Raw genomic sequence first — 55,662 nt, forward strand, 5'->3', positions numbered from 1 at the left:
TGCGCTCGGTGTCGCTCGAGCGGGTCAATGCGGCGCTCTCCCTCGGCGCGACGCGCTTCCAGCTCCTGCGCGAGGTCGTGCTTCCCTCCGCGCTACCCGAGATCCTGACCGGCGCGCGGATCGCCATCGGCGTCGGCTGGAGCACGCTGGTCGCGGCGGAGCTGATCGCCGCGACGCAGGGCATCGGCCACTTCGTGATGTCGGCATCGCAGTTCCTCGCCACCGACTACGTGTTCGTCGGCATCGGCGTGATCGCGCTCTGCGCCTTCGCCTTCTCGTTCGCCATGCGGCTGCTCGAGCGCCGGCTCGCGCCGTGGAAGGGCCAGAGCTGAGGGGACCGCGGAGCGCCTCGAGCACGAGGGCCTCGGTCAGCTCTGCTCAGCCCATGAGGAGCTTGGCCATGCCGATCGCGGCGTGTGCGGCGGCCAGGTTGCGATCAAACGTTGAGGCCCGATCGAATCCGGCGATGGCGTGAAGTCCCCGGTTGTCGCAAATCTCGACGCGGCCCAGGAGGAAGTGAGCGAGCGCATGATCGGGCGCGACTTGCAAAGCCCGTGTCAACGCGGCTCTGGCCGCCTCCACGCGAGCTGATCGATCGTCAGCCGTGCAGGCGTCCGCCAACGTCATGTCGACCCAAGCCTTGCCGATCAAGGCGCCGACGTCGGCAGGAGCGAGAGCCAGCGCGCAGTCGAAGAAACCGCCGGCGCGCGCCAGATGGTCCAGCGTAATCCCCTCGTGCAACCACGCTCTGCGCTGAATCGTGAGGTCCGTGGCGTCGGGCTGCGGCGACAGGGCGGAGCGGCGCGCCTCCGCGGAGATCAAGGCGGCGTCGAGCTGCCGCGCCAGATGCGCGACGATCTCGTCCTGAGCGTCGAAGATGTCCGCGAGCGGCTTGTCGAACCGCTCGGCCCAGACGTGGCAGCCGCTTTCGGCATCGATAAGCTGGGCGCTGACGCGCATTCGGCTCGCCGCGCGCTGAACGCTGCCCTCCAGCACGTAGCGGACGTTGAGCTCCCTGCCGATCTGCTTCAGATCGACGGACTTGCCCTTGTAAGTGAACGCCGTATTCCGCCCGATCACGAGCGCGCCGCCGATGCGGGCAAGATCGGTGGTCAGGCTCTCGGTCACGCCATCGACGAAATGGTCCTGCGTCGCGTCGCCGGTAAGATTGGCGAAGGGCAGGACAACGATTGAGAGCCGCGGCGGCCCGGTATTGGCGGGTGAAGCCGGCGCGGCTGGCGTCGCGATTGCCGAATCGGCTTTGATGGAACCAAGCGTGATTGGCGTTCCAAATTTATAGCCAAGGCCGGGCGCCGTGAGGATCAGAGTCGGTTGCTTTGGATTTGTTTCGATCTTGCGGCGGAGCCGGCCGACGAGCACATCGATGTTGCGATCGAAGGGATCGGCGCACCGCCCGGTCAACGCGTCGAGCAGGTATTGGCGGCTCAGTACGCGCCCGGGGTGACCGACGAATTCGCGCAGCAGCAAAAATTCCTTCGGCGTCAAGGGAACTGGACCGCCGTCTGCCCGGGAGAGCGAGCATCCATCGAGATCGAGCGTAAAGGAGGCAAACCGAACGGGTGCAACGCGCGGCGGCAATGAGGCTCTGGTGCGTTCGCTCCCTGCGCAATCCATCACTCGGCCTCCGACGGTGGGCCAGCGACCTCGCCCGCATGGCGCTCGCGCCTGTTACCCGAATTTTACGCTCCCGTTACCGTTTGATCAAACAGATGCAGCAGGACCGTGGGAGATTTGCTCGCTTTCAAAGGAGATGCACCATGCTTTTCACTCACGTTCGTTTAGCCACGATCGTTTCGACAATAGCGGCAGGAACTCTGGCCCCAGGAGGGGGCGCCAATGCTGAGCTCGCATCCATCAACGCATTCAATAATTTTCACGTGGAGGAAACTCCAGCAACACCTCAAAATTCCAACCCTTATCAGTGTCTTTTTGAAGACAACGGCGCAGTATATAATAAATGCGCTTATAAAGTGACTTTAGATTTCAACTTGCCGGTCAACTCAGAGGGCGAGCATACGATTTATATACGAAACTACTGGAATCACGCGGTCGGCACGAGCTTCAATTGCATCGTCTATGCCTGTCCAACGTCACTTAACGATCACCAATGTGTCGTCGGTGGTACGGCGACATTCACGGCGCCGTACCAACAGAAGTCGGTATCGGTAGCGACCAGTGGGGCATATCCGAATATGCAGAATATGGCGCTAATATGTTGGAACCTCTCAACCGGGGACGGGATCGCGACCATGAATTATAATCCCTAAGGGCCCTGCAAAGATCATCGGGCGCCGCGGCGCAGTCGCTGGCGTCATCAACGGTCACCGATTCGAGTGCGTAGGAGATCGTATCCGCCACTCTGCCGCCGCGGTCGCGCCTTCTTAAGCCGGCGCCTTCCACCAGAGCACTCCAGCAGGGTTTTTCAGCGTCTTCTTCAGCGCTCGAACGCCGCCTCGCAACCCGTTACAATGGTTTTCGACCAGACAGCTTATTCAAAAAGTTCTGATTACCACAACTGTTTGCTCCGCGCTCGAGGCCTTCTCTGCGTCGATCCGTTCGCCCACGCGGCGGCGCGCGATGCGCGACCGCGCTCGAGCCTCACGCGCGCATGTCCTCGCGGCGGACGCCCGCAACCACAACCGGCTTCATCATCGCGTCGCGGCGGAAGGGCTCGCCGAGCTCCTGATTGAGCGCGACCTCGATCAGCGTCGTCACGCCGTCGGGCTGCGCGGCGCAAGCTGTTCGAAGGGCCTCGGTCAGCGCGGCGGGCGAGCGCGCCACGACGCCCTTCAGTCCGCACGCCTCGGCGACCTTCGCGTAGCTGACGTTCGGATTGAGCTCCGTGCCGACGAAGTTGTCGTCGTACCACAGCGTGGAATTCCGCTTCTCGGCGCCCCACTGGTAATTGCGGAAGACGACCATCGTGATCGCCGGCCACCCCTGGCGGCCGATCGAGGACAGTTCGTTCATCGCAATGCCGAAGGCGCCGTCGCCGGCGAAACCGACCACCGGAACGTCCGGGCAGCCGATCTTGGCCCCGACGATCGCCGGAAAGCCGTAGCCGCAAGGGCCGAACAGTCCGGGCGCCAGATATTTGCGGCCCTGCTCGAAGGTCGGATAGGCGGCGCCGATGGCGCAATTGTTGCCGATGTCGGACGAAATGATCGCCTCGCGCGGCAATCCGGCCTGGATCGCCCGCCACGCCTGCCGCGCCGACATGGCGTCCGGCTGCCGGGCGCGGGCGCGGGCGTTCCAGGTCGTGCCGGGATCGTCCTCCTCGTGGTCCATGCCGGAGAGCGCCTGCAGCCACGCCGATTTTTTCGCATGCACGAGCCCCTTGCGCTCGTCGCGCCCGGCGTCGCCGGCGCGCGGCGACAGCCGTGCGAGAATCCGTCGCGCCACCAGCGCCGCGTCGCCGCAGATTCCGACCGCGATCGGTTTCGCCAGCCCGATCCGGTCGGGGTTGACGTCGACCTGAATGACCTTGGCCGCGCGCGGCCAGTAGTCGATGCCGTAGCAGGGCAGGGTGGAGAACGGATTGAGCCGCGTGCCGAGCGCAAGCACCACGTCGGCCAGCGCGATCAGCTCCATCGCCGCCTTCGAACCGTTGTAGCCGAGCGGCCCGAGACTGAGCCGGTGCGAGCCCGGGAAGCTGTCGTTGTGCTGGTAGCCGTTGCACACCGGCGCGTCGAGCCGCTCCGCCAGCGCGACGACGTCGGGGATGGCGGAGGCGAGCACGACGCCGGCGCCCGACACGATCACCGGGAATCGCGCGTCGGAGAGCAGCGTCGCCGCCTCGGAGATGGCGTTCTCGCCGCCCGCGGGCGGCTCGAGCGCGATCACCGGCGGCAACTCGATGTCGACGACCTGGGTCCAGAAATCGCGCGGCACGTTGATCTGCGCCGGCGCCGACAGGCGCTTCGCCTTGGTGATCACCCGGTTCAGGACTTCGGCGATGCGGGAGGGGTCGCGCACTTCCTCCTGATAGGCGGCCACGTCGCGGAACATCGCCATCTGGTCGACCTCCTGGAAGCCGCCGAGGCCGATCGTCCGGTTGGCCGCCTGGGGCGTCACCACCAGCATCGGCGTGTGGTTCCAGTAGGCGGTCTTGACCGCGGTGACGAAGTTGGTGACGCCGGGGCCGTTCTGCGCGATCGCCATCGCGATCCGGCCGGTGGCGCGGGTGTAGCCGTCGCACATGACGCCGCCGTTGGTCTCGTGGGCGACGTCCCAGAATCGAATGCCCGCCTTGGGAAAGAGGTCGGAAATCGGCATGAAGGCCGAGCCGATGATGCCGAACGCCTGATCGATCCCGTGCCTCTGGAGAACCTTCACAAAGGCTTCCTCAGTGGTCATGCGCATGGATGTCGTGCTCCGGCCGCTGGCGGCGATGGATGGAGGGTCGGGTCAGGCCTGCGCGCGCCCGTCGCGCGGCATCGGTTTCGTCATGTCGGCGAAAACGCCCCGATTCTCGGCGAGAGCCCGACCGCGCGGGCCACCTCGGCGTCGGTCCAGCCGATCTGGTCGTAGCGGCCGCGCCAATAGACCAAAGCGCCGGAATTCGCCCCGATCATCGTCCTGCGAACCCGCCCGATGACGATGGCGTGCGAATGCCGCTCGATGCGCTCCTCTACCTCGCAATCGAGCACCGCGACCGATTCGGCCAGACAAACGCCGCCGTCCGGCAGCTCCAGCCAGCGCCCGCCGGCGAAGCGCCCGGCGCCCCCCGCGTTGGTCGCCCCGGCGAAGCGATCGGCGATCTCCCTCTGGTCGGCGGCGAGCACGTTGACGGCGAAGGCGCCGTAGCGCTCGAACGCCGGGTAGCTCGACGCCGCGCGATGGACGCAGACGAGCAGCGTCGGCGGCTCGTCCGACAGCGAGGACACCGACGTCGCGGTCAATCCGTTGCGCTCATCGCCGGCGCCGACCGTCACGACGCAGACGCCGCTCGCGAGTTGCCGCATCGCGTCCTTGAAGCCCTGACTGTCCACCCCGTGCAGCGGCGCGGACGTCGGGCGAGGGTGGAGGCGGCGGACATTGGTCGGGAGCATCGCAGGCCTGCATGGGGTGAACACATGCATTCTAGTTAGTCCACAAAATAAGTCAACTAATAGCGCTTCCGCCGCCCTCGCAGCCCGCTCTCCGGACAGGCGCCGACTCCGACCGTCGCGTCCCGACGATCAGGGTTGGTCGCTGCCGCGCTCGCGCCGAACGGCTCGCCATTCCTCCTCGGCGACGCTGTCACGGCGCGCGGGCTGATCCCGCCGGTCCAGGCCGAGGCCCTGCCGGCAGAACGGCGTTTATCGTTGACTGAAAAGATAGACATAAGCACAAATCAAGGCGCTTTCGGCGCGTGGGACGGGAAAATGCCGAGTGGCCTTGTCTTGCGGCGCCGGCGCGGACCGGGCGAACCGGTCGTCGTCTGCGCGGGCGCGGGCGCGCCCGCGCCCGGCCGGCTCGCGACGACATGGGCTTGGACCGACCGGTTCCCGTCGAACCCGGGGCGAATGGAGAGGACAGGCGGCCCATGACGATCGACTGGACCCATTTCACCCCCGTCCCGGCCTTGACCGGCGGGGCGCTGATCGGCCTCGCGGCCGTCGGGCTGATGCTCGCCAACGGCCGCATCCTCGGCGCCTCGGGCCTCCTCGGCGGCCTGATCCCGCCGCGCGCCGGCGACTGGCGCTGGCGGACGCAGGCGATCGCCGGCCTGATCGTCGCCCCCTTCCTCGCCCGCCTGCTGTTCGACGCCCCGTCGCCGGCGATTGCCGCAGGACCCGCCACCCTGATCGCCGGCGGGCTTCTGGTCGGGTTCGGGACGCGGCTCGCCAACGGCTGCACCAGCGGCCACGGCGTCTGCGGCCTCGCGCGCCTGTCGCCGCGCTCGCTCGCGGCGACCCTCGCCTTCATGGCGGCGGGCTTCGCCGCCGTCTTCGTCGTGCGCCACGGTCTGTGAAGGGAGCGCGCTGTCGTGAAACGCCTCGCGCCGTTCCTCGTCGGGCTCCTGTTCGGGCTCGGGCTGTGCCTCTCGGGGATGACCAACCCGGCCAAGGTGCTGGCCTTCCTCGATCTCGCCGGCGCCTGGGACCCGTCGCTCGCTTTCGTCATGCTCGGCGCGATCGCCGTCGCTTTCGTCGGCTTCCGCGTCGCGCGGGCGCGCGGCCGGACGGTTTCCGGCGCGCCGCTCGACTGGCCGACCGCGAAGGCGATCGACGGTTCCGTGATCGGCGGGTCGCTCCTATTCGGCGTCGGCTGGGGGCTCGTGGGCTTGTGCCCCGGCCCGGCGATCGCGGACGTCGGCTTTCTCGACGGCCGGGCGGCGCTGTTCGTCGCGGCGATGGCGGCCGGGATGGCGATCGTCGCCGTCTGGCCCGCGATCCGCGCCGGAGCGCCCGCGACGGCGGCGCTCGAGGACGGATGAAGCCGGGCGCGTTGGAAGAAAACACTCCGCCGCGCGGTCGCGGCGCGCCCGGCGTCGGAGAGGCCGAGGGCTGACGCTTCACATCGGGGGCCGGACTCCGGGCTCGCGAAGCCGGGCGCTCCGCGCCTCGGCGATGCGGCGCTCGGCGTCGTCGCGGCCCTCCGAAGCGCCCGGCCGCGCGACGAAGACCGCGTCGTCGTCCAGGGGGTTTTCGGCGAGACGCGCGTTGAGGCGCGCGAGGCCGGCGCGCAGGTCGCGCCAGAAGGTTCGGACCGCGGAACCCGAGTCCATGGGTCAGATCCCCGCGCCGTCGTCGAAGGTTTCGTTGCGCGCCTTGGCCTGGGTGATGCTGCTGCCGGGCGGGACGTCGCGGGTCAGCCAGACGTTGCCGCCGATCGACGAACCTCTGCCGATCGTCACGCGCCCGAGCACGGTCGCGCCGGCGTAGATCACGACGTCGTCTTCGACGATCGGGTGGCGGGGATAGTTCTTGGCGAGGGCGCCCGACGCGTCCGCCTCGAACCGCTTCGCCCCGAGCGTCACCGCCTGGTAGAGGCGCACGTTGCGGCCGATAATGGCCGTCTCGCCGATCACGACGCCGGTGCCGTGGTCGATGAAGAACCGTTCGCCGATGGTCGCGCCCGGATGGATGTCGATGCCGGTCGCCGAATGCGCCTCCTCGGCGACGATGCGGGCGATCATCGTCACGCCGAGCGTGTAGAGTTCGTGCGCCAGCCGGTGGCGGGCGATCGCGGCGAAACCCGGAAAGCAGAACACGATCTCGTCGATGCTCTTGGCCGACGGGTCGCCCTCGAAGGCGGCCTTGAGGTCGCTGTCGAGGAGCCTGCGAACCTTCGGCAGCGCTTCGGCGAAAGCCTCGACGATGTCGCCGGCCCTCAGCGGCGAGTCGATCCGGCTCTCGCCCTTCCATTCCCGGGCGAGCGCGAGTTCGAGTTCGATCTGGCGGCGGAGCGCCGACAGCACGGCCTCGAGCGTCCGGATCACGAAGGCGTCGATCCGTTCCGGCGCCAGGGCGGGCGGGCCGAAATGGCGGGGATAGAGCGCGGCGACCAGGTTTTCGACGATCTCGACGATGGTGTCCCGCGACGGCAGCGCCGGCGGCGCGCCGCGGTACCGCCGCGTCTGCGACGCCATTCGTAAAGCGTGAAGCCGGGCGGCCACGCGAGCGAGGTCCAGATCGGCCTCGCCGCCGGGGCGGTCGTCGCGCAGCGCGGTCACGGCGCGCGCCCCTTCTCGTCGAGCAGGACGACGTCGAGGGCTCGCGCGCCGGAGCCGGGCCGGATCGCGACGATCGTCGAGCCGGCGGTCTCGGGGCGGTTCCGGCGGACGAGCGGCGGAGCGGCGAGCGAAGGGTCGGTGTCGGCGAACCGGCGCGGCATGAGAAGTTGCTCCTAAGTTAGTCTATAAATTTACTGGAATAATTGGCCAAGTCAAGATGCGCGACGCAGCCGCGCCGAGGCGGCCGCCGGCGCCGTCATCCCGGCGGCGATGATATGCGACGCCAGAGAAAATCGCTCGCCGCCACGGCCGCTCTCGTGGTCGGGCCGTCGCCGGCGTTCCGGGGAGATGTCCTGCTCGCGAGGAATCGAGCGAAACAGCGCGGGCGCCGGAGGATTTCGGACCCGCGGCCCGATCAGCGGCGCATCACCATGTCCACCAGCGCGAACAGCACGACCACGAGCGCGACGCCGGCGATCAGCACGATGCGCACATTGTGGCCGGTCACGCCGGCTCTGACTCTGTCCTTGTTGGTTTCGGTGACGACGGGTTGCTCCTTCGGGTCCATGGCGGCCTCCAGTCCGACGAGTGCAGGGGCGGGCCGGTCGCGCCGGCCCAGGGACGTCATCATCGACACCAGGAGCGCAAAGCGGCGGTCGCGCTCGGACACCGCGGCGCCGGCGGCCCGCGCCGCCGGCCGAGTCCCGCCGAGGGCCGCGGCTGGGACGGCCGAATGGGTCATCGCCGGACGCATGGCGAACCCTTCGCGCCGCGAGCGCGCTCTCGCGCGAGGTCGCGCTGATGCGGCCGCCGGACGCTTCGCGACGCCGGCGCACATCGTCCGGCGCAGCCCGACCCCGTCCCGTTCACGGCCGCCCCCCGCCCGATGTGATGACCTCGACGATCTGGCGCGTCGACGGCTTCACGATCGCCACCTCCCCGCCGGCAACCGCGTAAACGAATCCGCGGTATTCCGGCACGAGGTCGGTCACGCTCGCAGGCAAGGGCTGGACGTCCACGTTTCCGGGAAGCGGCGACCCGACCTCGACAGCGACGGCGCCCGCGCCGGGCGGCGCCGTGGCGAGCAGCGACTTTGCGATCTGCGCCGCGCGGTCAGGCGCGATCTGGCTGGCGCCGACGGCGCGCGCGTCGCCGGGATCGACCGGCCGGCCGGAGCGCGTGCCGGCGTCGGCGCTCCCGGGCCCCCCAGGGGCGTCGGCAGCGCCCTGAAGCGGGTTCGCGAGGGCGAGGCTCGGCAAAGCGACGCCGAGACCGAAAGCCGAGACCGCCGCGCGTGCGCACTTCATTCTTCGCTCCCTCGCGATCCTCGCGGAGAGAACGAGCCGCATCGGGGAAAGTTCCGCGAGCCGGGCCCAGCGGCGAAGGCGGGCTCGCGTTGCGCTGGCGGCCGGCGCGGCTACGAGGTCAGACGGGCCTGGGGGACGGTGAGGCGGATGGCGAGACCCTCGGGCTTCCATGACCGCTCGATATCGCCGCCGAGCTGCTTGTTCACGGCGATCCGCGACAGCACGCCGCCGAATCCTTCCAGCCCGGTCGGCGGCTCGACTCTCGGTCCGCCGCGCTCGGTCCAAAGCAACGCGACCTGCTCGCCGTCCTCCGAACACGTGACGTCGATGGTCCCGGAGTCGGCCGACAAGGCGCCGTATTTGGCGGCGTTGGTCGCGAACTCGTGCACGAGCAGCGCGAGGCTCGCGACCGCCGGCCCGGCGACCGGAAGGTCCACGCCGGAAATCGAGATCCGCGCGCCGCCGTCCGCGCGGGGGCTGTCGAACGGCGCCACGATCGTTCGCAGGAGCGACTGGAGCGTCGCCGGCTGTCCCGAGGATTCGACCATGCCGTGCGCAAAGGTCAGCGAATGCGCGCGCGCGAGCGCGGCCAGGCGCTCGCGCACGGAGTCCGCCAATTCCGCGACCGAATGCGCGGAGCGCGCGCTCAGCCCCACGATGCTGCTGGACAGCGCGAACAGATTCTTCACCCGATGGCTCATCTCGCGCAGGAGCAACTGCTGACGGTCCCGCGCCTTCGTGAGCTCGCTGATGTCGCGGGCGATTTTCGAAGCGCCGATGATCCGGCCCCTCCCGTCCCGGATCGGCGAAATGGTCAGGGAAATGTCGATCAGGCTTCCATTCTTGTGCTGCCGGATCGTTTCGTAATGGCGAATCGGCTCGCCGCGCCGGATCTTGTCGAGGATCGCCGGCTCCTCGTCCTGCCGCTCCTCGGGAATGATGAGCGAGACCTGGCGTCCGACCGCCTCCGCGGCCGTGAATCCGAACAGACGTTCCGCGCCCCGGTTCCAGCTCAGGATCACGCCGTCCAGGTCCTTGGACAGGATCGCGTCGTCGGAGGACTCGACGATCGCCGCGTAATGCAGGGCCTTTCGGATGCCGCGTTCCCGCTTCTTCTTATGCTGGCGGTGAAGTTCATCTCGTCTGTCCGTCGGACCGGACGCAGGGAGCGTTTCGCGCTCGATGTTGCTCATACAACAGCTTTCCGGGTGATGATACGAAGGCCGGCGCATCGTATTTGCTGGAATCATCGTCGGCCGCACAGTCGTCGCCAAGCCAGGACGTCATGCTCCGGAACGACACAAACAAGCCGGCGCTGGACTGGCCCGACGGCGAGGACCGCCAGCGTGTCCAAGCGCAGGCAAGCTTGGAGAGAGTCTCGAATCTTGTAAATAGCCTGTCCTGCCGCTCTGTGCGCGGGATCTCGTCGTCCGACCGACAGCCGTCATCGATTGCGTTGGGAAAATGTCGATTCGATGACCGACGCCACAGACTTGTTCAGTGTTGTGGAGCCGCTTCAGCGTGAAGAATCAGCTTTGCGCCGCGTCGTGGCGAAAGCGGGACGCGGACGCGAGCCCGTTTGCGCATCGGAAGGCGACCCGGCCTCTTCAAGCAAAAGTGATCGATCTGTTGCAGGCGCCTTGATCGACAGGCGGCGCCAGAACGGATCGCCGCGACAGGCTACGGAGACGCGGGCCCGAATTCTCCCCCGATCATGAAAATGGCCGGCCTCAGGCCTTCGGCCGTGCCCGATCCCTCGATTCCGCGGGGATTTCCCCCGCCTCGAGCCGCGACAGAAGCGCTTCGAACTGGGCCGGAAGCGGCTCGCGCAGGAGGTCGTCGTAATGCGCCCGAAGCGCGCGACCGATGGCGTCGAGGGGCGTCGCATTCGTCGGCGCCTCGACCGACGACGGATGTTTCGAGGCGGTGAGCTTCGTCATTCTTTCGCTCTCGTGTCCGGATAATGGCGGCGGACCGGCGCGTCGGATATAACCGCATTGCCCGTGCGGATCCGACGGTCTGGAACGCATTTAACGGGTCGATCCGCCCGAATTCAAGTCGCGCTGCTTAAGTATTTTCCACAATTGCGGCCATGGAGTCGAAGGACGACGTGAGGGAAAAACGGAACTCCGACGCGCTCGACCGCTTCGGGTTCGGCCAACCGGGAATGGAAGGCTCAGATGTCAATCTCGACGGAAATTCGACCCCTGATTCCCTATCTTCGGCGGTTTTCATGCGCGCTCGCCGGCAATCGTGAGGGCGGAGACGCGCTCGTGGCCGCGACGCTCGGACGCCTGGCCGCAGACCCGCAATCGTTTCGGCGCGATATTCACCCCAGAATGGCGCTCTTCCGCGCCCTCCTCGACGCCTGGTCCGGCGCCCGGCCGTCGGAGACGGAGGCCGGAAACCAGTCTGCCGTCGATCGCAAGCTCGCCGCGCTTTCCCCGCAGACGCGGCAGGCGTTCCTGTTGTATGCGGTCGAGGGGTTTTCGGTTGCGGAGGTCGCAGCCATCATGGGATTCGATCGCTCCCGCGTCTCGCGCTTGCTGGCGCGCGGCGGGGCGGACATCGGCCGAGAGCTGGCCGCGACCGTCATGATCATCGAGGACGAGCCGATCATCGCCATGGATCTTGAAACCATCGTCGAGGACCTCGGGCACGAAGTGGTCGGAATCGTCAGAACCCGTCGTCAGGCGGTGGCGCTTGCGGCCGAGCGCGAGCCGGAATTGATCGTCGCCGACATCCAGCTGGCCGACGGCAGCTCCGGCATCGAGGCGGTCAACGAGATCGTCGGCAAGAAGAGCAAACCGGTCGTGTTCGTCACCGCTCATCCGGGCATCTATCTGAGCGCGATCAAGAACAGACCCGAGCCGGTTTTCCTGCTGTCGAAGCCTTTCAGCGCCGATTCGGTTCGCGCCGCCGTCTGTCAGGCCCTGTTTTTCGACCGGAGAGCCCACGCCGCAGCGTGACGAGCCGGTCTCGACCGGCGCCGACGTCGTCAGCCTGGCTGCTGCGGCGCCTCCGGAGGCGCCGGTTGCGGGGACTCGATCGGCTCGGGCGGCGTCACGATATCCGGACCCGGCGTCGGAATCTCGGGCCGACGGTCTGGTTCGGGATTTTCCGCAGGCGTCGGCGGGCGGATGATGTCGGGGGCCGGGGCCGGGCTATTCGGCTCTTGCGGGTCGTGAGCAGGCATTTCATCTCCTCGAATGCGAAAACCGTCGATCGCCCTCGGCCTCGCCGGCGGCGGCCTCGGGCTACGTGACGCAGCGCACGCCGGGGCGCCCGCCGCGCGTGACCAGCCGTCGGTCGCCGTCGCGCGCGCGACAGCCGTTCCGCCGTCTCAAGGCTGGCCTGTCCCACCCGACGAGCCGTATACCTGACCGGTCGCATAGCTCGCGTCGGCGGCGGCGAGCTGGACATAGATCGAAGCCAGCTCCGCAGGCTGCCCGGGCCTGCCGAACGACGTCTGGGCGCCGAACGCCTCGAGCTTTTCCATGGTCGCGCCGCCGCTCACCTGCAGCGGCGTCCAGATCGGACCCGGCGCGACCGCGTTGACCCGAATCCCCTTGCTGGCGAGCTGTTTCGCCAGTGACTTCACGTAATTCATCGTCGCCGCCTTGGTCTGGGCGTAGTCGTACAGGTCGGGCGACGGATCGTAGGCTTGCTCGGACGTCGTGGCGACGATGGTCGACCCCGGCGGGAGATGCGGGAGCGCAGCGCGGATGATCCAGAACGGCGCATAGATGTTGGTTTTCATCGTCGCGTCGAAGTCCTCGCTCGAGATGTCGAGGACCGATTTCCGCGCTTGTTGGCGACCGGCGTTCATCACCAGAATATCGAGACCGCCGAGGCCCCGCACAGCCTCGTCGACCAGCCGCTTGCAAAATGCTTCATCGCGCAGGTCGCCCGGGATCGACAGCCCGGTCCGGCCCTCCTGTCGCACGAGTTCGATCACGTCGCGCGCGTCCGGCTGCTCTTCCGGCAAATGATTGATCGCCACGTCCGCGCCTTCCCGGGCGAATGCGATCGCCGCGGCGCGGCCCATGCCGGAGTCGCCGCCCGTGATCAACGCCTTCCGTCCCGAAAGACGCCCCGATCCGCGGTAGCTCTTTTCTCCGTGGTCCGGCTTCGGGTCCATTCGGCTCGCGAGACCGGGCCAAGGCTGGGACTGACGTTGGAACGGCGGCTTCGGGTATCTGGTCTCGGGATTGACGAGGGCGGGCGCCGGACTTTGCGACGGCCCGGATTGGGCAAGCGCCGGACCCGCCGCCGCAACGGCGAGGCTTGCCCCGCCGGCGCCCACGATCTCCCGACGAGAAAACGGTCCGCGTTCGAATGTGCTCATGACGAGGGCTCCGTCGCCAATTGCCGCCGTGCGCGCAGGCGGGGCGGCTTTCGGGCTTTGGGTTGGCTTGCGCCGGACAGCGGAGACCTGCGCAGCCGGCGCGGGGCTCGCCTCTAGACGCGGGCTTGCCTCCGTCTGTTCCCGAAGGCGACTTCGAAAACCGCACGGAGGCCTGTTTCCGCCAGCGCCCGAACGCCCGCCCGCTCCAGACGGCGACGCCATGCGGAACTTCTTTCCTCGGCGTCTCGTTAGAGGAGCGAGCGCCGTCGCCAGGACATTGGCGGGGCGTGCATCCGGAAGGACGAGGCTGATGGCGCAAACAGAATCCCGGTCCCAGAAGGAAACGGTCGAGCGGGTTATGCATGAGTTCAAGCACGGCGAACTGCGCAGCGGCGGCGGGTCCACGAAAGTGACGAATCCGAAGCAGGCCGTCGCAATCGCCCTCAGCGAGGCCGGCGCTTCGGACCAACAGTCACCGGAGCGGAACGCGCGCCGCCTTCGTCGCACGAAGGCGAAGGAGCGGCGGGGCGAGACCGCGCAAGCCGAAACCGAAGGACGGCGTGGCGGCGAGGCCGACTGAAGTTTGTCCCGCTGCGGAACCAACCTGCTTCACAGGCGTTGATGGCGGTCGCATTTCGGCCACGATGAAGCCGGGGTCGAGGCGGCGCAGAGCGAGGAGCTCTGCCGGCTCGAACCTGGGGATGAGGAATGGACCGGTCGGATCGGAGGCGCTGGCGGGCGATCGGAACGGCGCTCGCGCTTTGCATCGTTCTCTGTCCGCAGACCGGCGTCGCAGTCCTGGCGCAAGAGGGCGCCGGAAAGTCAGCGGGGCGCACGGGCGCGCCGGGGCAGGGCGAAACGCGCGACGGCTGGTTCTCCGCCGTCGCCGGGCGAGGTTGCGATGCGACGGGCCTGTGCGTCTGCATCGAGCGGCGCGGCGCGGGCGCCGGCGACTTCGTCTACACCTACGCGCCCGGCGAAGCGACGGAGCTGGAACGGGATCGCTCGCCGACGACGGTTCGCGCGACCGGGCTCGCCGACGACGCCTCCAGGCTGGACGACGAGCCGCGCTTCTCGCCCAACAGCTAGCGCATCCGGCGAAGTCCAATGGCGCTCATAACCGGGCGCTCGCGTCGCTCGCGCATTTCCTTGTTTTCTTCTTGTGGAATGGTGGTGGATGCAATCCCTGCTGGCAGGGAAAGGAGAGGGATTTTCTTCGATTCCAGGGCTGTCTGGCCGAAAAATGCCTGCCTAACCAACGGATTGACCGACGATTATCGCCGAAATGGTAACTCCCAAGCCGGCAGCGAATAGCGCCGTCATCGCGAGCGAAGCGAAGCGATCCAGGGCCGCTGGGCCGCTGTTGCGCCCTCTGATCGTCCCGCCGCCCTTCGTTGCGAGCAGAAGACGGAGCGATTTTTTCCGCAGGAGGCAAGCGGCGGCATGGGTTGCTTCGTCGCTTCGCTCCTCGCAATGACGGGGTTGGGAGTAACCCGAAATGTAACTCCCAAGCCGCCGTCAGGGGGGCGCGGCCAAGATCTGCCGTATGCCCCGCGTCGCCGCGCTTCGACGTCGGCGCAGGCGGCCCCTGGATCGCCGCGTCGCCCTTCGGGCTCCTCGCGAGGACGGCCGGGAAGCGTCATCGCCCGCCTCGGCGTCGACGACCGCCCGTCATTCCCAAGGCGCCCCTAGGCTTGGCGGTTACGCCGAAAGTCCCTAAGCGGCCGAGCAGGAATTCGGCGCACGAATTGATTGCGAGCGGAGACGTCATTCTGACGTCTCCGCCAACGACTCTAATGCCTCGGCCATGGCGGTCAGAAAAATGTCGGCGTGCCCGCGAGCGAATGGCAGTGGAGGCCGTATCTTAAGCACGTGGCCGTCAAAGCCAGAGGCGCTGATCAGGATGTTTTTACGCCTGAGTTCATTGACTAACTGTGTCGCTATTCCTGGGGCGGGCGCCTTGGTGTCGGTATCACTGACGAATTCTACGCCAATAAATAGGCCCGCGCCGCGCACATCTCCGATGCAAGCGTGCCGCCGCGCAAGGCGCTCCAGACCGCCAACGATATAGCGGCCGACTTCCAGCGCGTTGGCTTGCAGGTTCTCGTCCCTGATGACGTCCAGCACCGCCAACCCGGCCGCACAGGACACTGGGTTGCCGCCGAAGGTGCTGAAGTAGCGCGCCGTCGCCGCGAAGTCGGTCAGGACTTCTGGCCGCGCCACCAAGCCTGCAAGGGGTACGCCATTCCCCATGGGTTTGCCTATGATGACGATATCCGGGACGACGCCGTGGCGTTGAAAGCCCCACATCGTGTCGCCCAAGCGGGCGAACCCCGGCTGAACCTCGTCGGCGATGAAGACTCCACCGGCGCGTCGAATGGCTTCGACGGCAGGGGTAAGAAATCCAGGTGGATTGGGTAGGACGCCGTCGCTCGAAAAAATGGTGTCGACCACCAGCGCCGCCGGCTTGACGCCATGTCGTTTGAGATCGGCGATGGCGCATTCCACGTGGCCGGCGAAAATCTCACCGACGTTGGGGCCCAGCCGATACGAATTGGGAGCAGGCGCCGTTCTGACGTGTTGACCGAGCGGCACACCTTCTCCCAGCGAGGGCGAAAACTCGGACACGGCAGCCGTGACGCCGTGATAGGCGTTTTCTGTTACGATGACGCCGGCGGCGCCGGTAAAACGCTTCGCAACCCTTATCGCCAGATCGGCCGACTCGCTACCGGTGCAGGTGAACATGACCTTCCCGAGTTCCTCCGGGAACATCGCGATCAGGCGTTCGGCATAAGTGACAACGATATCGTAGAGGTAGCGGGTGTGAGTATTCAGGGTAGCCGCCTGATGCGAGATCGCCTCCACGACGCGCGGGTGGCAATGCCCCACCGACGGCACATTGTTGTAGACGTCGAGATATCGCTCTCCATTCGCGCCGTATAGCCAGACTCCCTCGGCACCGATCACGTGGATGGGCTCTTCGTAAAACAACTGATAGGAGGGACCGAGCACCCGATTGCGGCGCTTCAAAAGGTCGCTGACATCCGCGGTGAGTCGCCCACTCTGGCGCGGATCGAATGCGTTGACCATCAATGGACGCGACATGCTTCACCTTGTCAGTTGGCGCAAAACCTTTGTCGCGCGGTCTCGGAGGACATGTGGCTCAACCGGTCAAGGCCGTCCCAGGCGAGGGCGTTGTTTTTGAGGATGTAGTCACGATTTTCAGGATAACGTTCCGCGCGCCAGCCGGTGACGAGAACCGTGACCAGGAAGCGCGTGGCGATAAGATCCGGCAGAAGCTCAAACTCGTCCGGGGAGAGCGGGATAACGCTCTGATAGGCGTCAATGAAATCGCGAGGCCCTTCAAGCGCGTCGGCTGATGCCGATAGATGGTGGGCGGCTCCGATGGCCACGTCGTTGACGAGCTGGGTTCGAACAAGGTCCCCGAAATCGATGACGCCTGCGACTCGGTCAGGGTCCGTAGGATCGACCAGGACATTATGCGTGCTGAAGTCGTTGTGAACAACCTGGGTGCGCAGCCCCGGCAAGCGCGGTCTGACCGCGGCCTCGAAACGATGCAATGCTGTCTGTGCAAGGGCGAACTTCTCGCGTCCGCGCACGGACGCAAGCAGCGGCTCCAGCCGATGGGCGTGCTTGATATCCCAGGCGAGTTCGTAGTCAGCTGAGGGATGGCGAAAATTGGCGAGCGCCAGGCCGAGTCGCGCAAGTGTCGAGCCAAGCTCACGACGCTGGTCGCGGGTTCTTGGCGTCTCGTGCAGCGATCGACCCTGCAAGAAGCTGAGCAACCGCACAGTCCGGGGGGCGCTCTCGCCGATCGCCACGCGGACCGCAGTCGCGCCGCCGAGGGTTTTGCAGACGCGCGGAACCGGAAGATGCGGATCAGCGCCCGCAATCCACAGCAGCGCCGCTGTCTGCAAGTTTGTTATGTCGGGCGATTCGGCCGGATTGGTGATCTTGAGCACGGAGTCGACGCCGGTCGCGTCACGTAAACGGAACATCTCGTCCCGCTCGCTCGCGAGCCTCTTTGCCGAAGTCTCCAGACCGAAATGTTCACGCGCAATGTCGACGGCCTCGCTTTCGGAGACTCGGGGCGATGGCGTCGAAAGAATCGTCGCAAGGATCGCATCAGTACGGGACATGGGAGCCCGATCCAACTGTGTGCTGCTGTTTGACTGGACAGCGACAATTCGGCGCGGAATGGCAGTCCGGGCTTCCGACAAGGCGGCCCGCAAGGTCCGACCGCTCGTGCGAGGAACTCCTCGCCGTTCCATGATTGCGGGTCGAAGCCATGCTCAAATCACCTTCTCGGATTTCATCAGCGCCAAATCGATGTCCGAGACGCCGAGCAGATCGCGCAACACCTCCTCCGTGTGCTCCCCAAGCATAGGCGCCGCGCGATAGTCTACGGGCGAATCCGACAGGTTCAGCGGACTCTTGAGCGTCGGTACGTTCACGTTTGTTTTGTGTCGGGCCTCTTTCTGTATGCCACGATGGCGCACCTGCGGGTCCGCGAACACTTGAGCAAGCGTATTGATGGGCCCACAAGGCACGCCCGCGGCGCTCAGCCTGCGCACCAGGTGCGCCGTATCATGAATGGAGAGGGCCTTCGCAAGAAGCGCGAACAGCGCGGCGCGGTTTTGGACGCGATGGGTGTTGGTGTCGAAGCGGGGGTCTCGCTTCAACTCCGGTTGGTCGATGGCGTCTGCTAGAGCCTGGAATTGTCCGTTATTGCCTGCCGCAACGATGATTTCGCCATCTGCCGTCGCAAACACTTCAGACGGAGCCGCGACCGGGTTGGCGTTGCCTATGCGGGCTGGCGTCTTGCCGGTCATGAGATAGCCGAGCGCCAAGTGTCCGCTGACGGAGACGGAAGCGTCGAGCATGACGGAATCGATAAATTGGCCACGCCCTGTCTGATCGCGCTGCATCAGCGCGCCTAGAATGGAGATGGTCGCGTAGAGCCCCGTGAAAACATCCGTGATCGGCACTGACGTTCGCATCGGACCTGCGCCCGGAACGCCATCCGGGCGCCCGCATGTGCTCATCAAGCCGGACATTCCCTGTAGGACAAAATCATAGGCAGGTCGCGTCGCGTACGGGCCCTCCTGTCCGAAGCCAGTCATGGAGCAATAGATGAGGCGAGGATTTTCTCGTCTCAGCGACTCGTAATCGAGGCCATATCGCTTCAGCGATTGCGCTTTATAGTTCTCGACCAGCACGTCCGATTGTGCCGCAAGCCGTCGCACCAAATCCTGACCTCGCTCTGTCGTGATGTCGACAGCAACGGATTTCTTGCTCCGGTTGAATGCCAGGAAGAAGGCGGAATCGTTTGTCTCGGCGCCGGATTGGTCCTTGAGAAACGGCCCCATTCGCCGGGTGTCGTCGCCATCGCCCGGCTTTTCGATCTTGATGACCTCTGCGCCGAGATCGGCGAGCGTTTGGGTCGCTAAAGGTCCCCCAACAACGCGGGTAAGATCGAGGACGCGCACATCGCCCAGAACAGTCATGCCGGCCTCGCAAACTTTGGGAAACATGCAATCAGACATTGGCGTTGCGCCGGCCGCGAGCGCCCAAAGTGGTCCGTTTCGTCTTGCATCGGGCGCATGTCGATCACCATTCGATCTCCCCGGGATCCCGTGGGACGCAATCTTAACAGGGATTCCCACCGCATTCAATATATGAAATGTCATTCCGGTTTCTGAATGACAAAGCCCCTGAGCGCCCGGGAGTCTGCGCTGCGGCGGCGATCTTGCGGACGAACGGCCGCGTCACCTCCTGCTCCTCAGCGGCCACGGAATGCTGGAGGTCGACAATCACCGCATCTTCGTCGGCAGGGCCGCAACCCTCGCAGGGTTCCGGGCGCGAAGAGTATCCCCAGGAGGTTCAGAGCTGGGCTTACGTCCACGAAGCTTCGGCCGCCAAGCAGGCTGGCCCATTCTCCTTGGCCGTCCAGAGCTTCAGCATGTCGCCTTGATCGGTCGCATGGAGCGCAAACCCGTCATCGTCGAAGAGCGGAAAGAGGCCACGAAAGATGAACCGGCTCGGCGGCGCGCCGCGCAGCTCGGTGGCGTAGTTGCAGAGGAGCGCCGCCTGCATCGGCGCATGGACGACGAGCCCGGGATAGCCCTCGACCTGGGTCGCGTAGCGGCGGTCGTAATGGATGCGGTGACTGTTGAAGGTCAACGCCGAATAGCGGAACAGCAGCGGCGGCTCAACCTTCATCGGGCGCTGATGATCGCCTTGCTCAGCCTGCGGGACGTTCGTCACGCGGGCCGGCGCGTCGAGGCCGCGATAGACAATATCCTGCCTTTCCTCGAGCACGAGCCGACCGTTCGCCTCGAGGCGATGCCGCGCCGTGACAAAGCAGAGCGCGCCGGTTCGGCCTTCCTTCAGTACGACATCCTCTATTCGCGAAAAGCGCTTCACCGCGTCGTTGACCTTCAGATCGCCGTGGAAGGCAAGGGCGCCGCCGGCCCACATGCGGCGTGGCAGCGGTACGGGGGGCAAAAAGCCGCCGCGCGCCAGATGACCGTCCGCCCCGAGTTGTTCTGTCGGGACAGCCGGCTGAGCGAGGCAGAAATGGATAAGCGGCGGGACGGCCTCGCCGGGTTTGGGCGGCTCGCCCGGGAAATTGAAGGTCGCATGATATTTACGGACCAGATCCTCGCTGACAATGTCGACACCGATGGCCTCGCGACCGATCCAACCGCGCAATTGCGCGATGTCGACGACTGGAGACGTCTTGCTCAACACTAGTAGGACCTCGGCATATCGAGCACATGCTCAGCGATGTAGGACAAGATCAGATTTGTCGAGATCGGTGCGACCTGGTAGAGGCGCGTTTCGCGGAATTTCCGCTCGATGTCGTATTCCTCGGCGAAACCGAAGCCGCCGTGGGTCTGGATACAGGCGTTGGCCGCCTCGAAGGAAGCGTCGGCTGCGAGCATCTTGGCCATGTTGGCCTCCGCGCCGGAGTTTTCTTCGGCCTCGTAGCGGCGGATCGCCTCGCGCACCATGAGCTCGGCCGCGCGCATATTCGCGTAGGCTTTCGCGATTGGGAACTGGACGCCCTGGTTCTGCCCGATCGGGCGGCCGAACACATGCCGCTCCTTCGCGTAGGACGACGCCTTCTCGATGAACCATTTCGCATCGCCGATACATTCCGAAGCGATCAGGATGCGCTCGGCATTCATGCCCGAGAGGATGTAGCGGAAGCCCTCGCCTTCCTCGCCGACGAGGTTCTCCGCCGGCACGCGGACATTGTCGAAGAACACCTCGGTCGTGGCGTGGTTCATCATGGTCCGGATCGGCCGGATGGTGAGCCCGGCCTTGAGCGCTTCGCGCATGTCGAGGATGAACACAGAGAGCCCGGCCGTGCGCTTGGCGGTTTCCTCGCGCGGGGTGGTCCGGGCGAGCAACAACATCAGGTCCGACTGGGCGGCGCGGCTCGTCCAGATTTTTTGGCCGTTGACGACGTAGTGGTCGTCTTGTCGTCGCGCGCTCGTTCGCAGCGCCGTCGTGTCCGTGCCGCTACCGGGTTCCGTCACGCCGAAGGCTTGGAGCCGCAGTTCGCCGGCTGCAATCCTGGGCAGATATCGCCGCTTCTGTTGCAGCGAACCATGCCGCAGCACCGTTCCCATCACATACATCTGCGCATGGCAGGCGGCGCCGTTGCAGCCTTGCCGCTGGATCTCCTCCATGATGACCGCCGCGGCCGACAGCGGTAGGCCAGCGCCGCCATACTCCTCAGGGATGAGCGCCGACAGGAAGCCGCTCGCCGTCAGGGCCGCGACGAAGTCCGCCGGGTAGGCCATCTCGCGGTCGAGTTTTCGCCAGTACTCGCCCGGAAAGCCGTGGCAAACCTTCGCGACTGCGTCGCGGATCTCCGAATGGTTGGACGCATGATACATAGGAACCTCTGAAATATCAGGAGCGTCGGCGACCGCACGTCCGGTTTGACTCGCCACGAGCAGGGTTCGACTCAGCGGTGATGTGCGCATCTTTGGTTGAGAGCCTGGCGCCTTCCCGACCTGCTGCGCCAGACCCTGAGATCCTTGTCGGAGCGGACACGAGCGAGTCCCGTTTGCCGCGGCTTTTCGCGACGACCGCAGAGCAACGGGCGCGTCGTTCGCCTCCGGAGCAAAAGCACCGCGGTCGCAGCCGCAGCGCCGATGCTCGCCACGCGACCGGTCTGATCGTCACGGCTCCGCCGCAACGTCGCCGGCTGCAGCGTTCCCTCTTTGTTTGCGCTTCTCTGATCAAGATCCCCGCCTCTTGCGATTGACGCTTCCCATCGCCGCCCCCGTCGTGTATCGCATTCACAACAGAGAGTGCCTTTCACAATTCAGTGGACGCTATTCATATATGAGCCGCGCCGCCAATCAAGGCCCATCGCCAAAATCGCCTGCCACGCCCGCGACGCAACGGCGATCCGCAGGTCGCTGGCGCAATGGGGAGCGTGCGCCGCTTCGTGGCCGTCGCGCACACAGAGGCGGGCGGCGGCGCGGGGATCGAATGGCGCGCACGCTCGCGAGCGAGCCGCCCGTGGGTTCTCCAAAGCGCGGCCAGGCGTCCACTGTGTCGGCGTCGGGCGGTCGCCAAGGCGGGACATCGAACCGCGGGCTGTGGATCTCGCTATCGCGCTAACTGGACAGGCGTCGTGAGCAGTGTCCGCTGGGCGAGCGCCGCATCGCGGCGGGATGCGTGGCGCCGATGAGCAAGGAACGCTTCCATGAGGGCAATGTCGTCGTCCGCTGTCTGGACTTTCGACGACTTTCAGCCGGGGTTGGTGCTGGGACGCCCCGCGATCGCTTTGGATGCGCTGCGGCTCGCTCATTGGACAGCGATCTACGGCTCATCCTCGGCGACGCCCGACCGCTTGCCATCGGGGCTGCTCGTTGCAGCCATGATGGAATCCTATCTTCGCGCCGTTCAGCCCCGGCCGCCCGGAAACATTCACGCCAGGCAGGGGCTGAAATTCAGCGGCACAGCAAAACCTGGCGAAGAACTTCGGGCTGAAGTCGCATGCATCGGCAAGGAACTGAGCAGAGAGCGTCGTTGGGTCACCTTCGGCGTAACGCTCCGCTGCGGAATCCAAAATGTGCTGAGCGGCGAAATTCAAACGATCTGGGCCAGGTGAGGAGCCGCCGATGACGCTCGGTCCAAAAATCGCCCCGCCGCCCGAACTGGTGTGGACGCAGCTGCAGACCGACGCCGAGACCGTGCGTCGCTATGCGGAACTGACCGCGGACTTCAATCCCATTCATCTCGACCCGGAGTTCGCCAAGGGAACTCCGTTCGGCGTTCCGATTGTCCACGGCACCCTGGGGCTCAATCTGGTGATCGAGTCCATCGAGAGAACGTTCGGGACACTCCCGGCCGGCGTGTCGATCGAAGTGAGGTTCAGCAGGCCGGTGCCTGTGGGTTCAATCATCCGCGCCGGCGGAAGCCTCCGCGACCCCACAACCGGAACCTACGAGATTTTTGTCGAGACCCATGACGGCCAGCGCGCTCTGGAGGGCGCCTGCGTGATCGGCGTTCCCGACTGACACGAAACAAGACCGGAGCCAATCGAGAATGACGGACGCAGTCGACGACGCCACATTCAGCCAGCTGGAGAACGCCGTTCAACGTTTCGTCGCCGAACGCCTCGTTCCCAATGAGATGCGTCTCGAGATCGAGGACGAAGTCCCAGAAGACATCGTCGCAGAGATGAGGGACCTTGGCCTGTTCGGCCTGACGATCCCGCCGGAGTACGGCGGCCTCGGCCTCAATGCGCGCCAGGAAACCCGGCTCGCACAGATCTTCGGTCACACGGCGCTGGCCTTCAGGTCGGTGTTCGGGACCAATATCGGCATCGGCGCTCGCGGCCTGATCCTCGAAGGCACCGACGAGCAGAAGCAGAACCACCTGCCGAAGCTCGCCAGTGGCGAGCTGATTTCCGCCTTTGCGCTGACCGAGCCCGATACCGGCTCCGACCCCGCGAGTCTGACCACGCGCGCCGTCCGCGACGGCGACGACTACGTGATCAGCGGCGTCAAGCGATACATCACCAATGCGCAGCGCGCCGGGCTGTTCACCGTGATGGCGCGCACAGAGTTCGACAAGCTCGGCGCCGACGCGATCTCGGCGTTTCTCGTGCCGCGCGAAACGCCGGGCGTCACCGTCGGCAAGAAGGACCGCAAGATGGGGCAGCGCGGCACGACGACCTCGGACGTGATGTTCGACAATGTTCGGGCGCCGGCCAGCGCGATCATCGGCGAAATTCCCGGCCGCGGCTTCCGGCTCGCCATGCGCGTCCTCGATCGCGGACGCATCCATATCGCTGCGCTGGCCACCGGAATGTGCGATCGGCTGATCGCCGAGATGGTGGGCTTCGCCAAGGAGCGGCGCCAGTTCGGCAAACCGATCGCCGAGTATCAACTCGTCCAGGCGATGATCGCGGACAGCCACACCGAATATTTGGCCGCCAGGTCATTGGTCGAGCACACGGCTGCGCTCTACGACCGCGACGGCGCCGCACGGACGGAAGCGTCCGCCGCCAAATACTTTGCGACCGAGGCGGTCGGCCGCGTCGCCGATCGCGCGGTCCAGGTTCACGGCGGCGCTGGCTACATGAGCGAATACGCGGTCGAACGCTTCTATCGAGACGTGCGCCTGCTCCGCATTTACGAAGGCACGAGCCAGATCCAACAATTGCTGATCGCCCGTCAGGTTATCAAGGGGACTTGATTATGGACGCCGCCAAAATGCTCGACGGCAAGGTCGTTCTGGTCACTGGATCGGGCGGCGGGATCGGGCGCGATATCGCGCTGATGGCCGGCGCGCACGGCGCCAGGGTCGTGGTCAACGATGTCGGAGCCACGCTTGACGGTCGCGGCCAGGACCGTGGACCCGCGGACAGCGTCGCTGAAGAGATTCGATCCGCGGGCGGAATCGCCGTCGCCAACTTTGACAGCGTCGCTGAGTCGGAGGGAGCGGAACGGATCGTGCGCAGCGCAATCGATGCGTTCGGACATCTCGATGGCGTCGTCAACAACGCCGGCATTCTGCGCGACGTCATTTTCCATAAGATGTCGCCCGAGCAATGGGACCAGGTCCTGAAGGTTCACCTCTATGGCAGCTTCAACGTCAGCAGGATCGCCGCCACCTGCTTCAAGGAGCAGCAGTCCGGCGCGCTGGTCCACATGACCTCGACCTCGGGGTTGATCGGCAACTTGGCCCAGGCGAACTATTCGGCGGCAAAGCTCGGCATCGTCGGACTGTCCAAGTCGATCGCGCTCGACATGCGCCGCTTCGGTGTCCGCTCGAATTGCGTCGCCCCCTTCGCTTGGAGCCGCATGGTCAGCGCCATCAAGATCGACTCGCTCGAGCAGCAGGAGCGTGTCACGCGCCTGCAACAGATGACGCCGGCCAAGGTCGCGCCGCTGGTGGTCTATCTCCTTTCCAGCCGCGCGACGAGCGTGACCGGACAGATATTCTGCGTCCGCAACAACGAGATCTTCTTATTCAGTCAACCGCGGCCGGTCCGCTCCGTGCAACGCGAGCAGGGATGGACGCCGGAGCAGGTCGCGGACCATGCGATGCCGGCGCTATCGGCGAGCTTTCATCAGCTCGACGTCTCGGCCGACGTGTTTTCCTGGGACCCGGTCTGAATCCGCTGCTCGCGAAGAAGGATATCGAGACATGCGCCGCGCTGCGATCGTCAGCCCACTGCGCACACCCGTCGGCCGGTTCGGAGGAGCGCTGAAGGACCTTTCCGTCGAGGGTCTCGGGGCGATCCTGGTCAACGCTTTGCTTGAGCGGACGAGGCTGGATCCGGCCCTCGTCGAGGACGTGGTGTTCGCACAGTCCTACGCCAATTCCGAAACGCCGTGCGTCGGACGCTGGATCGCGCTCGAGGCGGGGCTGCCGATCGGCGTGCCGGGCATGCAGATCGATCGGCGTTGCGGCGGGGGCCTCCAATCGGTCGTGACGGCGGCGATGATGGTGCAGACCGGCGCCTGCGACGTCGTCATCGCCGGCGGCGTGGAGAGCATGAGCAACATCGAGCACTACACGACCGGCGTCCGATGGGGGACGCGCTCCGGTTCGCCCATCCTGTACGACAGGCTCGATCGCGGACGCGAGCGCTCGCAGCCGGTCCATCGCTTCGGCCATATCTCCGGCATGATCGAGACGGCCGAGAACCTGTCGCGGAAATACGCGATCTCGCGCGAAGCAGCCGACAGCTACGCCGCGGGCAGTCACAAGCGCGCGGCTGATGCGTGGGCGGATGGTCGCATGGCGGCGGAGGTCGTCCCGGTCAGCGTACCGGTGACGCGCGGTGAAGCTGTCGTCGTCGGGCAAGACGAAGGCGTCCGCGCCGACACGACCGCCGAGTCGCTTGCTCGTCTGCGCCCCATCCGGTCGGGCGGGACGGTGACGGCCGGCAACGCCGCGCAGCAGAATGATGCGGCCGCCGTCTGCCTGGTCGTCGCAGAGGATCGGCTGGACACGCTCGGCGTCACGCCGGACGCCTTTCTGGTCGGCTGGGCCGCAGCCGGATGCGAACCTGCAGAGATGGGGATCGGGCCGGTCCCCGCGACCGAGAAGCTCATGCGCCGGATCGGCTTGTCGGTCGCTGACATGGACCTGATCGAGATCAACGAGGCTTTCGCCTGTCAGGTTCTCGCCGTGCTCCAGTCCTGGCGCGGGGTCGACGAACAGCGAGTCAATGTCAACGGCTCGGGCATTTCGCTGGGACATCCGATCGGCGCGACCGGAGTCCGCATCCTGACGACGCTCGTGCACGAAATGAAACGCCGAGGCGCTCGCTATGGGCTCGAGACGATGTGCGTCGGCGGCGGCCAGGGCGTCGCAGCCGTCTTCGAGCGTGCATGAGGCATACGGATATGCCGACCGTCGTCGAACTCGACTGTCTCGACTTCGCGGCGCTGGTCCGGCCCGGGGAGATGATCTGCTGGGGCCAGGCCTCGGCCGAGCCGCTGGCGCTGACGAGCCGCCTCATGGCGCAACGGCAAAGGGTCGGCGGTTTTAGAGCTTTCATCGGCATCAGTCTGTCCGAGACGCCAGACCCCGCTTATGCAGACAGCGTGCGGTTCAGCTCGTTCTGCGGAACGGGGACCAACAGGAGATTGGCGTCGGCCGGCGTGCTCGACATATTTCCGGCGCACTATTCCGACCTGCCGGGCGTGCTGGGCGAGAAGGTCGATGTGCTCATGCTGCAACTCGCCGAGCACCCGCAAGGCGGCCGCTTCAGCCTGTCTTGCGCGAGCGACTATGTCGAGGATCTGGCGAAATCCGCCAGGATCGTGATCGCCGAGGTCAATCGGCAAGCGCCCTATACTTCGGCCGAGATCGCCATCGACGATATCGACGTGATCGTCCGAACGGATCGACGCTTGCTCGAAATGGGGCGGCGCGAACCGAGCGAACTCGACCTCAGGATCGCTGCGAATGTGGCGGCGCTGATCGAGGATGGGGCGACGCTGCAATTCGGTCTCGGAGCCCTGTCCGATCGCGTTGCGGATTTGCTGAGCGATCGCCGGGAGCTCGGACTCCACACCGGCGTCCTCACGGACGGCGCAATGCGCCTGATCGAGGGCGGCGCGATAACAAATTCTCGCAAGCCGATCGATACGGGGTATTCGGTCGCGGGCACGCTGCTCGGAAGCGGCAGGCTGCTCGCCTTCGCGCACATGAACGCATCGATCCGATTGCGCCCTGTCGGCGTCACGCATGCATTCGGGACGCTGGCGGCGCTTCCCGCTCTCACCGCGATCAATTCGGCGCTGGAGGTGGACCTTTTCGGTCAGATCAACACCGAGGCGGTTGGCAAGGACTATGTCGGGGCCATCGGAGGCGCCGTCGACTTTCTGCGAGGGGCGCGCGCGTCGAAAGGGGGGCTGCCCATAATCGCCTTGCCGTCGGTGGCGCATGTTAACGGCGAAACGAAAAGCAGGATCGTCCCCCGTCTCTCAGGCGCCGCAACGATCGCCCGCGCCGACGCGGCGATTATCGTAACCGAACATGGCGCCGTCGACCTGCGGGGGCTGTCGCTGCTCGAGCGCGTTGGAAGTCTCATTTCAATTGCGGCGCCGCAGTTCCGTGACGAGCTGATGGCCTCGACGCGAACGCGATAGGACGCTTCGATCTCTCCTGGTCCCAGAGGGCCGTCCGCGCGGGCGCATAACTGAAGGCCCTTCCCGCCGCGAGGAAGGCCGTCGCATTTTTCAGGCGCGGACCGGTGGCAGCCGGTTCTTCCACGGCCGCGCAGTTTCGAGCTGCGCGGCGAGCCGAAACAGCATCGCCTCGTCGCCGAAATGTGCGGTGAACATCATGCCGAGAGGGAGCCCGGCGGCGTTCCAGGCGAGCGGCGCTGACATTGATGGCTGACCGCTCATATTGAACATGCTCGTGCCCGGCACGTAGCGACGCAGCAATGGCCGGATCTCGCCAAGTCGATCGGACATGGTGTCGATTTCGCCGATCCGCACCGGCGGCTGGCACAAGGTCGGCGAGAGGAAGATGTCGCAGCGCTCGAAGAAGCTGGTGAGGCTCCTCTTGATGAGAAACGCGCGTTGCAGCGCGACGACGTAATCAATTGCGCTGACGCTCCGCGCGGCGTCCGCGTAGGCGAGCGTCAGCTTTTCGAAGTCGTCAGACGTCATAGGGCGACCAAACGCCTCCTCGGCGGATCGCAGCGCGGCGCCGGTGTTGGCGGAGATGACGGCGGGGGCGACCGTCGAAGGATCGGCGGCGAGTACGGGCGCGCGTTCCTCGACATGATGGCCAAGGCCTTCGAGCATCCGTGCGACGTCCCGCACGGCGGCGGCGACCTCGGAGTCGATGGCGTCGCCATGAGGCGTCCTGTCGGTGAACGAGATGCGCAGACGGCCGGGATCGCGGCCGACCTCCTCGAGGAACGAGCGCTCGGGCTCGGGCGCATAATAGAGGCTCGTCGCCTCGGGGCCGTGTGTGGCGTCGAGCATCGCCGCGCTGTCGCGCACGCTGATGCTGACGACGTGGCTGCACGAGAAGCCGCCCCAGCCCTCGCCCTTGTCCGGTCCGACCGGGGTGCGGGCGCGTGTCGGCTTCAGGCCGAAGACGCCGCAGGCCGACGCCGGAATCCGAATCGAGCCGCCACCGTCGGTCGCGTGGGCCATTGGGAGGATCCGCGCCGCAACGGCCGCCGCGGCGCCGCCAGATGAGCCGCCGGACGAGTGATCGAGATTCCAGGGATTGCGTGTGGGGCCGTGCAAGCGACATTCCGTGGTCGGCATGCAGCCGAGTTCCGGGCTGGCGCTTTTGCCGAAGATGGTGAGCCCGGCGGCGAGATGGCGTTCGGCGATCGTGCCGGTGTGATCGGCGACATGATCCTTGTAGAGGTTTGCGCCGAATGTGGTTCGGGTTCCCTTGATGAGGTCGAGGTCCTTGAGAAGGAACGGCACTCCGGTGAACGGCCCTTCCGGGAGGCCTGCCTCGATCTGGCGCCGAGCGAAGTCCTCATGGCGGACCACGACAGCGTTGATGGCGGGATCGACGCGCTCGGTGCGCGCCACGGCTTCATCAAGGAGTTCGCGCGCGCTGACCTCTTTTCGGCGAACCAGTTCGGCCAACCCCAAGGCGTCGTAGTCGCCAAATTCCTCAAAAGCCATGCGTGTCTCTCAAAGTCCTCGAATGCGCTCGACGGATTTCGTGGTCACGAGGTGCGGCCACGCCGTCGGGAGAGTGCGCTTCCCAAGCCAGAGGCGGGTTGTCGTTCAGGCCGCCGGCTGCGGAAACGCTCCCAGTACTTTCTCGACGAGGGCCGAATCGTTATATTCCCTGATCTGTTTGATCCGCCCGTTCTCGATCCGGAACACCATGCAATAGTCGTTGTCGTAGCGGACGCCGGCCTTCGTGACGTTATCGCCCCTGGCTTCGACAACGACGGTGTCGCCTTCGGCAATGAAGTTATAAGCGACGGTGCGCATTCGGTCCGCCAGCAACGAGCGGACGTGCGCTCCGAGCCCGAGAACGGCGTCGCGACCCTGGAACGTCCGCGACCACGACCATTGGCCCGTGATGACCCAGCTTACATCGTCGGCAAGATGGTCGACGAGGGTGCTGCCACTGCGATTGGCGGAATCAGCAAAGATCTGTTGCACGAGCTTCTTGTTTTCAAGGGCGTCCATGGCGCGCTCCGTTGGGAAGGATGAATGTTGGCTCTCTTCTGGGCTGACCGGGAACGCGGACGCTCGCGCCAGTTCCTGGTCGCGCATCGAAGGTTGGCGCCGCGCCGTCGACGTCGGATCGGCGAGCGTCCGACGGCGAGGGCCGCCGGGCATAGACTCGAATTCGGTTGTGCGTTCGCTCTGGCTCCAACGTCACGCGGCCTCCCAGCGCCGGAGGCGACGCAAAGCCGCCTCGTACTCTTGCGCGAGACGCTCTACGATCTCAGCGGTGGGCAGGACCTCTTTGATATTGCCGGCCCCTTGCCCCGCGCTCCAGATGTCCTTCCATGCCGCGGGCTTTGCGCCGCCCGTGGCAAAGTTCATTTTACGCGTCTCGGCGCTGCGCACCTCTTCGAGATCGAGTCCAGCTCGCACAATGCTGTTGACCAGATAGTTTCCGTGAGCCCCCGAGAACAGAGGCGTGTAGAGGATGTCGGCAGACGTCGCCTCGACGAGCATTTGCTTGTGAAGCGGATTGGCCATCGATTCTTGCGACGCGATGAACCGTGTTCCCAAATAGGCGAGGTCCGCCCCGATCGCCCTCGCAGCGAGAATGGAGCCGCCTTCGGACATGGCGCCTGCGAGAACCACGATCCCGTCATAGAACGATTTCACTTCGTTCACGAAGGCGAATGGATTCAACGTCCCGCCGTGACCGCCCGCGCCCGCACACACCAGGATGAGCCCGTCCACGCCCGCTTCAGCCGCCCTCTTTGCGTGTCGAAGAGCGACGACATCGTGCAGCACGATGCCGCCGTATCCATGAACGGCCTCAACCACCTTGTCGGGGGCGGACAGGGATGTGATCACGATCGGGACCTCGTAGCTGACACAGGTCGCGAGGTCCTGCTCCAGACGTTTGTTACTCGGATGAACGATCAGGTTCACCGCGTAAGGCGCCGCCTTTTGCTTGGTCTTCGCCTCGAATTCGGAAATCCGGAACTCGATTTGAGAGAGCCACGCGTCAAGTTCTTCCTGAGGTCGGGCGTTGAGGGCGGGAAAGGCTCCAACGACCCCCGCGCAACATTGCGCCGCCACCAGATCTACGCCCGAGACAAGAAACATAGGCGCAGCGATCACCGGAAGCCTCAATCGGCCAGCCAAGACTGCGGGGACCACCATTATGAAGACTCGCTGGTTTGGCAGCGCATGTTAACGCGCCGCCCGTATGTGGCGTTCGGATTGAACAAGGCGACACAACACGCCGCCCTGCCTATCTCTGCGCTTTCTGGTTGAGTCGATTTCTACGATGAGAGGTATTTTGTCGCCGAAAGCGAAGAGCCTCTTGGGACCCCGCGAGTTCAAGGCTGCGTTCGCGGCGATTGATTCCTCGTCGATCCTCAAATGATGATCACGTCGTTCGAGATGGTTCCGAAATCCGCCGGGTCAGGTCGATCCGACGTTGATGATGTCGCCGAACATTGTCCAACTTTGACCGTTGAAGCGCATGAGCCGCATGGACTCGATCGGACCGAAGTTCGTGTCGGACGTGCTCAGCGTGATGCCCGGCAACAGCATCGGGATGCGGACGTGGTCCATGTGCGTGGCGGCGTGCATGATCGCCTCGCGGCCAGCGTTCGGTCCTGCCGCTTCGAGCACGTGCGCCATGGTCTGGGCCACGGCCCAGGCGTAGGACGTCATGGAGTCGTTCTGGTCGCCGTCGGGATACCACTTGCTCATGAACGAGCGCCAAGCCAGCATGTCGGGATTCGTCGCCCACTGCGGGTCGCTCGGGTCCATCAAATAGGTGGCCGAAATGATGCCCTTGGAGGCGTCGAGCCCAGCGGGGGTCAACACGCCGCCGACCGAGACCGCGACGATGCTGAGGAAGCGCTGCGCGTCCCAACCGATCTCGTGGCTCTTCTTGATCGCCTGGGCGGCGAATTTCGACGTGGCCACGATTAGAAACACATTGGCGCCCGAGGCCTGCAAATTGATCACTTGCGAGTCCACGGTCGGATCGGCGATCTCATAGAGCGCCGTCGCCGCGACCTGGTCACTCTTGTCGCCCAGGCCCTGCTTGAGACCGTTGAGGTAATCCTTGCCGAAGTCATCGTTCTGGTAGAGCACAGCGATCTTTGCGTGGTCGATGTTATCCCTTATGTACTTGCCATAGACCTTCCCCTCTGCAAAGTAACTGGGTTGCCAGGCGGTCGTCCAAGGAAAATTATGCGGGTCGTTAAATTTGCTGCTTGCCGACAGCACGAAAAGTTGCGGGATCTTGTTCGTGTTACAATATTTTCGGATAGCGAGGTTATTCGCTGTGCCGAATGTTTGGAACAGGATATCGACCTCGTCTTGCTCGACCAGGCGGCGGATCTGCTCAACGGTCTTGGGTGGCGAGTAGGCGTCGTCGTAGGAGATGAAGTCGATCTGCCGGCCGTGAATCCCGCCTTCAGCGTTGACCTTCTTGAAATAGGCCGCGAGGGTCTTGCCGCCCGTGCCGTAGGACGACGCGGGGCCCGAGTAGGCAAAGGTGTTGCCAATCTTGATGACCTCCGCGCCGAAAGCCGGAACCGTCGCCGCCGCGGTGAGCGCCGCCGCGTTGGCGAGAACTGAGCGTCGAGTGAACATTGATATGACCTCCACGGGATGTATCTAACAGGCGCGCCTTCACAAGAGTCGTTTGAACCGGTCGACCGCGGCGCGGATCACGCCGTCCGCGCCCTGTGGGGCGAGATAGATGACGAGGATGAGCAACACGCCGTAGCAGGCGCCCGCGAGCCCCTTCGAGATCTCCTCCGCCACGTTGGGGATGAAGACCACGAAAACCGCGCCGATCAGCGCGCCGGGCAGCCACCCCACGCCCCCGATGACGAGCCCGACCAGCAACTGCACGGAAAGCGCGAACGTAAAGCTGTCGGGGGCGACAAACTGAATGACGATGGCGCCCAGGGAACCGGCCACGCCGGTGATCATCGCAGAGACGCCGAAGGCAGTGGCCTTATAGAGAGAAGTATTGACCCCCATTGAGCTCGCCGCGATGGGGTTGTCGCGGATCGCCATGAATGCGCGCCCCGTGCGGCTGTGCACGATGTTGTGAACCAACCAGTATAGGAGCAGGCCGATAGCCAAAGTGAGAAAGTAGAGCCACTGATCAGAGTTCAATGGCAGTCCGAAGGGCGCGCCGGGCTTGGTGATGACGATGCCCTGCACGCCGCCGGTAAAGCCTTCGAAGGGCGAGAGCTTCAGCAGTTGCGGCGTTGTCACGGCGAGCGCGAAGGTCGCCAGCGCCAGATACACGCCTTCCAGTCTGAGCGCAGGAAGCCCGAACAGAAAGCCCGCCACGAAGCAGAGAGCCGCCGCGATTGGGAGGGTCCAAGCATAGTGCAGCCCGAACGTCTCCATCAGGATTGCGGCAGTGTAGGCTCCGAGCGCATAGAAGGCGCCGTGGCCGAGCGAGAACTGGCCGTTGACGCCAATCAGTAGGTTCAGTCCGAGGATGGCGATCGCGTAGACCATCACCACCGTCGTCTGGAAGATGAAAAAGTTCTTTGAGATGAATGGCAAAGTCACCGCGACAAGCAGGAGTAGCCCGAAGAAGATCGTACGCGCCCCCACCTTTGGTCTGGCCGCTGCGCCGGCCGGCCAGGGGGCGGAGGAACCCAAGTCGCTCATTTTTCCTTCCGAAGTCGACATGTCAGACCCTCTGCACCGTGCGCCGGCCGAGCAAACCGGCGGGCTTGACCAAGAGCACTGCGACGATCAGAAAGAGCGCTATGGACAGCTTCAGCTCGCCGCCGATGACGGGGATGTATGTGCCGGCGAGGTTCTCCACGATGCCGACGATGAAGCCTCCGAGCACCGCGCCCAGGGGGCTGGACAACCCGCCAAGCACCGCTCCGGCGAAGCCATACAGCAGGATCGACAGCATCATGTTTGGCTCCAGGAACACCACCGGCGCGATCAGCAGGCCCGCGAGCGCGCCGATGGCCGAGGCCATGCCCCAGCCGAGCCCGTTCATGAGACTGACACGCACGCCGACCAACCGAGCGCTTTCCGGGTTTACCGACGCCGCCCGCATGGAGAGGCCCACTCGGGTGAAGCGAAAGAACGCCCAGAGCAAGCTCAGCACGATCATGGTGACGACCAACATGCCCGCCTGGTGCTTGCCGATCGGCGCGCCCGGGTATAGCGCCCCTTCGCCGAAGGGCGAGGGGACCGGCTTGATCGTGAAGCCCCAGATGAAGCCGGCGGCCGAGTTGAAGATGGCGAAGAGCGCGATGAAGATCACGACGTGCGATAGGACAGGCGCGTTCTCGATCGGCCTCACCACGATCCGCTCGATCGCCAAGCCGCCGGCGAAGCTGATCGCCATGACGAGCGGGAAGACAGCCCAGTAGGGGGCGCCCCAGGCGAGGAGCTGCCAACCAAGGTAGGTGGAGAACATCGCCATCTCGCCCTGGGCGAAGTTCAGGTGGTGGATGGCTTGGTAAATCATCACGACGGCGAGCGCCATGCAGGCGTATATGCCCCCAGTGGCGAAGCCGGCGATGACCTGGTGAATGAAAAGATCCAAGCGCGGCTCCTCAATACCCGAGATAAGAGGCGCGGACGCCTTCGTCTTCGCGGATGATCTTCGCCTCTCCGGACATGACGATTGAGCCCGTTTCGATCAGATAGGCTTGGTCGGCGAATCGAAGAGCAAGCGAAGCGTTCTGCTCCACGATCAGCATCGACACTCCGCTCTCGCGCTTCACCTCGGCGAGGATCTCGAAGATGTGCTTGGTGATCATGGGCGCGAGGCCGAACGACGGCTCGTCAAGCAGCATCAGCTTGGGGCGCAGCATTAGGGCCCGGGCGATGGCGAGCATCTGCTGCTCGCCACCCGAAAGCGTGCCCGCTTGCTGGCTCCGCCGCTCCTTGAGACGCGGAAAAATGCTGTAGCAACGTTCGATGTCGAGCGAGATATCCCTGCCGTTGGGCCGGGTCATCGCGCCAAGGTGGAGGTTCTCCTCCGTGGTGAGCGTGGCGAAGGTGCCGCGCCCTTCGGGCACCTGAGCGATGCCAAGGCGCACAATCGATTCCGTAGGCATGCGCTCGATACGCTTTCCGGCGAACCTGATCTCGCCGCGGCGGCGCACAGTCCCGCAGATGGCGCGCAGCGTAGTGGTCTTGCCCGCGCCATTGGCGCCGAGCAGGGCGGTCACGCCGCCCTCGGCCACTTCGAAATCGAGCCCTCGCAGGACCGTCCGGTCGCCGTAAGAGGCCTCGAGTCCTCTGACCTCTAGAATTGCGCTCATTCGTCCCCTCCGCCAAGATACGCAGAGATGACTTCGGGGTGCTTCTGCATCTCCTCGGGAGTGCCCTCGGCGATCTTGCGGCCGAAGTTGAGCACCACGACGCGATCCGAGACGGACATGACCAGGCCCATGTGATGCTCCACCAGCAGTACGGTGACGTCGCCCTCGTCGCGCACTTTGAGGATCAAACCGCCGAGCTCCTGCACTTCATCGTGGTTGAGGCCGCCGGCCGGCTCGTCCAGCAGCAGCAGCTTGGGCTTGGCGGCCATGGCGCGAGCCAATTCGACGCGCTTCTGCCAACCGAAGGGCAGTCCGGCGACAAGACGGTCGGCGACCTCGCCAAGCTCCAGCCAGTCGATCAACTCCTGCGCGGCCCGGTCGATCTCGCGTTCGCTCCGACGCGCGGAAGGTAGGCGCAGGGCGTCGGAGGCGACGTTGGAGCGCGAGGCGGAATGCGCGCCGACACGAACATTGTCGCGCACCGTGAGATTATGGAACGAGGCGACGTTCTGGAACGTCCGCCCGATGCCCATTCCGGCCATTTTGTGAGCGGGCTGGCGAAGGATCGTCCGGCCCAGCAAACGGATGTCGCCGGAGGACGGCGTATAGAGGCGCGACAGGCAATTGAAGAGCGTCGTCTTGCCCGCGCCGTTGGGTCCAATCAGACCGAGAATTGCGCCCGCACGGATGTCGAAGCTCACGCCGTCGAGCGCCAGTACGCCCCCGAAGCGGACGGTAACGTCGCGAACTTCAATGACAGGCTGTCCGGCGTCGGCGCGTATGTCGTCCGCAGCGGCGCTCATGCGCGAGCGCATTCCCTTAGGGTCTGCCCAGCCCATCGCGCCGTCTCGGCGGCGCGCATGCATTTCAAGACCACGATGTCCTCCTTGCGGTCGCGCCGAGGCCTGGCATCGTGCGCCAGGCCGGGCGCCAGTGGGCGATTGGTCATCCAAAACGCTACCCTCTCGCGCACATTTTTTCGATACTGAATGACATTTATATTTCTTTGCATACCAAGCAGGATTTGAAAAGGCCCGTGGACGAGAATCGCGGCGCGGCCCCGTGCGGTCACGCGCGTGCCGCCGATTGCGTCTGTGGGATGAGATGGGCCAAGGTCGGGTCTCAGTCGCGTCGATGAGAAACGCGCCTGGCGGAACCATAGCTTGGGCGCGATCATTCCGCCTTCAGGCAAAGCTCAGGCGCGCTCGACAGCCGTTCTTTGGTTCACGGGGGCGGACTGAGGACGCCCGCGTCATTGGGCGGGTCTCCGCCCTCTCGGGACCGCGCGTCCTGCCGCGATGCGGCGTTCGGACTGCCGGACGCCGCGAGACACTCCGAACAGCGACTCGCTGATCCAATCAGCCGAATCGCGGAGATCCGCGGCGAGCCGTTCGATATCGCGTTTTGGCAGCTGCCCGGCGATATTGATTCCGCTGACGCCCAGTCGCGGCTTGCCTGAAGGATCGGTGATGACTGCGGCGGCGATCTCGAGCCCAACGAAAAGGTGACCGAAATCATAGGCGAAGCCGTCCTGCTTCGCGCGCTCGACATCTTCGGCATAGGCCTCGAAGGCAGGTGGAGACTGCCAATTCAGCGCGTCGAATCGCTGTTTTAACTCGCTCCGCGGCAGGTTCCGCAGCGCTGCATAACAGCGACCGATAGCGCCGACATAGGTCGGGAGGCGCGATCCGTGCGAGATGTCCACGCGCACTGTCCGTGCCGACGAGACGCGATCGATCAGCAGGATTCGCTCGCTGTCCGTAATCTGCCAAAGACAGATAAGACTCTTGTGCTCGCCGGAGAGGCGCTGCAACTCGGGCCGAATGAGGTTTGCCTGATCCGCGCCGAGCAGCGGCAGCGAGAACTCCAGCACCCCCAATCCGATCCGGTAGGTCTTGGCCTCGGGGTCGAAATCGACCAACCGCTCGCTCGCAAGCGTTCGCAAGATGTTGAAGCATGTGCTCACGCTCACGCCGGTTTCACGAGCGATGGTGGTGACGCCTGCCGATTCCCCTCGCTGAGTGAGCGACCTGAGGATTGCGATCGCGTTGGCGACGGCTCCGACGATCTTTAGGGAGGGGTCTTGATCAGCGGCCGCGCTCATGTATGAATGGCTTTCAGGATTGTGAATGTCGCTCCCTATAGAGAATGCCATACACGACCGGGGTCGCGATCGGAAGGGGCTACGTCGCGGGCGAGGCGGTTCGCGCGGGCGCAGCGGCAAGCCTCCCGGCGATCGTGACCTCGCACCGAACATAAGACCATTGGCGGCGCAAACGAAGTGAGATCGTCGAGAATGTCGAAGGCCTCGTCTGTGACACATATGGGAACGCTTGGGCTGTTCACAGGCATCCCGCAGTACGAAAATTTCTGCCGCCTGAAGGACATGATGAACTCCCGAGAAATGGCGGCGGCGAAGCGGCCCCATCAGTTTCGAGAGGGCGTCCGGATGGTGCTTCCTGCGGAGTATGAATTCGAGGGGCGGAGGCGAAGGCTCGCGAATTTGATTGAAGATACGCACACATCCGCGCTTTTCGTGCTCCAGGATGGCGAGGTTCGTTTCGAACGGTACTGGCTTACTGGCGGCCGAGACGTCCATTGGATTTCGTTCTCTGTCGCCAAGAGTTTCGTCTCCGCTTTGGTCGGGATCGCGATCTCCGAAGGCTTCATTTCCAGCATCGAAGAGCCGATCACGGCATATCTCCCGATCCTGGTCGGATCCGGCTATGAAGACGTTCGCATCAAGGATGTGATGCAGATGTCGTCTGGCGCGCGATGGAACGAGGACTACAGCGACCCGACATCTGAGATCTTCAAGATGAGGGCGGCGCTGCTTCCCGGAGGATCTCTGGATGAGTTCTTGAAGAGCGTGGTCGGTGACACGAAGCCCGGTACAATGTGCCGATATGCGTCCGCTGACACTCAAGCTCTCGGACTTCTTATTACAGAGACGACGGGATGCTCGCTTTCCGAATATATGCAAAAGAAGTTGTGTGAACCGCTCGGTATGGAATCGCCTGGATATTGGTTGCTGGATGGACGCGGCCGCGAAATGGCTTATGCGGGCCTCAACTTAACGGCTCGCGATTTTGCAAAGATTGGAGAGCTTTATCGCAACAAGGGCGTTTGGGAGGAGCGGCAGGTTGTTCCAGCGGAGTGGGTCGCTGCGTCGACCAAGGCGGACGCGCCTCACCTCGCGCCCGGTCGACCGGTGGTTGGCGATCACACAATGCCGATGGGCTATGGATATCAATGGTGGCTTCCCGACGGAGACGAAGGAGAATTCAGCGGCATAGGCATCTACAATCAGTTCGTCTACGTCGATCCATCGCGTCGCGTCGTCATCGTGAAACTCTCGGCCAATCCCCTCTTCGGCACGTCGGGCGGCGAGAAAACTCAAAGGGATGTCGAAAATATAGAGGCGTTGCGGGCCATCGCCAGGAGCTTAGACCGTCAATAGAAGCGCCAATGGCGAGATCTACGACGACTCGTCTCCGCTGTCGTAGGACGGCAGGAAGAGTTCTGAACTGTCACTTGAGGCGATTTATCGCGCATCTTGAAGGAAGACTGAGATGGACGAAATCTCGCCGAACAAGCGGCGATGGCGCCGTTTCGAGGAGTGGGACCTACGTCCCCTCAGGCTGGACAGTTTCGCGGAGGAGAATCCCGAAGACGGATTTTCTGTGTTCAGCAGCCCCTACGATCCGAAACCGAGCTTACGGCTGGCCGCGGATGGCGCCGTGCTGGAGATGGACGGCCGCGCCGCGACCGATTTCGACGTTCTCGACGCCTTCATTGCCCGCCATCATATCGACCCCGAGGTCGCGGGTGAGGCGATGGAGATGGACAGCGCACGGATCGCGCGGATGCTCGTGGATGTGAACGTGCCTCGGCCCCGACTGGAACGCCTCGCTCGGGGGATGACGCCGGCGAAGCTGACGGAAGTGCTCGGACTTCTGAATGCCCTGGAGACGACGTTCGCCTATTCCAAGATGCGCCAGCGCAACAGCCCCGGCAATCAGGCGCACGTCACCAACGCGAAGGACGATCCGCTGCAACTCGCCGCCGACGCGGCGGTCGCGGTCGGGCTCGGGTTTGACGAAATTGAAACGACAATGCGGGTGGCGGGCAATTCCTGGTCCAACGCGCTCGCATGTACGGTCGGAGCCGCTGTCGGCCGAGGAAGCACGCTGTTCCAGTGCTCCATCGAGGAGGCGGAAGAACTGAAGATCGGCCTTGCGGGTTTGGCGACCTATGCCGAGACAGTCTCCGTTTATGGCACGGAAGAATCCTTTGTCGACGGCGATGACACGCCGTGGTCGAAAACCTTTCTGACCGCCGCCTACGCCTCACGGGGAATCAAGGCCCGCTGCACGTCGGGCGCATCAGCCGAGCTCCTCATGGGGTATCACGAGAGACGTTCGGTGCTGTATCTCGAGGCGCGTTGCCTCTGCCTGCAGCGGGCGATGGGCGTTCAGGGAACGCAAAATGGCGGGATCGACGGCGCGCCGCTGACCGCGTCCATGCCCGCGGGCGTCCATGAACTTCTGGCCGAGAACCTATTGGCCGTATGGCTAGGTTTGGAGTGCGCCTCAGGCAATGACACCCGGATTTCGGAATCCGAAATCCGGGTCGGAGCGAAGATCACGCCCTATCTGCTGGCCGGCTCCGATCTGATCACGTCGGGTTTCGGTTCGGTGAAGGCGTATGACAATTCGTTCAATCCGTCCTTGTTCAACGGCGAGGAGCTCGAGGACTACCTAGTCCTGCAGCGCGACTTCCAGGTCGACGGCGGCCTGACGCCGCTCGCGGAAGAGGAAGCGCTCCGGCTGCGGCGTCAGGCCGTGGAGGCGCTGGCCGACGTTCTGGATGAGTTGGGGCTTGCCCGCGCCGACGCCGATATGAAGGAGAGTGTGATCTACGCCTCCGGCTCGAAAGAAACCCTGACGTTTTCGCCCGTCAAGACCTCGGAAATCAGCCGAAACATCGCGTCGCGCGGGCTGACCGCTCTCGACGTCATTCGAGCCCTTGCGACCAGGGGCCATGAGCACGTGGCGAAGAATGTGCTGCTGATGCTGAAACAGCGCGTCAGCGGCGACTACCTGCAAACCTCGGCTGTGATCCGGGGGGGCAAAGTCATCAGCGCCGTGAATGATCCAAACAGCTATTCCGGGCCCGGAACGGGCTATCGTATGAGTTCCGACAAATGGAACCGCGTCAAATCGGTGCGCGGGACGATCAACCGAGAACAGGTCTTGGCGGCGGAAGGCGGCCGAAATCAGTCCTCGGACGCCCCCAGGCTCCATGGAATCGGGCGCGCGGAGCAAGGTCGCGATCCGCATGAGGTCGTCATCGGCATCAGCCCCGCCTTCGGAGAGCGCCTGCATCGAACAACCGCGGGCCACGCGGTTACGGATGTCCTGGATGCGCTTCATGCCGGAATTCTTTCCGGCGGCGGTCTGCCGAGGATCGTGCGCATTCTGCACACGGCCGATACCTCGTTTCTTGGCCTGACGGCGGCCCGTCTTTCCGGATCAGGTTACGGCATCGGGATTCAGGCGAAGGGCACGGCGGTCATCCATCAACGCGACAAGCTGCCTCATATGAATCTCGAGCTCTTCTCCAATGCTCCCCTCGTCACGCTCAAGCAGTACAGACAGATGGGAGCGAACGCGGCCCGCATGACCTGGGGCGAGCTCCCGGACCCGGTGATTGTGGTCAATGATGGTCAGGCCCTGGGAGCTCGGTTCCACACGCGGGTGGCGCTGCTCCACGCCATCGAGACGAAGATGACGGCGCCCGGCGCAGAGCCGGTCGATCAGTACTTCGCGACTCGGGAGCACAACGCGTGAGCCGTCCTGTCGACCCGCGAGACCTCTATCCATTGTCTGAAAAAGCGCCTGAACTCGTGCAAACGATGACGGGTCTCGGTCTGGCTGACTTTTCGCTGCAAGCGGTGCTGGACGGACGCGTTGCAGCGGCTGATCTCGCCATCACGCCTGGCGTCCTGAAGCTTCAAGCGAGCGTCGCCCGCGCGGCCGGGCGGGACAGACTGGCGGACAATTTCGACCGGGCGGCCGAACTCGTGGCCGTCCCGCAGGAACTGCTTCTGAGCACATACGAACTTCTGCGCCCCGGACGCGCCGGCACTGCGACGAGGCTTCGGAGCCGAGCGAGCGAATTGCGTGAAAAATACGGCGCCGAGCGCATCGCCGCACTGATCGAGGAAGCTGCCGACGTGTACGAGAAACGGCGCCTGTTCTCCAGCAGATTCTAGAAACCAGGAGCGTGTTTGCCCGGGTGTAAGCGGTTAATGCGTGCATGAACTCGCACCCGCCACGACGGAGGACGGCGTCCTCACGAGACGGCGCACCCCCTCGACACAGAGTTTTCGCGCATGATCTCGGACTCCAGTCTTTGTCCCCGGATGCCTCTGCGCGATGCATCACAGCTGTCGGCGCCGAGCCTGGCGCGAGACCCGCGCGGTCGGCGCCGATACGGCGGCGGCGCACCCACTTTTCCCAACCTCGGAGACGACCGATGCGCGCATCTCTTCTGCACGGCAAGGTGGCCGTTGTGACCGCCGCTGGATCCGGTATCGGAAGGGCTTCGGCCACAATTCTGGCTGAGAACGGCGCACACGTTGTGGCGACCGATCGCGATGCCGCGGCGGCCGAAGCGACCCGCGCCGCCATCGTCGCCAAAGGCTTCATCGCCACGGCGCAGGCGTTGGACGTCACTGACGAAGGCGCCGTCGTTTCCCTCTTCGAGCGGACCGCAAGAGAAAAGGGCGGTCTGCATATCCTGCACAATCACGCGGGCATACAGATCGCCGGCGCTCTCGAACAGATTGATAGCAGCGACATGCGCAAGTCCTACGAGGTGAACGTCGTGGCGCAATTTTCTGCGTGCCGCGCCGCGCTGCCCCATATGCGCGCGCAGGGAGGCGGCGTCATCCTGAACACAGCCTCCAACGCGGGCGTGTTTCTCGACAGGGGGATGTTGGCCTACATCACGACGAAATCGGCCGTCATCGCCATGACCAAGCAGATCGCGCTCGAGTACGCAAGGGACGGTATTCGGGTGAACGCCATCTGCCCGGGTTGGGTCGACACGCCTTTTAACGGCCCCTATGAGAAGCAACTGGGTGGCCGTCTCGCCCTCGAGAAAGTCGTGCGAGACGTGGTCCCCATGGGACGTTTCGGTCTTCCGGAAGAGATCGCCGAGGCAATCCTGTTTCTCTGTTCAGAGCGTTCCGCCTTCGTTACGGGCCATGCGCTGGTGGTGGATGGGGGAGAATGCCTCGCCGGCGGAAGCAATTCGTCGGTGTAGTTTCTGGCGCTGCTCGAAAAGAGCAAGTACCGGGACGGAAGGCCGCACCGTCCCCGCCGGGAGGAAATCGTCCCCGCACTCTCAGAAGCTAGGAACACCTGGACCAAACAAGACGAGATTAGGCCGTTCTACGGAAAATATATGCGTTCAAGCTCTTTAAGGGGTCGCTAAACGCTCGCAATGTCGAGAGTACGTGACGGACGCCGGAATAGTAAATTGCGAGGCCAGGTATAGAGGGACACCAATCCTCAAGAGCCAGAACGAGTCGTCCGGATTCTAATTCTCTTTGTGCAAAGGATTGCGGTACATAGGCGACGCCCAATCCATCCACCGCGGCTTGAACCATGAGGTCATTGTCGTTGAGGGTAAGTCCGGCCGGCACATCGACAATCATCTCCTCGCCATGCCTGCTGAACTCCCAGCGGTAAAGTTTCCCGCTTGGCAGACGATGGCGAAGGCAATCATGAGGGCGAAGATCCTCTGGGCAAGCAGGAGCGGTTCTGTGCGCCAGATAGGCTGGAGACGTCACGGTGACAGCCTGGTGGACGCCGGCCAGGGTCGTCCGTCGAACTCCGGGGGAACCAATGTCCGGCGCCGCCTATTTTTCGCGTGGATCCAACGCCCCGCTTTCTGCGCTTCAGGGCCGTGCAGCGCGTCGGGGGATGGCGCTTCGCCGCCGGCGTAGCTCTTCGCGATGGAAAATCTGATTGGAGCCGTAACATGAAGGCAGCCGCCGACCTGCGTCCGGGACGTCTATTACACGAGGCTGGTCGACCCGACGCCGTGAAGGGTTTTCGCGGCGTTCAGATCGACGATGAGCGGCTGGCGGCGGTGCTGTCCTCCGATGCGCCGCTCCTGACGCTCTACCAGGGAACAGTCCATGGGGAGGGGCCCGCGTGGCAGACGACGCACGATCGGCTGGTTTGGTCGGACGTGCCAAATCGGCGCTTGCTGGGCTGGTATCCCGATGGCCATGTCGAGGTCCTGATCGACGGGACCTGGTTCATGAACGGCAACGCTGTCGAAGCGGACGGGACGCTCGTTCACTGCGAGCATGGCCGGCGCTGCATCAGCAGGGGCGGCGATTATGATCGGGAGCCCGAACCGATCGTGACCCATTACCAGGGCAAGCGCATTAACTCCCCCAACGACATCGCGGTCGCTCCCGACGGGACGATCTGGTTCACCGATCCGACCTTCGGCATCATCATGCCCAATCAAGGCGCGCTCGCCGAGCCCGAACTCGATCATCGCAGCGTGTATCGCTTTGATCCACGGGCGGGCGATCTGAAACGGATGGCGGATTTCGAGGAGCCGAACGGTCTCGCCTTCACCGCCGATGGGGCGACTCTCTACGTGTCCGACACCTCGCTGTCGCTCGGCGAGGTTCCCGGACACAAAGCCGGCGCGAAGCATGAGATCATCGCTTTCGACGTGAGCGAGGGCGGCGAGCTCTCCAACCGGCGGTTCTTCTGCCAAACCGACCATGGCTATCCCGACGGATTTGCGGTCGACGCGCGTGGCTGGGTGTGGACGAGCGCGGCGGACGGCGTGCATATCTGGTCGGCGGACCGGCGCAAGCTGGGCTTCGTGCCGACGCCCGCAGTCGTCTCGAACTGCGCTTTTGGGCGCGCGGACCGACGGCGGCTGTTCATCGCGGCGACGCAATCTCTACTCGCGATCGATCTTATCGGCTGAGCTGATGAAGATGCCCGTCGGGATCGCGGATCAACCCGTTGCCGCTCGACCGCCAGACGATGCGGGTGGCGGCGACGTCGTTGGGAGCCAGTGGGCGCATCGTACGGCCGACGGGATGGCGATAGCCGAGCATCTCGACATGGGGCGGCTCGTGGGCAGGGTTCATCGGGACGACGTCGACCCGGACGCCATCGAGGCCGTCGAGCGCGTCCTGCGTCGGGCCGTGATTGACCGTCGCGTCCGCCTCGCTCAGCCCGCAACGCGCATAGAAGCGTCGGCTGGCCGCGACATCGCTGACCGAGATTGCGCTGTGGTCGATCCCCATTACGCCGGTCCCCGTCAAGTCGGGGCGAGCCCCCTTGGGGAACTGGATGAATTCGAGCGGATGACCCTCCGGATCGCGGAACTTGACCGCAGTCGCCCCACCTGCGGACTTGGAAAGCGTCACCGGGCGCGCTCGACTGATAGGTATGGCGCCCGCGTCGCGTGCGCGACGCCATGCGGCCTCCGCATCATCCGTGACGAGCGCGAGATGCTGGAACATGAGATCGCAAGCGGTCGCATCGGCTGGATATGGGCGACCCGGATTGTCGAACCTTTCGAGATCCACGCCGCTTCGGCCGAGCGACATCGCTACGCGCGAACCGCCGCCAGAGAGGCTGAGCAATTTCATGTCGGCAGCGGGAATAGGCGCCGCCGCCTCGCCCACGTCGAACCCGATCGCTTGATAAAACGCGACCAATCGCTCGGGATCATTGGTCACAAGCCGAAAACCTGCAATCGCCTGAAAAATCATGTCAGATGACATGGGCGACGTTTCGGATCGACATGGAGCTGAACGGTCATCAGGCAGCAGGGTTCGTCGCCGATCGTGCCGGATCTGTGGCCTTTCTTGCCATCGGTTTCGGTGCAGCCCTGATCCTCTCCGAACGAGAAGTCGCCCGGCCCCTGCTCGATGCGCGCGCCGTCCATGCTTTCGATCCACCAGCGGCCGGACAGCACGATGATCCATTGCGGCGCCGGGTTCTCATGCCAGTCGCCCACCCAACCGACTGGCTGAACGGTGAAGACGACGGTCGCCTCGCTGCGGTCCATCTTGTCGCTCCACTGCGGATCGGCGGCGCCTACGGCCTTGAGCTCGTAATCGGTGAGCGCGCATCGCCATTGATGGCTGACGCCGTTGGCGTCGACATAGAGATGCCAATAGGGAACGGAGGGCTTGGGCCCCGCCTTATCCGATTGATCGATCATGAGGGACTCCGTACGGGCGGCTGGAGGCGAAGGGGGCATGCAGAAACGCGGCGAGCCCCGTCCCGTCCGTGCCGACGACGATCAGCAGGAGGCCCGCGCCGAGCGATAGATTTTTTAGGAAGTCCCACAGAAGCGTGCGGCCCTTCCCGTCGGGGTCGGAGCAGAAATCGCCCTGCGCCCAGAATTGCTTGTAAAGAATCGCCGTCGCCGCGCAGTAGCCGGCGATGACGAAGGCGCACGCCCGATCCGCGACGCCGGTGACGACGCCGAGCGTGCAGACCACCTCGACGAACAGGCCGATCAGGATCATCGCGACCGCGATCGGACGCGGCTTGAACATGCTCTGCGCCTGCTTGACCGCATGATCGAAACCAAAAATCTTGTCGAGCGCGCTGAACGGCAGGAACAACAGCACCAAGCCGTAGCGAACGACGAGCGCGACGATTGCCGCCGTCGTCATAGCCGATCCTTGATAATGTCGGCCACGCGCAGCGCGTTGGCGATGATCGTGAGCGTTGGGTTCACCGCGCCGATCGAAGGGAAGAAGCTTGCGTCGGTGACATAGAGGTTATCGACTTCGTGCGCGCGGCAATCGAGGTCCAGCACCGATCTCGCCGGATCCACACCGAAGCGACACGTGCCGGCCTGATGCGCGGTGCCGGAGAGCGGAATATTTTTGCCGAGATAGAGCGAGCGTTCGAGTAACACGGCCGGCCAGCCGATCTCGGACAACACATCCTTCAACTTGCGCTTCAGGCGCCTGAGGGCCTCCGGATTGGTTTCGGTGAGATCGAGATGAACCTTGCCGTCCTTGTAGTAGATCCGGTTGTCCGGGCGAGGCAGGTCTTCGGCCTGCAGCCAAAAATCCATCGAGTGGCGGGCGATCTCGCTGAACGGCATGTCGGGCAAGCCTTCGAGCCAGCCGGGCAACGCCTCGCCCTTGACCTGGTCGGCGTGGCTGGTCGCGCACATCTGGATCAGGCCGAGGGGGAAGTCCCAGTCGTCGCTTCCGAAATAGAAATCGCTGAACGCCAGCGTCTTCTGAAACACCGTCTCGTTGACGTGACGCATCACCGCCATGACGATGCTCATCTCGTGGCGCATATAGTTGCGTCCGACCTGGTCGGAGCCGTTGGCAAGGCCATTGGGATGCCGGTCGTTGGCCGAGCGCAACAGGAGCAGCGCGGAGGAAAGCGATCCACATGCAACGACCACCGTGGCGGCTGAATAGATCTCGTGCTCTCCCCTCCGCTCCACATGAACGGCGTCGACTCGCCGCCCGCTCGGATCTGTCCCGAGCTTCGACACATAGGCGTTCGTCATCAGCGTCACGTTGTCGTGCTTCGCCAGCATCGGATCGATGCAAATCACCTGCGCGTCCGCCTTGCCGTTCAGAAGACAGGGGAAGCCGTCGAACGCGGTGCACCGGATGCAGGTGCTGGTCGGTGTCGCAAAACCGTCCTCCTTCTGGTCGAGCAGGATGCCCAGCGGGAGATGGAAGGGCTTCAGACCGATCGCGGTCAGCTTGTCGGACAGCTCGGCGACCTTGGGTTCATGCTTCACCGCGGGATAGGGATAAGGCGCGTCCGCAGGAGGCTCGGTGGGATCCTCGCCGCGCGCGCCATGGACTCGAAACAACGCCTCTGCGGCGTCATAATAGCGGGCGAAGTCACGGTACTTGAGCGGCCAGGCGGGCGAGACGCCCCCGGCATGGACGATCTCGTCGAAATCACGCTCGCGCAGGCGGAAGAGCGCTGCGCCATACACCTTGGAATTGCCGCCGACGAAGTAATGGAGTTGAGGGCTGAAGGCGCCCCCTTCAGCGTTGGTCCAGGTCTCGGCGGCTTGATACCTGCCGTCGACAAAGACGGCCTGCGCGCTCCAATTCGCTTCCTCGCGCGGCAGATAGTCCCCGCGTTCGAGGATCAGAATGCGCTTTCCGGTCGGAGCGAGCGCCTGGGCGAGCGAAGCCCCGCCGGGGCCGCTTCCGATAACGATCACGTCGTAATGCTCGCCCAACTCAACCTCCACACGGATCGGTCGACGCTGCTGCTCGATCCTGGTTGAACGGCGCAAGGCCCCGCCTTGTTTCCGCCCGTGGCCGATTTCGCAATCGTCACGGAACCAGGCTCCAAGCCATTCGTTCAAAGTTTGCATTCAGGAGAAGACCGATGCGGAGAGTGGCGGTGATCACCGGCGCGGGCGCAGGGGTTGGTCGCGCCACCGCTGAAGAATTCGCACGGCAGGGCTTTGACGTCGCGCTGCTGTCGCGCGACCTCGCCCGGCTTGACCGAGCGGCCGACGAACTGCGCCGCCACGGGGTGCGAGCGCTGCCGATCCCCACCGATGTCGCCGAGGCCGCCGCGGTGGAAACCGCGGCCGATCGCACCGAGGCGGAGCTCGGGCCGATCGACGTGTGGGTGAACGTTGCGATGGCCACGGTCTTCGCCCCCGTGGCCATGTTGACAGCGGAAGAAGTCGAGCGCGGCACCAGGGTGACCTATCTCGGACAGGTGCACGGCATGATGTCTGCGCTGAAGCGGATGCGCGCGCGCAATCGCGGCACGATCGTCAACGTCGGCTCCGCGCTCGCTTATCGTTCGGTGCCGCTGCAATCGATCTATTGCGGCGCCAAGGCGGCGATCAGGGGCTTCACCGACAGCCTTCGCAGCGAGATCATCCATGACAAGCTCAACGTGCAGCTGACGATGGTCGATCTGCCGGCGGTCAATACACCGCAGTTCGATTGGGCGCTCAACAAGATGGGGCGCAAGGCGAAGCCCGTCGCGCCGATTTTCGAGCCCGAAGTCCCCGCCCGCGCCATCTTTTTCGCCGCCACGCACAAGCGACGCGACATCTGGGTCGGATGGCCGACGGTCAAGGCGATCCTCGCCAACCGCATCGCCCCCGGCCTGATCGACCGCTATCTCGCCACCGCCGGCTATTCCGGCCAGCTCGCCGACGAGCCGACCGCGCCCAATGCTCCCGCGAACCTGTTCGAGCCCGTCCCCGGCGATTATTCGGCCCACGGGCGCTTCGACGCCCAGTCGCGCGAGCGAAGCTGGGAGATGTTCACGGATCGCCACAAGACGGCGGTGGTCACGGCCGTGGTCGTGCTGGCGGTCGCACTGGCGATGCGTCAGGTCGCGAAACGCTTTGAGATCAAAGCGCCTCGCCCCGCGATGCCTGGGTGACGTTTCGGCTCCAGGAAGATTCCCATGTCGCAGAATTTGTCTGGAAGCGCCTCAATGAATGGGGCTTCTCCCGGGTGTACGGATATCCCGGCGATGGAGTCGGCGGATTGCACGTCGCGCTCGAAAAGGCGAAGGACTTCATGGATTATATTATGTCCAAGTTCGCCACGCAGAGATGGCTGCGTTCATCGCCTCGGCGCATGCGAAGTTCACCGGACAGGTTGGGCTCAGCAAATACTGGCGGCGCTGGTCCGACCCGCGCTTCATCCTCATTTGTGGGTGTGTGACGGATCGGTCTTCCCGACCGTCGGGGGCGTCAATCCGTCGCTGACGATCCAGGCGATCGCGATCCGCACCGCCGAACGGATCGGCAAGCTCGCGGCCGCTGGCGAGCTTTGAGCCGCTACATCATCCTCTCTCGCAGGTTGAACAGGACGACCAGCGTTCCGGAGACCATCAGGATCACGATCAGCGTCGAGAACAGAATGAGCTGAAGATCAGCGCGCGCCGATTTGCGAAGGCTGATGTGCAGGAAGAAACGGAAGTGCACCCCCATCTGGACGAGCGCTAGCCCGAGCACGATGGCGAGCGAAGTCTCCGCATCGAAGCTGGGCCACCGCACCGTGGCGAAGGCGGCGCCGGTGAGCGCGAGGGCTAGGCCGTATCCGATCGCATACGAACGAATCTCGTCACGCTTGCTCTCGGTCGGCTTGGCAATCGGATCGATCGCTGGTGACGGCCGCCATAGGATCGCGAGAACCACCGCCGCGAGCAGAGCAAGCCAATAGAGGACCGGAGACGAGCCGGGCCTGTCAGGTTTAGCGTCGTTCGAACCGCTCACCGGATCAGTCCCTGGAGATAGACGACCGAAAAGATCGCGATCCAAACAATATCGAGAAAATGCCAGAACAGGCCAAGCCGCAAGATGTTGATCTTGACGCGCGCGTCGAGCCCGAACGTTATCGCCTGGATCATCATCAGGACGATCCAGATGCATCCAAAGAAGACATGAAGCCCGTGCAGCGGCGCCAGGGCGAAGAAAGACGAAAGATACCCGCTGCGGGTCGGATAGGCGCCGTCGCCGAACATCGTCGCGAAGTCGTGCAGCTCCATGCCGACAAAGGCGAGCCCGAGCACCAGCGTCACGCCCATCCAGCCGAGCAATTGCTGCCGGGGCGCTCCGTGCTTCATGGCGACCGAGGCCATGCCGAAGGTGAAGCTGCTGGTCAGCAGCGTCAGGGTTTCGAGGAAGACGGGAAGGATCCTGTACTCGCTCGCCGGAGTCGGACCGCCGACAGTCGCCGGCAACATGACGCCATAGGTCGCAAAGAGCAGCGCGAAGATCACGGCGTCGCTCATCAGGAACAGCCAGAAGCCGAACACCGCGCTCAGCGCCTCCTCGTGCGTCAACGCATCGGTCCGGCCGAGATTGAGGCCGACGTGCCTGAGTTCGTTCACGCTCATCCGGAAACCTCGGCCAGGCCTCGGTTGGCGGGCGTCGTCTCGACAGCCCGCGGGATCGGCGTGATCTCGGCCTCGGCGCGCAGCCAGCGCCGTTCCGTGCGTTCGATCTCGGCGGCGGGGATGATCCTGCGGACGTCGCGGGCAAAACTGCGAGCGATGACCGTGGCGCCGATCGCCAGCACGCCGATGACTGCGAGCCACCACATGTGCCAAACGAGGCCGAACGCCGTCGCCGCGCCAACCACGCCGATCACCGGACCGGTCTTGCTGTTTTTGGGAAGCTCGATATCGTCATAAGACGCGGGCGGCGGATAGGGATTCCCCTTGCGCTTGGCTTCGTAGAACGGGTCACGGCCGTGGACGCGCGGAAGCGCCGCGTAATTGTATTCCGGCGGCGGCGCGGAGATCGACCACTCGAGCCCGCGCCCGTCCCAGGGATCTCCCGCAAACACGCGGTTGGCGTCGCGGTCGCGAATGCTGACCCACAGCTGGACGAAGAGGAAGGCGAGCGCGCAGAACAGCACCAGGGCGCCTGCGCCCGCGACATAGAGCCAGGGTCGGAAGGCGGGCTCGAACACTTCCTGCGTGCGCCGCGCCATCCCGGCCGCTCCAAGCACGTAGAGCGGCATGAAGGCGAGGTAGAAGCCGGCCACCCAGCAGCCGAAGGAGATGCGGCCCCATTTCTCGTCGAGCCGGAAGCCGAACGCCTTGGGGAACCAGTAATGATAGCCTGCGAGCATGGCGTAAAGCAGCCCCGGAATTAGCATGTTGTGGAAATGCGCAACCAGAAACAGGGTGTTGTGAACCAAGTAGTCGAGCGGCGGAATGGCGAGGATTATCCCGGTCAGGCCACCCAGCACGAAGGTCATCATGAAGGCCAGCGAATAAAGCATGGGGACGGAAAACCGCACTTCGCCACGAAACATGGTCCAGATCCAATCATAGATCTTGACGCCCGTGGGCACGCCGATGGCCATCGTGGCGATGCCAAACGCAGCGTTGATGTTGGCGTTTTGACCCATTGTGAAGAAATGGTGGACCCACACCGTGAACGACAGCAGGGCGATCGCCGCCGTTGCAAGAACGAGCGAGGTGTAGCCGTAGAGCTCCTTGGACGAGAAGGTTGCGACAACTTCCGAATAGACGCCGAAGGCGGGCAGGATCAGGATATAGACCTCCGGGTGACCGAACAGCCAAAACAGATTGGCGTAGTTCATCATGTTGCCGCCGAGGTCATTGGTGAAGAAGTGGAAGCCCAGATAGCGGTCGAGCGCCAACAGCGCAGTCGCGACCGTCAGCGGCGGCATGGCGAAGATCATCAGGATGCTGGTGCACAGCGCCGTCCATACGAACAGCGGCATCCGCATCAGGTGCATGCCGTCACAGCGCATTTTGTAGATGGTGACGGCGAAATTGATCCCCGTCAGCGTCGATCCTACTGAGCCCAGCGTCACCGCCCAGATCCAGTAGTCGGGTCCCACGCCGGGGCTGAAGGCGAGCTCGGTATAAGGCGGGTAGCCGCTCCAGCCTCCGGTCGAGAACTCGCCGATGACGAGAGACACCATCATCAACCCGGCGGCCCCGCCGGTCAGCCAGAGGCTGATCGAATTGAGCAGCGGGAAGGCGACGTCGCGGCTGCCGATCTGAAGGGGCATGACATAGTTGATGAGGCCGACGAGGAACGGCATCGCCATGAAGAAGATCATGATGCTGCCGTGCGTGCTGAACAATTGCGCGAAGTGGTTGGGCGCAAGGAAGCCGGGACTCCCGACTGCCGCCGCCTGCTGCATCCGCATCAGCACGGCCTCGATCAGCGCCCGCGTGAGCATCACGAAGGCGAGGACAATGTACATGATGCCGATTTTCTTGTGGTCGAGGCTCGTGAGCCACTCGGACCAAAGAGAGCGCCACTTGCCAAGCCTCGTGATCAGCGCGACGACCAAGACAGCGCCGAAGATGACGATCGAGGCCGCCCCGGCGCCGATGATCTCGCTGGCGGTGGGGTTTTCCCAGGCGCGAACGAACGGCAGCGAATGCCAGACGAAGCGGCCCAGGACTGCCGGCCAGACGCCCTCAGTCATGATCGAGGCTCCGTGGACTGGACGAGGATACGCTGGAAGAGATCCTGGGGAATTGACGAGAAGACGATCGGCTGGGGCGGCGACGATTGTCTGAAAAGCGCAGGATAGGCGGCGGCGTCGAGCGGATGGCCTGACGCGCGCGCCTGCTCCACCCAGCGATCATAGTCGGCGGGCGGAAGCGCGACGACGTTGAATTTCTCGTTCTGGAAGCCAGCTCCATTGAACTGGGTGTTTTCGCCGCGATAGACGCCCGGCCGCGAAGCCGCGAGGTTGAGGTGTGTCGTCATCCCCGCCATCGCGTAGATCTGGCCTGAGAGTTGAGGGATCAGCAATGATTGCATAACCGTGCCGCTGGTCAGGCTGATATGGACGGGCCGATTGACCGGGATGACCAGCAGGTTGACGGCCGCGAAGCGCTGATCCGGCTCGATGAACAGCCATTTCCAGTCGAGCCCCACCGCCTGAACCTCGAGCGGGGCCTGAGCGGATACGAGCGGGCGATAGGGATCGAGCGCGTGGGTATAAGACCAAACCAAAAAGGCGAGGCCGATCACGATCGCGGTCGGCGGGATCCAGATGAAGCCCTCGAGCGTCCACGAAAAGCCCCAGTTCGGCCTGAACGCGTTATGCTTGTTTGATAGCCGATAATGCCAGGCGATGAGGGGGGTCAACAGCAGCACCGGCCCGGCGACGAAGATCAGCACGACGGCTACGATCGAGTAGAGGCGCCACTGACTCGCGGCGATCGGACCGGCGTGGTTCATCACGCCGAGCTTCACCGCATTGCATCCGCTGAGCAGGAAGGCGGACAGCAACGCAAAACAAGCAGACTTGCCGCGCGACGCATTCATCCGCCGGCTCGCTGGATCACGGGGCCAGACAGGAACAAAGCGGTGTTGATCACGCCGAGATGGGTCAACGTCTGCGGAATATTGCCGATCAGGCTGCGGCTGCCGACGTCATACTCTTCGCTGAGAAGGCCCACATCGTTGGAGACCCCGATCACGCGTTCCAGCAGCGTCGCCGCGTCGTTGTCGCGGCGCTGCATCTTGTAACAGTCCGCCAGCCAGCAGGTGCAGGCGAGAAAGGCGCCCTCGTTGGGGCCATGCGGTTTTGGCGGTTTGCGTCGTACCAGTCCCCCTTCCATCAGCTCCCGCTCGATCGCCGCGATCGTCCTGGCTATGCGCGGATCGTCAACGGGAAGGAAGCCGACGAGCGGCAACAGCAACAGCGACGCGTCCAGGGTGTCGCCGCCATAGCCCTGGACGAAGTGGCCGAGAACGCTGTTGTAGCCGCGCTCGCACACGGTCCGATGGATCACTTCGCTCAGCGCCTTCAGTCTGGCGATCAACGCGCGATCGGCCCGATCGTTGTCGGCATGCGCTTCAAGGTAGCGGGTGACGCCCACCCAGGCCATCGCCTGCGAATAGGTGTAGCATTGAAGATCGCCACGGCTTTCCCAGATGTCGGCGCTGGGCTTGTCCCACACCTTCTCGAGATGCTGGACGATCGCGGTCTCGACTTCGACGACGCGCGGGGTGCGCTCGATCCCGGCCTTGGCCAGGACGGCGAAACTGTCCATCAACTCGCCAAAGACGTCGAGTTGCGTCTGGCCTGACGCGGCGTTGCCGACGCGGACCGGCTCGGCGCCTTGATAGCCGGGCAGCCCATCCAGCTCGCGCTCGGGTGGGAGGCGGCCGCCGTCGATCCGGTAGACGATCTGCATCTCTGCGGGCTGGCCTCCGAGCGCCCGCAGGATCCAGTCGCGCCAGCGCGTCGCCTCCTCGTGGAAGCCGGCGTCGAGGAGCGCGGTAAGCGTGAAAGTGGAATCGCGCAGCCAGCAATAGCGATAATCCCAGTTCGCCGATCCGCCAGGAATTTCCGGCAATCCGAGCGTCGCGGCGGCGACGATCCCGCCGCCTTCCCGATCGATCAGCGTGCGCAGCGTGATCAGCGAGCGGCGGATAGCCCCATCCCACCGGCTTTTCGCCTCGTACCGGCCGATCCAGCCCGTCCACGCCTTCTCTGTTGCGTCGACCAGGGAATCGATCCTCAACGGCGGGGGCATCGCCGCCGTTGAGGGCGAATGACTGAGGACGAAGGCGATCTTCGAGCCTCTGGCCATCACGAAGCGGGCGCCGGCGCCGTCGCCGTCCATCGCGAGCTCGACCGGACAGTCGAGGACGACGCGATCCGGGCCGGCCTCGAAAATAAGCCCGCGTTCGTGGCGTTCGCTCCAGGGCGCCATCTGACCGTAGCCAAAGCGCAGCCTCAGCGACATCGCCATCTGCACCTCGCCTTCCAGCCCCTCCACGATGCGGATGATCGCCGACGCGCCCTCGCGCCAGGGCATAAGGTCGGTCACCCGCACGCGGCCGGTATCGGTGAAGTGCTCGGTCTCAAGGATGGCTGTGTCGTCGCGGTAGCGGCGGACGGTCTGCGAAACGTAGCCCGCCGGCGAAATGACCCAAGAGCCGTGACGTTCGTCCCCCAGCAGCGCGGCGAGACAAGCGTCGCTGTCGAAGCGGGGCCAGCATAAAAAATCTATCGATCCGGACCTGGCGACAAGCGCACAACTGCGCCCGTCCCCGATGATGGCATGGTCCTGGATCGTGGATGTCATCGGAACTGCTCCTTACAGCTCGAGGCGACCCGCTTCCATAATCCTGACATTCCGCGCCGGGGCGGCGATCGAGCCTCGGCAGTTCCGACGAAACCTCCGTGAAAGCAGACGCCATCCCAACGAGCGCCAGCTTTGACAAAATACGATGAGCGTAACGCCGCCCGAACCTGGCCGTGGCTGTTATCGGGGCAATCACAAACGCGGGCGGCCTATCGGAGTTCCTTCGGACGGGTGGAATTCGATCGCGCCGACCGAGCGCCCTGTGGCGAAGGGGAACGCGCCCGGGATCACGGGGTTTTGCCTGACGGAGGCTGCGATGGCGATCGAGACGGTGCTCAACTTCCGTGCGGCGATTGGCGAATCCCCAACCTGGGTCGAAGACGAGCGCGCGCTTTATTGGATCGACGTCAAAGCGCCGGCGCTTCACCGCTATTGTCCGGACGACGAATCGACCCGCAGTTGGTCGATGACGAGCGATATCGGAGGCTTCGCGCTGACCGGCGACGGCGGCGCTGTGGTGGCCCTCCGGCACGGGCTATTTCGCCTCGACCTCGATAGCGGCGCGCTGCGGCTGCTTACGCCCCCGCCATTCGACCCCTCGCTTTTTCGCTTCAATGAAGGCGCCTGCGATACCAACGGCCGCTTTTGGATCGGCGTGATGTTCGATCCGCTGAAGGGATCGGCGTCCGAACAGCCGGGACGGCTCCACAGTTTCACTTTTGCGGAAGGCCTTCGTGAGGAACCGGACGCGGCCGAGTTACACAATGGCATGGCCTGGAGCGGCGACGGCAAGACGTTCTTCCTGTCGCACAGCCATTCCGGCGAGATCTTCACTTTCGATTACAAGGAGAACGGCGCGCTCTCGAACCGCCGGGTTTTCGCGGCTGTGCCCGCCGGACTCGGCATCCCCGACGGCGCCGCGATCGACATGGACGGCGGCTATTGGTCGGCGCTCCATGGCGGCGGCAAGCTTCGCCGCTTTCACCCCGACGGCTCCCCCGACCGCGACGTCGACCTACCCGTCAGCCAGCCAACAATGCCCGCCTTCGCGGGCGAGGACCTCGCCACGCTCTACGTCACCAGCGCGTCGGATCGCATGAGCGAGGAGGCGAAGACAAGGGAGCCGCACGCAGGAGCGCTGTTGCGCCTCGACTCGGGGGGGAGCCGCGGAGTCGCGCGGTCCTTTCTGGTTCGCTGATCGA

55 protein-coding genes and 1 pseudogene (1 of these 56 cut by a window edge) are annotated in these 55,662 nt (G+C 64.5%); 21 read left to right on the forward strand and 35 right to left on the reverse strand.

Features of this window, described 5'->3' with window-relative positions:
* On the forward strand, positions 1-332 hold the 3' end of the coding sequence (locus DFR50_RS17750; protein ID WP_113890606.1) for an ABC transporter permease subunit. 517 nt of this gene lie to the left of the window's left edge; 332 of the gene's 849 nt are visible here — the last part of the coding sequence; the start codon falls outside the window, past its left edge; the stop codon is at positions 330-332.
* Positions 333-378: 46 nt separating this feature from the next.
* Here the strand turns inward: DFR50_RS17750 and DFR50_RS17755 are convergent, their stop codons facing one another.
* Positions 379-1,506 (reverse strand): winged helix-turn-helix domain-containing protein, encoded by a 1,128-nt coding sequence (locus tag DFR50_RS17755; protein ID WP_170153263.1) that lies wholly within the window; start codon positions 1,504-1,506, stop codon positions 379-381.
* A 272-nt stretch (positions 1,507-1,778) separates the two neighbouring features.
* Between DFR50_RS17755 and DFR50_RS31490 the strand changes: the two genes are divergently transcribed.
* The gene (locus DFR50_RS31490) at positions 1,779-2,288 is read left to right on the forward strand and encodes a hypothetical protein (RefSeq protein WP_147262801.1); all 510 of its coding nucleotides are present in this window, start codon (positions 1,779-1,781) and stop codon (positions 2,286-2,288) included.
* Positions 2,289-2,619: 331 nt separating this feature from the next.
* On the opposite strand, the gene xsc is transcribed toward DFR50_RS31490, so the two are convergent.
* Positions 2,620-4,383, reverse strand: a complete 1,764-nt coding sequence (gene xsc, locus DFR50_RS17760; RefSeq protein ID WP_113890608.1) for a sulfoacetaldehyde acetyltransferase — start codon at positions 4,381-4,383, stop codon at positions 2,620-2,622.
* Positions 4,384-4,466: 83 nt separating this feature from the next.
* On the reverse strand, positions 4,467-5,072 hold the full coding sequence (locus DFR50_RS17765; RefSeq protein WP_113890609.1) for a flavin reductase family protein: 606 nt from the start codon (positions 5,070-5,072) through the stop codon (positions 4,467-4,469).
* 476 nt (positions 5,073-5,548) lie between these two features.
* Here DFR50_RS17765 and DFR50_RS17770 point away from each other — a divergent pair, with 476 nt between their 5' ends.
* Both DFR50_RS17770 and DFR50_RS17775 read left to right on the forward strand, forming a co-directional pair.
* Positions 5,549-5,977: a YeeE/YedE family protein gene (locus tag DFR50_RS17770; protein ID WP_113890610.1), complete on the forward strand. Its 429-nt coding sequence runs from the start codon at positions 5,549-5,551 to the stop codon at positions 5,975-5,977.
* Positions 5,978-5,992: 15 nt separating this feature from the next.
* Positions 5,993-6,442: a DUF6691 family protein gene (locus DFR50_RS17775; protein ID WP_113890611.1), complete on the forward strand. Its 450-nt coding sequence runs from the start codon at positions 5,993-5,995 to the stop codon at positions 6,440-6,442.
* A 78-nt stretch (positions 6,443-6,520) separates the two neighbouring features.
* Here DFR50_RS17775 and DFR50_RS17780 read toward each other — a convergent pair whose 3' ends face one another.
* The 7 genes from DFR50_RS17780 to DFR50_RS17805 all read right to left on the reverse strand — a co-directional run bounded on the left by DFR50_RS17780 (position 6,521) and on the right by DFR50_RS17805 (position 10,928).
* Complete coding sequence (locus DFR50_RS17780; RefSeq protein ID WP_113890612.1) at positions 6,521-6,733, reverse strand: hypothetical protein; 213 nt, start codon at positions 6,731-6,733, stop codon at positions 6,521-6,523.
* Between the two features lie 3 nt (positions 6,734-6,736).
* Positions 6,737-7,681, reverse strand: a complete 945-nt coding sequence (gene epsC, locus DFR50_RS17785; RefSeq protein ID WP_425376080.1) for a serine O-acetyltransferase EpsC — start codon at positions 7,679-7,681, stop codon at positions 6,737-6,739.
* Positions 7,678-7,842, reverse strand: a complete 165-nt coding sequence (locus DFR50_RS32160; protein ID WP_170153264.1) for a hypothetical protein — start codon at positions 7,840-7,842, stop codon at positions 7,678-7,680. Before DFR50_RS32160 ends, epsC begins: the two co-directional genes overlap by 4 nt.
* A gap of 254 nt (positions 7,843-8,096) precedes the next feature.
* The gene (locus DFR50_RS17790) at positions 8,097-8,435 is read right to left on the reverse strand and encodes a hypothetical protein (RefSeq protein ID WP_113890613.1); all 339 of its coding nucleotides are present in this window, start codon (positions 8,433-8,435) and stop codon (positions 8,097-8,099) included.
* 112 nt (positions 8,436-8,547) lie between these two features.
* Positions 8,548-8,988, reverse strand: coding sequence for a DUF1236 domain-containing protein (locus DFR50_RS17795; RefSeq protein ID WP_170153265.1), 441 nt, complete (start codon positions 8,986-8,988; stop codon positions 8,548-8,550).
* Positions 8,989-9,098: 110 nt separating this feature from the next.
* Positions 9,099-10,181, reverse strand: a complete 1,083-nt coding sequence (locus DFR50_RS17800) for a PAS domain S-box protein (protein WP_245427909.1) — start codon at positions 10,179-10,181, stop codon at positions 9,099-9,101.
* A gap of 537 nt (positions 10,182-10,718) precedes the next feature.
* Positions 10,719-10,928 carry a NepR family anti-sigma factor gene (locus tag DFR50_RS17805; RefSeq protein ID WP_113890616.1) on the reverse strand — a complete coding sequence of 70 codons (210 nt, stop codon included), beginning with the start codon at positions 10,926-10,928 and terminating at the stop codon, positions 10,719-10,721.
* Positions 10,929-11,168: 240 nt separating this feature from the next.
* On the opposite strand from DFR50_RS17805, the gene DFR50_RS17810 reads away from it, so the two are divergent.
* Entirely contained in the window at positions 11,169-11,957 is a 789-nt protein-coding gene (locus tag DFR50_RS17810) for a response regulator (RefSeq protein WP_113890617.1), read from the forward strand.
* Between the two features lie 374 nt (positions 11,958-12,331).
* On the opposite strand, the gene DFR50_RS17815 is transcribed toward DFR50_RS17810, so the two are convergent.
* Positions 12,332-13,336: an SDR family oxidoreductase gene (locus tag DFR50_RS17815; protein ID WP_113890618.1), complete on the reverse strand. Its 1,005-nt coding sequence runs from the start codon at positions 13,334-13,336 to the stop codon at positions 12,332-12,334.
* Between the two features lie 310 nt (positions 13,337-13,646).
* Here DFR50_RS17815 and DFR50_RS17820 point away from each other — a divergent pair, with 310 nt between their 5' ends.
* Complete coding sequence (locus DFR50_RS17820; protein WP_113890619.1) at positions 13,647-13,916, forward strand: DUF6496 domain-containing protein; 270 nt, start codon at positions 13,647-13,649, stop codon at positions 13,914-13,916.
* A gap of 128 nt (positions 13,917-14,044) precedes the next feature.
* Complete coding sequence (locus DFR50_RS17825) at positions 14,045-14,425, forward strand: hypothetical protein (RefSeq protein WP_113890620.1); 381 nt, start codon at positions 14,045-14,047, stop codon at positions 14,423-14,425.
* Between the two features lie 678 nt (positions 14,426-15,103).
* Here DFR50_RS17825 and DFR50_RS17830 read toward each other — a convergent pair.
* The 5 genes from DFR50_RS17830 to DFR50_RS17850 all read right to left on the reverse strand — a co-directional run bounded on the left by DFR50_RS17830 (position 15,104) and on the right by DFR50_RS17850 (position 21,267).
* Positions 15,104-16,441 carry an aspartate aminotransferase family protein gene (locus DFR50_RS17830; RefSeq protein WP_113890621.1) on the reverse strand — a complete coding sequence of 446 codons (1,338 nt, stop codon included), beginning with the start codon at positions 16,439-16,441 and terminating at the stop codon, positions 15,104-15,106.
* Positions 16,442-16,452: 11 nt separating this feature from the next.
* Positions 16,453-17,496, reverse strand: a complete 1,044-nt coding sequence (locus tag DFR50_RS17835; protein WP_170153266.1) for a phosphotransferase — start codon at positions 17,494-17,496, stop codon at positions 16,453-16,455.
* Between the two features lie 153 nt (positions 17,497-17,649).
* Positions 17,650-18,864 (reverse strand): CaiB/BaiF CoA transferase family protein, encoded by a 1,215-nt coding sequence (locus DFR50_RS17840; RefSeq protein ID WP_113890623.1) that lies wholly within the window; start codon positions 18,862-18,864, stop codon positions 17,650-17,652.
* Positions 18,865-19,252: 388 nt separating this feature from the next.
* Entirely contained in the window at positions 19,253-20,107 is an 855-nt protein-coding gene (locus DFR50_RS17845) for an HTD2 family dehydratase (RefSeq protein WP_113890624.1), read from the reverse strand.
* Positions 20,108-20,109: 2 nt separating this feature from the next.
* A complete protein-coding gene (locus DFR50_RS17850; RefSeq protein WP_170153267.1) occupies positions 20,110-21,267 on the reverse strand; it encodes an acyl-CoA dehydrogenase family protein in 1,158 nt (385 codons plus the stop codon).
* Positions 21,268-22,088: 821 nt separating this feature from the next.
* Between DFR50_RS17850 and DFR50_RS31495 the strand changes: the two genes are divergently transcribed.
* From DFR50_RS31495 to DFR50_RS17875, 6 genes are read left to right on the forward strand one after another with little or no spacing between them, the layout of a single operon-like run.
* Positions 22,089-22,496: a MaoC family dehydratase gene (locus DFR50_RS31495; protein ID WP_147262802.1), complete on the forward strand. Its 408-nt coding sequence runs from the start codon at positions 22,089-22,091 to the stop codon at positions 22,494-22,496.
* Positions 22,497-22,506: 10 nt separating this feature from the next.
* Positions 22,507-22,905 (forward strand): MaoC family dehydratase, encoded by a 399-nt coding sequence (locus DFR50_RS17855; RefSeq protein WP_113890625.1) that lies wholly within the window; start codon positions 22,507-22,509, stop codon positions 22,903-22,905.
* Between the two features lie 28 nt (positions 22,906-22,933).
* Positions 22,934-24,088 carry an acyl-CoA dehydrogenase family protein gene (locus DFR50_RS17860; RefSeq protein WP_113890626.1) on the forward strand — a complete coding sequence of 385 codons (1,155 nt, stop codon included), beginning with the start codon at positions 22,934-22,936 and terminating at the stop codon, positions 24,086-24,088.
* 2 nt (positions 24,089-24,090) lie between these two features.
* Positions 24,091-25,011 (forward strand): SDR family NAD(P)-dependent oxidoreductase, encoded by a 921-nt coding sequence (locus DFR50_RS17865; protein WP_210208953.1) that lies wholly within the window; start codon positions 24,091-24,093, stop codon positions 25,009-25,011.
* Between the two features lie 31 nt (positions 25,012-25,042).
* On the forward strand, positions 25,043-26,239 hold the full coding sequence (locus DFR50_RS17870; protein ID WP_113890627.1) for an acetyl-CoA C-acetyltransferase: 1,197 nt from the start codon (positions 25,043-25,045) through the stop codon (positions 26,237-26,239).
* 11 nt (positions 26,240-26,250) lie between these two features.
* Positions 26,251-27,501: an acetyl-CoA hydrolase/transferase family protein gene (locus DFR50_RS17875; RefSeq protein WP_113890628.1), complete on the forward strand. Its 1,251-nt coding sequence runs from the start codon at positions 26,251-26,253 to the stop codon at positions 27,499-27,501.
* 90 nt (positions 27,502-27,591) lie between these two features.
* Here the strand turns inward: DFR50_RS17875 and DFR50_RS17880 are convergent, their stop codons facing one another.
* The 9 genes from DFR50_RS17880 to DFR50_RS31500 form a co-directional block, all read right to left on the reverse strand.
* On the reverse strand, positions 27,592-29,016 hold the full coding sequence (locus tag DFR50_RS17880; protein WP_113890629.1) for an amidase: 1,425 nt from the start codon (positions 29,014-29,016) through the stop codon (positions 27,592-27,594).
* 105 nt (positions 29,017-29,121) lie between these two features.
* A complete protein-coding gene (locus DFR50_RS17885; protein WP_113890630.1) occupies positions 29,122-29,535 on the reverse strand; it encodes a nuclear transport factor 2 family protein in 414 nt (137 codons plus the stop codon).
* A 192-nt stretch (positions 29,536-29,727) separates the two neighbouring features.
* Complete coding sequence (locus DFR50_RS17890) at positions 29,728-30,696, reverse strand: NAD(P)H-dependent flavin oxidoreductase (RefSeq protein WP_113890631.1); 969 nt, start codon at positions 30,694-30,696, stop codon at positions 29,728-29,730.
* A gap of 264 nt (positions 30,697-30,960) precedes the next feature.
* Positions 30,961-32,148: an ABC transporter substrate-binding protein gene (locus DFR50_RS17895; protein ID WP_113890632.1), complete on the reverse strand. Its 1,188-nt coding sequence runs from the start codon at positions 32,146-32,148 to the stop codon at positions 30,961-30,963.
* Positions 32,149-32,187: 39 nt separating this feature from the next.
* Positions 32,188-33,192, reverse strand: coding sequence for a branched-chain amino acid ABC transporter permease (locus tag DFR50_RS17900; protein WP_113890633.1), 1,005 nt, complete (start codon positions 33,190-33,192; stop codon positions 32,188-32,190).
* 22 nt (positions 33,193-33,214) lie between these two features.
* The gene (locus DFR50_RS17905; RefSeq protein WP_113890634.1) at positions 33,215-34,093 is read right to left on the reverse strand and encodes a branched-chain amino acid ABC transporter permease; all 879 of its coding nucleotides are present in this window, start codon (positions 34,091-34,093) and stop codon (positions 33,215-33,217) included.
* 10 nt (positions 34,094-34,103) lie between these two features.
* On the reverse strand, positions 34,104-34,817 hold the full coding sequence (locus DFR50_RS17910; protein ID WP_113890635.1) for an ABC transporter ATP-binding protein: 714 nt from the start codon (positions 34,815-34,817) through the stop codon (positions 34,104-34,106).
* Entirely contained in the window at positions 34,814-35,620 is an 807-nt protein-coding gene (locus DFR50_RS17915) for an ABC transporter ATP-binding protein (RefSeq protein ID WP_113890670.1), read from the reverse strand. Before DFR50_RS17915 ends, DFR50_RS17910 begins: the two co-directional genes overlap by 4 nt.
* A 449-nt stretch (positions 35,621-36,069) precedes the next feature.
* Entirely contained in the window at positions 36,070-36,921 is an 852-nt protein-coding gene (locus DFR50_RS31500) for an IclR family transcriptional regulator (RefSeq protein WP_170153268.1), read from the reverse strand.
* A 192-nt stretch (positions 36,922-37,113) separates the two neighbouring features.
* Here DFR50_RS31500 and DFR50_RS17925 point away from each other — a divergent pair, with 192 nt between their 5' ends.
* The 4 genes from DFR50_RS17925 to DFR50_RS17940 all read left to right on the forward strand — a co-directional run bounded on the left by DFR50_RS17925 (position 37,114) and on the right by DFR50_RS17940 (position 42,149).
* Positions 37,114-38,277 carry a serine hydrolase domain-containing protein gene (locus DFR50_RS17925; RefSeq protein ID WP_113890636.1) on the forward strand — a complete coding sequence of 388 codons (1,164 nt, stop codon included), beginning with the start codon at positions 37,114-37,116 and terminating at the stop codon, positions 38,275-38,277.
* 112 nt (positions 38,278-38,389) lie between these two features.
* Positions 38,390-40,669 (forward strand): propanediol/glycerol family dehydratase large subunit, encoded by a 2,280-nt coding sequence (locus DFR50_RS17930; RefSeq protein WP_113890637.1) that lies wholly within the window; start codon positions 38,390-38,392, stop codon positions 40,667-40,669.
* Complete coding sequence (locus tag DFR50_RS17935; RefSeq protein ID WP_245427911.1) at positions 40,666-41,094, forward strand: diol dehydratase small subunit; 429 nt, start codon at positions 40,666-40,668, stop codon at positions 41,092-41,094. Before DFR50_RS17930 ends, DFR50_RS17935 begins: the two co-directional genes overlap by 4 nt.
* 263 nt (positions 41,095-41,357) lie before the next feature.
* On the forward strand, positions 41,358-42,149 hold the full coding sequence (locus DFR50_RS17940; RefSeq protein WP_113890639.1) for an SDR family NAD(P)-dependent oxidoreductase: 792 nt from the start codon (positions 41,358-41,360) through the stop codon (positions 42,147-42,149).
* A gap of 118 nt (positions 42,150-42,267) precedes the next feature.
* On the opposite strand, the gene DFR50_RS17945 is transcribed toward DFR50_RS17940, so the two are convergent.
* Positions 42,268-42,735 (reverse strand): LysR substrate-binding domain-containing protein, encoded by a 468-nt coding sequence (locus DFR50_RS17945; RefSeq protein WP_113890640.1) that lies wholly within the window; start codon positions 42,733-42,735, stop codon positions 42,268-42,270.
* A 59-nt stretch (positions 42,736-42,794) separates the two neighbouring features.
* Here DFR50_RS17945 and DFR50_RS17950 point away from each other — a divergent pair, with 59 nt between their 5' ends.
* The gene (locus DFR50_RS17950; protein ID WP_245427915.1) at positions 42,795-43,847 is read left to right on the forward strand and encodes an SMP-30/gluconolactonase/LRE family protein; all 1,053 of its coding nucleotides are present in this window, start codon (positions 42,795-42,797) and stop codon (positions 43,845-43,847) included.
* Here the strand turns inward: DFR50_RS17950 and DFR50_RS17955 are convergent.
* From DFR50_RS17955 to DFR50_RS17970, 4 genes are read right to left on the reverse strand one after another with little or no spacing between them, the layout of a single operon-like run.
* The gene (locus DFR50_RS17955; RefSeq protein WP_113890642.1) at positions 43,837-44,643 is read right to left on the reverse strand and encodes a VOC family protein; all 807 of its coding nucleotides are present in this window, start codon (positions 44,641-44,643) and stop codon (positions 43,837-43,839) included. The genes DFR50_RS17950 and DFR50_RS17955 overlap by 11 nt on opposite strands.
* On the reverse strand, positions 44,640-45,098 hold the full coding sequence (locus tag DFR50_RS17960; RefSeq protein ID WP_113890643.1) for a cupin domain-containing protein: 459 nt from the start codon (positions 45,096-45,098) through the stop codon (positions 44,640-44,642). The genes DFR50_RS17955 and DFR50_RS17960 overlap by 4 nt, the downstream gene beginning before the upstream one ends.
* A complete protein-coding gene (locus tag DFR50_RS17965; protein WP_113890644.1) occupies positions 45,079-45,558 on the reverse strand; it encodes a DoxX family protein in 480 nt (159 codons plus the stop codon). Before DFR50_RS17965 ends, DFR50_RS17960 begins: the two co-directional genes overlap by 20 nt.
* Positions 45,555-47,246, reverse strand: coding sequence for a GMC oxidoreductase (locus DFR50_RS17970; RefSeq protein ID WP_245427917.1), 1,692 nt, complete (start codon positions 47,244-47,246; stop codon positions 45,555-45,557). The genes DFR50_RS17965 and DFR50_RS17970 overlap by 4 nt, the downstream gene beginning before the upstream one ends.
* 23 nt (positions 47,247-47,269) lie before the next feature.
* Between DFR50_RS17970 and DFR50_RS17975 the strand changes: the two genes are divergently transcribed.
* Positions 47,270-48,292 (forward strand): SDR family oxidoreductase, encoded by a 1,023-nt coding sequence (locus DFR50_RS17975; protein ID WP_113890646.1) that lies wholly within the window; start codon positions 47,270-47,272, stop codon positions 48,290-48,292.
* A 267-nt stretch (positions 48,293-48,559) separates the two neighbouring features.
* Positions 48,560-48,691: pseudogene (locus DFR50_RS17985) on the forward strand (GMC oxidoreductase); the annotation flags it as partial.
* Between the two features lie 4 nt (positions 48,692-48,695).
* On the opposite strand, the gene DFR50_RS17990 reads toward DFR50_RS17985, so the two are convergent.
* From DFR50_RS17990 to DFR50_RS18010, 5 genes are read right to left on the reverse strand one after another with little or no spacing between them, the layout of a single operon-like run.
* The gene (locus DFR50_RS17990) at positions 48,696-49,133 is read right to left on the reverse strand and encodes a cytochrome o ubiquinol oxidase subunit IV (RefSeq protein ID WP_245427919.1); all 438 of its coding nucleotides are present in this window, start codon (positions 49,131-49,133) and stop codon (positions 48,696-48,698) included.
* Positions 49,130-49,756, reverse strand: a complete 627-nt coding sequence (locus tag DFR50_RS17995) for a cytochrome c oxidase subunit 3 (RefSeq protein ID WP_113890647.1) — start codon at positions 49,754-49,756, stop codon at positions 49,130-49,132. Before DFR50_RS17995 ends, DFR50_RS17990 begins: the two co-directional genes overlap by 4 nt.
* On the reverse strand, positions 49,753-51,837 hold the full coding sequence (locus DFR50_RS18000) for a cbb3-type cytochrome c oxidase subunit I (RefSeq protein ID WP_113890648.1): 2,085 nt from the start codon (positions 51,835-51,837) through the stop codon (positions 49,753-49,755). Before DFR50_RS18000 ends, DFR50_RS17995 begins: the two co-directional genes overlap by 4 nt.
* On the reverse strand, positions 51,834-52,688 hold the full coding sequence (locus DFR50_RS18005; protein WP_210208955.1) for a ubiquinol oxidase subunit II: 855 nt from the start codon (positions 52,686-52,688) through the stop codon (positions 51,834-51,836). The genes DFR50_RS18000 and DFR50_RS18005 overlap by 4 nt, the downstream gene beginning before the upstream one ends.
* Positions 52,685-54,460, reverse strand: coding sequence for a glycoside hydrolase family 15 protein (locus DFR50_RS18010; RefSeq protein WP_113890649.1), 1,776 nt, complete (start codon positions 54,458-54,460; stop codon positions 52,685-52,687). Before DFR50_RS18010 ends, DFR50_RS18005 begins: the two co-directional genes overlap by 4 nt.
* A 316-nt stretch (positions 54,461-54,776) precedes the next feature.
* Here DFR50_RS18010 and DFR50_RS18015 point away from each other — a divergent pair, with 316 nt between their 5' ends.
* Complete coding sequence (locus DFR50_RS18015) at positions 54,777-55,658, forward strand: SMP-30/gluconolactonase/LRE family protein (RefSeq protein ID WP_170153269.1); 882 nt, start codon at positions 54,777-54,779, stop codon at positions 55,656-55,658.
* Positions 55,659-55,662 lie beyond the last annotated feature (4 nt).

Origin of the sequence: Roseiarcus fermentans (assembly GCF_003315135.1) — a bacterium.
Lineage (GTDB): Bacteria > Pseudomonadota > Alphaproteobacteria > Rhizobiales > Beijerinckiaceae > Roseiarcus > Roseiarcus fermentans.

What these genes read in the sequence shown, in the direction of transcription:
- DFR50_RS31495 (WP_147262802.1), top strand. Translation starts at nt 22,089, where the DNA reads ATGAGGGCAATGTCGTCGTCCGCTGTCTGGACTTTCGACGACTTTCAG.
- DFR50_RS17975 (WP_113890646.1), top strand. Translation starts at nt 47,270, where the DNA reads ATGCGGAGAGTGGCGGTGATCACCGGCGCGGGCGCAGGGGTTGGTCGC.
- xsc (WP_113890608.1), bottom strand. Translation starts at nt 4,383, where the DNA reads ATGCGCATGACCACTGAGGAAGCCTTTGTGAAGGTTCTCCAGAGGCAC.
- DFR50_RS17960 (WP_113890643.1), bottom strand. Translation starts at nt 45,098, where the DNA reads ATGATCGATCAATCGGATAAGGCGGGGCCCAAGCCCTCCGTTCCCTAT.
- DFR50_RS18005 (WP_210208955.1), bottom strand. Translation starts at nt 52,688, where the DNA reads ATGAATGCGTCGCGCGGCAAGTCTGCTTGTTTTGCGTTGCTGTCCGCC.
- DFR50_RS17870 (WP_113890627.1), top strand. Translation starts at nt 25,043, where the DNA reads ATGCGCCGCGCTGCGATCGTCAGCCCACTGCGCACACCCGTCGGCCGG.
- DFR50_RS17940 (WP_113890639.1), top strand. Translation starts at nt 41,358, where the DNA reads ATGCGCGCATCTCTTCTGCACGGCAAGGTGGCCGTTGTGACCGCCGCT.
- DFR50_RS17790 (WP_113890613.1), bottom strand. Translation starts at nt 8,435, where the DNA reads ATGCGTCCGGCGATGACCCATTCGGCCGTCCCAGCCGCGGCCCTCGGC.
- DFR50_RS17810 (WP_113890617.1), top strand. Translation starts at nt 11,169, where the DNA reads ATGTCAATCTCGACGGAAATTCGACCCCTGATTCCCTATCTTCGGCGG.
- DFR50_RS17925 (WP_113890636.1), top strand. Translation starts at nt 37,114, where the DNA reads ATGTCGAAGGCCTCGTCTGTGACACATATGGGAACGCTTGGGCTGTTC.
- DFR50_RS17885 (WP_113890630.1), bottom strand. Translation starts at nt 29,535, where the DNA reads ATGGACGCCCTTGAAAACAAGAAGCTCGTGCAACAGATCTTTGCTGAT.
- DFR50_RS18010 (WP_113890649.1), bottom strand. Translation starts at nt 54,460, where the DNA reads ATGACATCCACGATCCAGGACCATGCCATCATCGGGGACGGGCGCAGT.
- DFR50_RS17910 (WP_113890635.1), bottom strand. Translation starts at nt 34,817, where the DNA reads ATGAGCGCAATTCTAGAGGTCAGAGGACTCGAGGCCTCTTACGGCGAC.
- DFR50_RS32160 (WP_170153264.1), bottom strand. Translation starts at nt 7,842, where the DNA reads ATGCCGCGCCGGTTCGCCGACACCGACCCTTCGCTCGCCGCTCCGCCG.
- DFR50_RS17825 (WP_113890620.1), top strand. Translation starts at nt 14,045, where the DNA reads ATGGACCGGTCGGATCGGAGGCGCTGGCGGGCGATCGGAACGGCGCTC.
- DFR50_RS17795 (WP_170153265.1), bottom strand. Translation starts at nt 8,988, where the DNA reads ATGAAGTGCGCACGCGCGGCGGTCTCGGCTTTCGGTCTCGGCGTCGCT.
- DFR50_RS17770 (WP_113890610.1), top strand. Translation starts at nt 5,549, where the DNA reads ATGACGATCGACTGGACCCATTTCACCCCCGTCCCGGCCTTGACCGGC.
- DFR50_RS17915 (WP_113890670.1), bottom strand. Translation starts at nt 35,620, where the DNA reads ATGAGCGCCGCTGCGGACGACATACGCGCCGACGCCGGACAGCCTGTC.
- DFR50_RS17830 (WP_113890621.1), bottom strand. Translation starts at nt 16,441, where the DNA reads ATGTCGCGTCCATTGATGGTCAACGCATTCGATCCGCGCCAGAGTGGG.
- DFR50_RS17855 (WP_113890625.1), top strand. Translation starts at nt 22,507, where the DNA reads ATGACGCTCGGTCCAAAAATCGCCCCGCCGCCCGAACTGGTGTGGACG.
- DFR50_RS17880 (WP_113890629.1), bottom strand. Translation starts at nt 29,016, where the DNA reads ATGGCTTTTGAGGAATTTGGCGACTACGACGCCTTGGGGTTGGCCGAA.
- DFR50_RS18015 (WP_170153269.1), top strand. Translation starts at nt 54,777, where the DNA reads ATGGCGATCGAGACGGTGCTCAACTTCCGTGCGGCGATTGGCGAATCC.
- DFR50_RS17995 (WP_113890647.1), bottom strand. Translation starts at nt 49,756, where the DNA reads ATGAGCGTGAACGAACTCAGGCACGTCGGCCTCAATCTCGGCCGGACC.
- DFR50_RS31500 (WP_170153268.1), bottom strand. Translation starts at nt 36,921, where the DNA reads ATGAGCGCGGCCGCTGATCAAGACCCCTCCCTAAAGATCGTCGGAGCC.
- DFR50_RS17895 (WP_113890632.1), bottom strand. Translation starts at nt 32,148, where the DNA reads ATGTTCACTCGACGCTCAGTTCTCGCCAACGCGGCGGCGCTCACCGCG.
- DFR50_RS17865 (WP_210208953.1), top strand. Translation starts at nt 24,091, where the DNA reads ATGGACGCCGCCAAAATGCTCGACGGCAAGGTCGTTCTGGTCACTGGA.
- DFR50_RS17800 (WP_245427909.1), bottom strand. Translation starts at nt 10,181, where the DNA reads ATGAGCAACATCGAGCGCGAAACGCTCCCTGCGTCCGGTCCGACGGAC.
- DFR50_RS17900 (WP_113890633.1), bottom strand. Translation starts at nt 33,192, where the DNA reads ATGAGCGACTTGGGTTCCTCCGCCCCCTGGCCGGCCGGCGCAGCGGCC.
- DFR50_RS17765 (WP_113890609.1), bottom strand. Translation starts at nt 5,072, where the DNA reads ATGCTCCCGACCAATGTCCGCCGCCTCCACCCTCGCCCGACGTCCGCG.
- DFR50_RS17875 (WP_113890628.1), top strand. Translation starts at nt 26,251, where the DNA reads ATGCCGACCGTCGTCGAACTCGACTGTCTCGACTTCGCGGCGCTGGTC.
- DFR50_RS17930 (WP_113890637.1), top strand. Translation starts at nt 38,390, where the DNA reads ATGGACGAAATCTCGCCGAACAAGCGGCGATGGCGCCGTTTCGAGGAG.
- DFR50_RS17850 (WP_170153267.1), bottom strand. Translation starts at nt 21,267, where the DNA reads ATGTATCATGCGTCCAACCATTCGGAGATCCGCGACGCAGTCGCGAAG.
- DFR50_RS17805 (WP_113890616.1), bottom strand. Translation starts at nt 10,928, where the DNA reads ATGACGAAGCTCACCGCCTCGAAACATCCGTCGTCGGTCGAGGCGCCG.
- DFR50_RS17965 (WP_113890644.1), bottom strand. Translation starts at nt 45,558, where the DNA reads ATGACGACGGCGGCAATCGTCGCGCTCGTCGTTCGCTACGGCTTGGTG.
- DFR50_RS17840 (WP_113890623.1), bottom strand. Translation starts at nt 18,864, where the DNA reads ATGACTGTTCTGGGCGATGTGCGCGTCCTCGATCTTACCCGCGTTGTT.
- DFR50_RS18000 (WP_113890648.1), bottom strand. Translation starts at nt 51,837, where the DNA reads ATGACTGAGGGCGTCTGGCCGGCAGTCCTGGGCCGCTTCGTCTGGCAT.
- DFR50_RS17835 (WP_170153266.1), bottom strand. Translation starts at nt 17,496, where the DNA reads ATGTCCCGTACTGATGCGATCCTTGCGACGATTCTTTCGACGCCATCG.
- DFR50_RS17890 (WP_113890631.1), bottom strand. Translation starts at nt 30,696, where the DNA reads ATGGTGGTCCCCGCAGTCTTGGCTGGCCGATTGAGGCTTCCGGTGATC.
- DFR50_RS31490 (WP_147262801.1), top strand. Translation starts at nt 1,779, where the DNA reads ATGCTTTTCACTCACGTTCGTTTAGCCACGATCGTTTCGACAATAGCG.
- DFR50_RS17860 (WP_113890626.1), top strand. Translation starts at nt 22,934, where the DNA reads ATGACGGACGCAGTCGACGACGCCACATTCAGCCAGCTGGAGAACGCC.
- DFR50_RS17820 (WP_113890619.1), top strand. Translation starts at nt 13,647, where the DNA reads ATGGCGCAAACAGAATCCCGGTCCCAGAAGGAAACGGTCGAGCGGGTT.
- DFR50_RS17955 (WP_113890642.1), bottom strand. Translation starts at nt 44,643, where the DNA reads ATGATTTTTCAGGCGATTGCAGGTTTTCGGCTTGTGACCAATGATCCC.
- DFR50_RS17815 (WP_113890618.1), bottom strand. Translation starts at nt 13,336, where the DNA reads ATGAGCACATTCGAACGCGGACCGTTTTCTCGTCGGGAGATCGTGGGC.
- DFR50_RS17780 (WP_113890612.1), bottom strand. Translation starts at nt 6,733, where the DNA reads ATGGACTCGGGTTCCGCGGTCCGAACCTTCTGGCGCGACCTGCGCGCC.